Origin of the sequence: Paenibacillus helianthi (assembly GCF_001909055.1) — a bacterium.
Classification (GTDB): Bacteria; Bacillota; Bacilli; order Paenibacillales; family Paenibacillaceae; genus Paenibacillus_AQ; species Paenibacillus_AQ helianthi.
This window is the reverse complement of the sequence record NZ_LVWI01000061.1, coordinates 1-47,903: the sequence shown is the minus strand read 5'-3', so window position 1 is coordinate 47,903 and position 47,903 is coordinate 1. Positions and strand designations below refer to the sequence as shown.

General features: G+C 49.3%; 47 protein-coding genes, 1 tRNA gene, 3 rRNA genes, 1 other RNA gene and 2 riboswitches. Of the genes, 14 read left to right on the top strand and 38 right to left on the bottom strand.

Annotated elements, in window-relative coordinates; translation table 11 throughout:
- The 16 genes from A3844_RS23145 to A3844_RS33790 form a co-directional block, all read right to left on the bottom strand.
- Positions 1-169 (bottom strand): 16S ribosomal RNA (locus A3844_RS23145); the annotation flags it as partial.
- 303 nt (positions 170-472) lie between these two features.
- Positions 473-739, bottom strand: coding sequence for a pro-sigmaK processing inhibitor BofA family protein (locus A3844_RS23140; protein WP_178382054.1), 267 nt, complete (start codon positions 737-739; stop codon positions 473-475).
- A gap of 31 nt (positions 740-770) precedes the next feature.
- Positions 771-1,016: a DUF2508 family protein gene (locus A3844_RS23135; RefSeq protein ID WP_074086991.1), complete on the bottom strand. Its 246-nt coding sequence runs from the start codon at positions 1,014-1,016 to the stop codon at positions 771-773.
- 212 nt (positions 1,017-1,228) lie between these two features.
- A complete protein-coding gene (recR, locus tag A3844_RS23130) occupies positions 1,229-1,828 on the bottom strand; it encodes a recombination mediator RecR (protein WP_074086990.1) in 600 nt (199 codons plus the stop codon).
- Between the two features lie 35 nt (positions 1,829-1,863).
- The gene (locus tag A3844_RS23125; protein ID WP_074086989.1) at positions 1,864-2,175 is read right to left on the bottom strand and encodes a YbaB/EbfC family nucleoid-associated protein; all 312 of its coding nucleotides are present in this window, start codon (positions 2,173-2,175) and stop codon (positions 1,864-1,866) included.
- 45 nt (positions 2,176-2,220) lie between these two features.
- Positions 2,221-4,005, bottom strand: a complete 1,785-nt coding sequence (gene dnaX, locus A3844_RS23120; protein WP_074108581.1) for a DNA polymerase III subunit gamma/tau — start codon at positions 4,003-4,005, stop codon at positions 2,221-2,223.
- A gap of 136 nt (positions 4,006-4,141) precedes the next feature.
- Positions 4,142-4,410: signal recognition particle sRNA large type (ffs, locus tag A3844_RS23115), an RNA gene on the bottom strand.
- 126 nt (positions 4,411-4,536) lie between these two features.
- Positions 4,537-4,734: a 50S ribosomal protein L31 gene (rpmE, locus tag A3844_RS23110; RefSeq protein ID WP_074086987.1), complete on the bottom strand. Its 198-nt coding sequence runs from the start codon at positions 4,732-4,734 to the stop codon at positions 4,537-4,539.
- Between the two features lie 120 nt (positions 4,735-4,854).
- Positions 4,855-6,132 (bottom strand): radical SAM family protein, encoded by a 1,278-nt coding sequence (locus tag A3844_RS23105; RefSeq protein WP_074108580.1) that lies wholly within the window; start codon positions 6,130-6,132, stop codon positions 4,855-4,857.
- Between the two features lie 23 nt (positions 6,133-6,155).
- The gene (rho, locus tag A3844_RS23100; protein ID WP_074086985.1) at positions 6,156-7,514 is read right to left on the bottom strand and encodes a transcription termination factor Rho; all 1,359 of its coding nucleotides are present in this window, start codon (positions 7,512-7,514) and stop codon (positions 6,156-6,158) included.
- Between the two features lie 166 nt (positions 7,515-7,680).
- The gene (locus A3844_RS23095) at positions 7,681-8,934 is read right to left on the bottom strand and encodes a UDP-N-acetylglucosamine 1-carboxyvinyltransferase (RefSeq protein WP_074108579.1); all 1,254 of its coding nucleotides are present in this window, start codon (positions 8,932-8,934) and stop codon (positions 7,681-7,683) included.
- 271 nt (positions 8,935-9,205) lie between these two features.
- The gene (gene fba, locus A3844_RS23090; RefSeq protein ID WP_074086983.1) at positions 9,206-10,060 is read right to left on the bottom strand and encodes a class II fructose-1,6-bisphosphate aldolase; all 855 of its coding nucleotides are present in this window, start codon (positions 10,058-10,060) and stop codon (positions 9,206-9,208) included.
- Positions 10,061-10,266: 206 nt separating this feature from the next.
- Complete coding sequence (locus A3844_RS23085; RefSeq protein ID WP_074086999.1) at positions 10,267-10,653, bottom strand: response regulator; 387 nt, start codon at positions 10,651-10,653, stop codon at positions 10,267-10,269.
- Between the two features lie 277 nt (positions 10,654-10,930).
- A complete protein-coding gene (locus tag A3844_RS23080; RefSeq protein ID WP_074086982.1) occupies positions 10,931-12,538 on the bottom strand; it encodes a CTP synthase in 1,608 nt (535 codons plus the stop codon).
- A 331-nt stretch (positions 12,539-12,869) separates the two neighbouring features.
- Positions 12,870-13,433, bottom strand: a complete 564-nt coding sequence (gene rpoE / locus A3844_RS23075) for a DNA-directed RNA polymerase subunit delta (protein WP_074086981.1) — start codon at positions 13,431-13,433, stop codon at positions 12,870-12,872.
- A gap of 82 nt (positions 13,434-13,515) precedes the next feature.
- A complete protein-coding gene (locus tag A3844_RS33790; RefSeq protein ID WP_256701788.1) occupies positions 13,516-13,644 on the bottom strand; it encodes a hypothetical protein in 129 nt (42 codons plus the stop codon).
- Between the two features lie 190 nt (positions 13,645-13,834).
- On the opposite strand from A3844_RS33790, the gene A3844_RS23070 reads away from it, so the two are divergent.
- Positions 13,835-15,004 carry a S8 family peptidase gene (locus A3844_RS23070; RefSeq protein WP_074108578.1) on the top strand — a complete coding sequence of 390 codons (1,170 nt, stop codon included), beginning with the start codon at positions 13,835-13,837 and terminating at the stop codon, positions 15,002-15,004.
- Between the two features lie 219 nt (positions 15,005-15,223).
- Here the strand turns inward: A3844_RS23070 and argS are convergent, their stop codons facing one another.
- From argS to A3844_RS23040, 6 genes are all read right to left on the bottom strand, one after another.
- Entirely contained in the window at positions 15,224-16,909 is a 1,686-nt protein-coding gene (argS, locus tag A3844_RS23065; RefSeq protein WP_074108577.1) for an arginine--tRNA ligase, read from the bottom strand.
- Complete coding sequence (locus A3844_RS23060; protein ID WP_074086978.1) at positions 16,906-17,349, bottom strand: YwiB family protein; 444 nt, start codon at positions 17,347-17,349, stop codon at positions 16,906-16,908. The genes argS and A3844_RS23060 overlap by 4 nt, the downstream gene beginning before the upstream one ends.
- A gap of 167 nt (positions 17,350-17,516) precedes the next feature.
- The gene (locus A3844_RS23055; protein ID WP_074108576.1) at positions 17,517-18,185 is read right to left on the bottom strand and encodes a GNAT family acetyltransferase; all 669 of its coding nucleotides are present in this window, start codon (positions 18,183-18,185) and stop codon (positions 17,517-17,519) included.
- 45 nt (positions 18,186-18,230) lie between these two features.
- Positions 18,231-18,899 carry a GNAT family N-acetyltransferase gene (locus tag A3844_RS23050; RefSeq protein ID WP_074086976.1) on the bottom strand — a complete coding sequence of 223 codons (669 nt, stop codon included), beginning with the start codon at positions 18,897-18,899 and terminating at the stop codon, positions 18,231-18,233.
- Positions 18,900-18,914: 15 nt separating this feature from the next.
- Complete coding sequence (locus tag A3844_RS23045) at positions 18,915-19,772, bottom strand: carbon-nitrogen hydrolase family protein (RefSeq protein WP_074108575.1); 858 nt, start codon at positions 19,770-19,772, stop codon at positions 18,915-18,917.
- A 228-nt stretch (positions 19,773-20,000) separates the two neighbouring features.
- Entirely contained in the window at positions 20,001-21,188 is a 1,188-nt protein-coding gene (locus A3844_RS23040) for a beta propeller repeat protein (RefSeq protein ID WP_074108574.1), read from the bottom strand.
- 254 nt (positions 21,189-21,442) lie between these two features.
- On the opposite strand from A3844_RS23040, the gene A3844_RS23035 reads away from it, so the two are divergent.
- The 3 genes from A3844_RS23035 (at position 21,443) to A3844_RS23025 (ending at position 25,005) form a co-directional block, all read left to right on the top strand.
- A complete protein-coding gene (locus tag A3844_RS23035) occupies positions 21,443-23,515 on the top strand; it encodes a transglycosylase domain-containing protein (protein WP_074108573.1) in 2,073 nt (690 codons plus the stop codon).
- Positions 23,516-23,615: 100 nt separating this feature from the next.
- Positions 23,616-24,305 (top strand): DNA-3-methyladenine glycosylase, encoded by a 690-nt coding sequence (locus tag A3844_RS23030; RefSeq protein WP_083606981.1) that lies wholly within the window; start codon positions 23,616-23,618, stop codon positions 24,303-24,305.
- A gap of 226 nt (positions 24,306-24,531) precedes the next feature.
- Positions 24,532-25,005: an AbrB/MazE/SpoVT family DNA-binding domain-containing protein gene (locus A3844_RS23025; RefSeq protein WP_074108572.1), complete on the top strand. Its 474-nt coding sequence runs from the start codon at positions 24,532-24,534 to the stop codon at positions 25,003-25,005.
- A 128-nt stretch (positions 25,006-25,133) separates the two neighbouring features.
- Here the strand turns inward: A3844_RS23025 and A3844_RS23020 are convergent, their stop codons facing one another.
- Positions 25,134-25,640 carry a YwhD family protein gene (locus A3844_RS23020; RefSeq protein ID WP_074086971.1) on the bottom strand — a complete coding sequence of 169 codons (507 nt, stop codon included), beginning with the start codon at positions 25,638-25,640 and terminating at the stop codon, positions 25,134-25,136.
- A gap of 113 nt (positions 25,641-25,753) precedes the next feature.
- Here A3844_RS23020 and A3844_RS23015 point away from each other — a divergent pair, with 113 nt between their 5' ends.
- The 6 genes from A3844_RS23015 to A3844_RS22990 all read left to right on the top strand — a co-directional run bounded on the left by A3844_RS23015 (position 25,754) and on the right by A3844_RS22990 (position 31,645).
- Complete coding sequence (locus A3844_RS23015) at positions 25,754-27,760, top strand: M1 family metallopeptidase (RefSeq protein ID WP_074108571.1); 2,007 nt, start codon at positions 25,754-25,756, stop codon at positions 27,758-27,760.
- An 11-nt stretch (positions 27,761-27,771) separates the two neighbouring features.
- Positions 27,772-28,602: a hypothetical protein gene (locus A3844_RS23010; RefSeq protein ID WP_083606980.1), complete on the top strand. Its 831-nt coding sequence runs from the start codon at positions 27,772-27,774 to the stop codon at positions 28,600-28,602.
- A gap of 220 nt (positions 28,603-28,822) precedes the next feature.
- Positions 28,823-28,961, top strand: a riboswitch (cyclic di-AMP (ydaO/yuaA leader).
- Between the two features lie 57 nt (positions 28,962-29,018).
- Complete coding sequence (locus A3844_RS23005; RefSeq protein WP_074108584.1) at positions 29,019-29,447, top strand: C40 family peptidase; 429 nt, start codon at positions 29,019-29,021, stop codon at positions 29,445-29,447.
- 386 nt (positions 29,448-29,833) lie between these two features.
- Positions 29,834-29,977, top strand: a riboswitch (cyclic di-AMP (ydaO/yuaA leader).
- Positions 29,978-29,982: 5 nt separating this feature from the next.
- Positions 29,983-30,474 (top strand): C40 family peptidase, encoded by a 492-nt coding sequence (locus A3844_RS23000; protein ID WP_074086969.1) that lies wholly within the window; start codon positions 29,983-29,985, stop codon positions 30,472-30,474.
- Positions 30,475-30,704: 230 nt separating this feature from the next.
- Complete coding sequence (locus A3844_RS22995) at positions 30,705-31,190, top strand: GNAT family N-acetyltransferase (RefSeq protein WP_074086968.1); 486 nt, start codon at positions 30,705-30,707, stop codon at positions 31,188-31,190.
- 95 nt (positions 31,191-31,285) lie between these two features.
- Complete coding sequence (locus A3844_RS22990) at positions 31,286-31,645, top strand: c-type cytochrome (protein WP_074108583.1); 360 nt, start codon at positions 31,286-31,288, stop codon at positions 31,643-31,645.
- A gap of 129 nt (positions 31,646-31,774) precedes the next feature.
- Here the strand turns inward: A3844_RS22990 and A3844_RS22985 are convergent, their stop codons facing one another.
- Entirely contained in the window at positions 31,775-32,062 is a 288-nt protein-coding gene (locus tag A3844_RS22985) for a 4a-hydroxytetrahydrobiopterin dehydratase (RefSeq protein WP_074086967.1), read from the bottom strand.
- 232 nt (positions 32,063-32,294) lie between these two features.
- Positions 32,295-32,588: a hypothetical protein gene (locus A3844_RS22980; RefSeq protein WP_074086994.1), complete on the bottom strand. Its 294-nt coding sequence runs from the start codon at positions 32,586-32,588 to the stop codon at positions 32,295-32,297.
- A 204-nt stretch (positions 32,589-32,792) separates the two neighbouring features.
- Here A3844_RS22980 and motA point away from each other — a divergent pair, with 204 nt between their 5' ends.
- Together motA and motB are read left to right on the top strand one after the other, a co-directional pair.
- Positions 32,793-33,593: a flagellar motor stator protein MotA gene (motA, locus tag A3844_RS22975; protein WP_074086966.1), complete on the top strand. Its 801-nt coding sequence runs from the start codon at positions 32,793-32,795 to the stop codon at positions 33,591-33,593.
- Entirely contained in the window at positions 33,577-34,392 is an 816-nt protein-coding gene (motB, locus tag A3844_RS22970) for a flagellar motor protein MotB (protein WP_074108570.1), read from the top strand. The genes motA and motB overlap by 17 nt, the downstream gene beginning before the upstream one ends.
- A 93-nt stretch (positions 34,393-34,485) precedes the next feature.
- Here the strand turns inward: motB and rluF are convergent, their stop codons facing one another.
- Both rluF and A3844_RS22960 read right to left on the bottom strand, forming a co-directional pair.
- Positions 34,486-35,187 carry a 23S rRNA pseudouridine(2604) synthase RluF gene (gene rluF, locus A3844_RS22965; RefSeq protein WP_074108582.1) on the bottom strand — a complete coding sequence of 234 codons (702 nt, stop codon included), beginning with the start codon at positions 35,185-35,187 and terminating at the stop codon, positions 34,486-34,488.
- Between the two features lies 1 nt (position 35,188).
- Positions 35,189-37,504 (bottom strand): ATP-binding protein, encoded by a 2,316-nt coding sequence (locus A3844_RS22960; RefSeq protein ID WP_074108569.1) that lies wholly within the window; start codon positions 37,502-37,504, stop codon positions 35,189-35,191.
- Positions 37,505-37,851: 347 nt separating this feature from the next.
- Here A3844_RS22960 and tadA point away from each other — a divergent pair, with 347 nt between their 5' ends.
- Complete coding sequence (gene tadA / locus A3844_RS22955) at positions 37,852-38,310, top strand: tRNA adenosine(34) deaminase TadA (protein WP_425270621.1); 459 nt, start codon at positions 37,852-37,854, stop codon at positions 38,308-38,310.
- An 18-nt stretch (positions 38,311-38,328) separates the two neighbouring features.
- Positions 38,329-38,895, top strand: a complete 567-nt coding sequence (locus tag A3844_RS22950; RefSeq protein ID WP_074086962.1) for a GNAT family N-acetyltransferase — start codon at positions 38,329-38,331, stop codon at positions 38,893-38,895.
- 110 nt (positions 38,896-39,005) lie between these two features.
- Here A3844_RS22950 and A3844_RS22945 read toward each other — a convergent pair whose 3' ends face one another.
- The 11 genes from A3844_RS22945 to A3844_RS22895 form a co-directional block, all read right to left on the bottom strand.
- Positions 39,006-40,103, bottom strand: a complete 1,098-nt coding sequence (locus tag A3844_RS22945; protein ID WP_074108567.1) for a hypothetical protein — start codon at positions 40,101-40,103, stop codon at positions 39,006-39,008.
- Between the two features lie 104 nt (positions 40,104-40,207).
- On the bottom strand, positions 40,208-40,360 hold the full coding sequence (locus tag A3844_RS22940; RefSeq protein WP_074086960.1) for a small acid-soluble spore protein P: 153 nt from the start codon (positions 40,358-40,360) through the stop codon (positions 40,208-40,210).
- A gap of 14 nt (positions 40,361-40,374) precedes the next feature.
- A complete protein-coding gene (locus A3844_RS22935; RefSeq protein ID WP_074086959.1) occupies positions 40,375-40,716 on the bottom strand; it encodes a hypothetical protein in 342 nt (113 codons plus the stop codon).
- Between the two features lie 162 nt (positions 40,717-40,878).
- Positions 40,879-40,967: transfer RNA gene (locus tag A3844_RS22930), tRNA-Ser, on the bottom strand.
- Between the two features lie 64 nt (positions 40,968-41,031).
- A complete protein-coding gene (serS, locus tag A3844_RS22925) occupies positions 41,032-42,321 on the bottom strand; it encodes a serine--tRNA ligase (protein WP_074108566.1) in 1,290 nt (429 codons plus the stop codon).
- Positions 42,322-42,406: 85 nt separating this feature from the next.
- Positions 42,407-42,991 carry a pyridoxal 5'-phosphate synthase glutaminase subunit PdxT gene (gene pdxT, locus A3844_RS22920; protein ID WP_074086957.1) on the bottom strand — a complete coding sequence of 195 codons (585 nt, stop codon included), beginning with the start codon at positions 42,989-42,991 and terminating at the stop codon, positions 42,407-42,409.
- Positions 42,992-43,010: 19 nt separating this feature from the next.
- Positions 43,011-43,892 carry a pyridoxal 5'-phosphate synthase lyase subunit PdxS gene (gene pdxS / locus A3844_RS22915; protein ID WP_074086956.1) on the bottom strand — a complete coding sequence of 294 codons (882 nt, stop codon included), beginning with the start codon at positions 43,890-43,892 and terminating at the stop codon, positions 43,011-43,013.
- A gap of 113 nt (positions 43,893-44,005) precedes the next feature.
- Positions 44,006-45,406 (bottom strand): D-alanyl-D-alanine carboxypeptidase family protein, encoded by a 1,401-nt coding sequence (locus A3844_RS22910; protein ID WP_074086955.1) that lies wholly within the window; start codon positions 45,404-45,406, stop codon positions 44,006-44,008.
- Between the two features lie 126 nt (positions 45,407-45,532).
- A complete protein-coding gene (gene guaB / locus A3844_RS22905; RefSeq protein ID WP_074086992.1) occupies positions 45,533-46,990 on the bottom strand; it encodes an IMP dehydrogenase in 1,458 nt (485 codons plus the stop codon).
- Between the two features lie 426 nt (positions 46,991-47,416).
- Positions 47,417-47,533 (bottom strand): 5S ribosomal RNA (gene rrf / locus A3844_RS22900).
- Between the two features lie 77 nt (positions 47,534-47,610).
- Positions 47,611-47,903: ribosomal RNA gene (locus A3844_RS22895) — 23S ribosomal RNA — on the bottom strand; the annotation flags it as partial.

Here is a 47,903-nt window from a genome sequence, read left to right as displayed (position 1 = left end):
GGTATTAGCTACCGTTTCCGGTAGTTATCCCAGTCTAGAGGGTAGGTTGCCTACGTGTTACTCACCCGTCCGCCGCTAAGCTTATCCCGAAGGATAAGCTCCGCTCGACTTGCATGTATTAGGCACGCCGCCAGCGTTCGTCCTGAGCCAGGATCAAACTCTCCAAATTGGTATTTAGAAAGAGCGATTGCTCATTTTGAAACATCTGACGAGAATAAAATATTCTCTATTTTTGGATCTCACTTGCGTGAAATCCCACTCACTCGTTGTTCAGTTTTCAAAGATCAATGTCTCGTTTTTCTTCATCGTTGCTTGTCAGCAGCGACCTTTATAATATATCACAGCACCTTTATTTTAGTCAAGCGTTTTTTAATTTTAATTTTTCGCTTGGCTTCTCAGCAAGTTATCATAGGATACCTTGTCCAAAGGGCCGAGACTTAATGTATCATATATCCACAATCCACGTCAACCTCTAGAACAAAGTTATTTTTAATCCCAGAAGCATCAGCACTCCAGGAAGACCAAGGACCGTTACTGCGCCTATAGTTGTAGGGTTCAGGGGGATGTATATATCTGTCACTAAGCCTGAGAAATTCACCACATAAATACCAAGCGCAGCCAAGAGAAGATGTGTGCCGAACAGGCTGAGCCACGCCCAGCCCAATTTTTTCCGGAAAACAATAAGAAGTAATAAAAGTCCTGATAACACCAGCACAGCTATCGCGGCCATTCTCAGCATGATAATCCTCCTTTAGTGTTCTTTGGTCACCCTAGAGACGGGCTCTGTTAAGACCCAGATTTTTTGCATGCTTCAAATGAATCTGATATTTACGCTCTGCCGCTTCCAAAATATATATGGCGTAATCAATTTGATCCTGACCCCGCGCCTCGTCAAACATCAGATGTGCTCTCTCCCACTCGGATTGCGCCTGCTGAACCTCGAGAAACACGTTCCAGTGGTCGTCCTGCTGTCCTTTCTCTCTACTGCTCTGCCGCCCATTGCCCCACCATCCCATTCCCTATACCTCCTCATAAGAATAAATTTGGGCCCGCTCTAAAATCGCGCCCTCTTTTATTCTCATTCATATCGAAACCGGGACAAACTTAGAACCAGAATGGCAGTAAACGATCCGCGAAATTTCTCTTCAGAAATATTCTTTGCCGTAAAAACAGCAAAAAAAGAAGCCCCATTGGGCTCCTTTATTGAAATAACATGACGCCAGGCTGCTCAGAACAGCTCACGCCGGCCTTCGAGTGCTTTGGACAAGGTTACCTCGTCTGCATACTCCAAGTCGCCGCCTACAGGCAGCCCATGGGCTATTCTGGTGATTTTGATCTCGAACGGACGAACTAAGCGGGAGATATACATTGCTGTAGCTTCACCCTCAATGTTAGGGTTGGTCGCCATGATGAGCTCCTTTACCCTCTCATCGCTTAATCGGGTCAACAGCTCCTTCAGACGTATATCATCCGGACCCAGACCCTCCATAGGAGAGATCGCACCCTGCAGCACGTGGTAATAACCGTCGAATTCCTTGGTTCGTTCAATAGCCACAAGATCCTTGGAATCCTGGACTACACAGATGACCGAGGCATCCCTGGTTTTGTCCTGACAGATCCGGCAAGGGTCGGTATCCGTAATATTGCAGCAGACCGAGCAATAATGAAGATTGCGTTTGACGCTGACCAACGCCTTGGCAAAATCAATAACTTCGTCTTCTTTCATATTGAGCACATGAAAGGCCAGCCGTGCGGCTGACTTCGGGCCAATTCCGGGCAGACGCGTAAAAGCTTCGATCAGCTTGGCTAGCGGTTCTGGATAATACAAAATATCGGTTCTCCTTTGGACAGATGGAGTAAGGTTTAGAACAGGCCAGGAATCTTCATCCCGCCAGTGAATTTACCCATGTCGTTATTAGCCAATTCTTCCACTTGCGTAAGAGCATCATTTACAGCAGTAATTACAAGGTCCTGCAGCATCTCGATATCTTCAGGATCAACAGCTTCTGGTTTGATCTGGATCGACAACAGTTTCTTATGTCCATTCACCTGCACGGTTACTACACCGCCACCGGAAGATCCTTCAATAGTTTTGCTGCCCAGCTCTTCTTGTGCCTTGAGCATTTGCTCCTGCATTTTTTTGACCTGTTTCATCATTTGGTTCATATTATTCATTCATCGTCTCTCCTTTGGAATGCGCATTTAGCGCTAATAGGTTAATTACTCTTTTATGACAACAAGGTCTTCCCCAAAGAGCTGGATCGCCTCGTCAATCCATGGTTCGGTCCGGGTGTCCGGAGTTTCGTGTTCATGCTCCAGCCGGAGTTCCTCTGTACCGGTCTGAGCAGCAGATTTCATCGCAGCTTCATTCCAGTCCCGGAGCAGCATGGTCACGAGGCGGTAAGGTCTGCCCAAACGGGCAGCAAATACGTTCTCAATCACCTGTCTGTTAGCCGGCTTCTCAGTGGTGTCGCGGTGAATTGTATTTTTAAAGGCTACCAGTACTGCATCTTCCATAACAGCCACAGGCTCACCGTCGACAAACCATGCATGAACCGTCACCTTCTCTTCCTTAACCCCTTGCAAGACAGCGCTCCATTTCTTATATACTTCTGCAAAATCGGCACTGTCCTTCCCAGCAATAAACTTATCTAACTGGGGTGGAAGCTTCGAAGGAGAAGATATTCGTGGTGCAGGCGCTTGTGCGGCCGACGGTCTGCCCGTATTCCCCTGTTCACCACGCCCTCCAGCAGAAATGGCACCAGACTGCATAGCCAGCTCCAGCTTTTTCTCCAGGGCAGCAATCTGCCGTTTGAGTAGCTCCAATTCACCAGAGTCCACGGCTGCAGCGTTACCGCCGGCTTGATTGGAAACGGAAGTAAAGGAATGCGGAGAGACCTCTTGCGGATCAGCTTCCTGCTGTTGCAGGCTGCACAGCTTCATCAGCGCTACTTCAAACAAGGTCTGCGGATGGGTCGCATATTTCATTTCACCCAGATAACGGGTTAGTGTCTCTACGATCAGAAAGAGCCGGTCCCTAGAAAATACTGCCGCCATATCACGGAACTCTGCTGGATTCAGCACCCGGTCCGTTAGTTGATCGGCCCCTGGGACCATCTTGATCATAAGCAAATCACGGAAATAGTACAGCAGGTTCTCCAGACATTTATCAGCACTCTTACCCTCATGCATAAGCTGCTCAACAAGCTCCAAAAGAAGTCCCATATCCCCATCCAGAATGGCCGTTGCCAGGCGAGCGAACTGTTCGGAAGGAATCCCCCCGGTCATGCCTAACACCTGCTGATAGGTAACCTGGCCATCTGTAAAGGATGAAATTTGGTCCAGTATACTAAGCGCATCACGCATTCCACCATCGGAAAGTCGGGCAATATACTGCAGAGCATCTGTGTCTGCGGAAATACCTTCCTTCTGGCAGATCACTGCTAAGTGTGCTGTCTGCTCCTCCAGTGACACCCGGCGAAAATCAAAGCGCTGGCAGCGAGAAATAATCGTTGCCGGTAATTTATGAGGCTCTGTCGTCGCCAGAATAAACATTACATGGGGAGGCGGTTCTTCCAGTGTCTTCAGCAGCGCATTAAAAGCCTCTGTAGTCAGCATATGCACTTCATCAATGATATACACTTTGCGGCGAACTTCGGTAGGTGCATATTTCACCTTATCCCGGAGATCACGTATTTCCTCAACGCCCCGATTTGACGCTGCGTCAATCTCCTGCACATCCATGACGTTACCCGCAGTGATCCGCAGGCATGAGGGACACTCGTTGCAGGGTTCCGGACCCTCGATGCGTTCGCAATTGACCGCTTTGGCGAGAACCTTGGCGGCACTTGTCTTGCCGGTCCCGCGCGGTCCGCTGAACAGGTAGGCATGCGAAACCCGCTGTTCGCGAATTGCATTCTGCAGCGTCTGAATTATGTGCTGTTGCCCTACCATGTCATGAAACGACTGCGGCCGCCAGGCACGATACAGCGCGATATGTTCCACTATGCATTACCCTCTCTTAGGCTGCCGCTTTCGGCATTTGTCGCTAATTTATTATACTATATCCACTAGACTTTGACCAAAAACAAAAAAGCATCTTTGCTTGTGGCAAAGATACTGTAATGGACAATATGTTAAACCGTGCACCTGTTATTGATGGCTGCGATCCAAGCGGCAACCCTACAACACTGCTCGGGCTAGGCCACCCTCCGGCACAAGAGTAAACTTACTTATGGCTGCTTCCTTCCGGACCTGACCAGGTTCATAAGCACTCATTGCGGAGGACCCAACCGTCAACACAGCCCGTAGGAACCAAGGCCTCACATCGACAGCACCTCTAACAGGAATTCAACCTCGCTACAGCGGATTGCGAGTTACAGGGCACCGCTACCTCCCCGTCTAGCACGGCGAAGATAAGTATAGCTTACACCCGGACAAAAATCAACTCCAGATGAAACCCCAAATAAAGGAGAAGCCCCCGGACGCCATGTCCGGGGGCTGGACTAATCCATAACCGCCTATGTGGTTACTCCATTAGATGCCATACTTTTTCTTGAATTTATCAACACGGCCACCGGCATCCATGAACTTCTGCTTACCTGTATAGAACGGGTGGCAGCTGGAGCAAATTTCGACGCGCAGCTCTGATTTCACAGAACCAGCTTCGAATGTATTGCCACATGCACAGGTTACCTTGGTTACATTGTACTTAGGTTGAATAACGGATTGCATATAAACCTCACCTCTCGTGCCCTAGGCCTCATGCGGACCTAGAGTTAATAAAATATCTAAGCGGTATTTTAGCACGAAAGGCCTGGCTCTGCAATATGTCTAGTTCCTGGTTGTTTGCGGTTATATTTGCACACGCCGCTGCTTGGCCCGGGCCAAATCCGCCGGCGGTACATGTGTATATGAACCTATAACAACACCAGGAAGTTCCTCGCGGAAGATCTCCAGCATCGTCTTCATTCCCAGTACCTCACCTTGAGCCGGTGGAATTAATTCCAAATAGCTCTCAGGATCAATATTAAGGTTGCGCATTTGGATCAGCTTCAGATCTGTACGTCTAACGAATTCCACCATCGCTTCAATCTCCTCCTCACGGTCGGTAACCCCCGGGAAGATCAGATAATTGATCGATGTATACACACCTTGTGAAGCTGCGTATTTCAAAGATTTCTCCACATTTGCCAGCGTATAGCCGCGCGGCTTGTAATAGGCATTATAATGGTCATCCAGTGCACTTATTGTGCTGACACGCATTAAATCCAGTCCAGCATCAACTATACCGCGGATATGATCGCTTAAGCCGGCGTTAGTATTGATGTTGATATAACCCATATCTGTAATGGAACGCACCTCACGAATAGACTCAATAATGAGCTTCGCCTGTGTGGATGGTTCCCCTTCACAGCCCTGACCGAAGCTGATAATGGACTGGGGTGTTTTTAGATGCTCCAGCATAACCTCTGAAATCTCATTCACCGTGGGACGGAAATTCATTCGTGTCTGAGGGGATACAAAGCCACTGTCGTCGGGCTGTTCGGAGATACAGCCGAAGCATCCGGCATTGCACGAATAGGAGACAGGAACCGCCCCCTCCCAACGTCCCAGAAAGGTGTTAGAAGAGGTCAGACATTCGTAGCCCAGCGCACAATTGGAGAGATGATCGTATAGACGGTTCTCCGGGTACTTGGCGGTTAAACTGCTTACTCCCACCTCTACATCTTCCCGATCACAATTAAGCGGATTCCACTGCTCCGGGTCATCCGTAAGATCGGCGGCCACATAGAAGCCGCCATCTTTCCACACTACTGCTGAATAACCGAAGAGTGGAAGCTTATACGACTTGTCTGTCTTGACATACCCAGGAAGACACAAACGGGTAAAGCCTTGCGGAAGCAAGGCCCCGACAGCTTGTGAGCCTTCCGGAAGCGGCAGCATCTCACCCGTCTCAGGGTTCATACCTACCGCCCGCGTGTTAGGCAGACCTACCAGGGTAGCACCCTCCGGCAGCGGTATTAATTCTTCCTCTAGCATCTCAACAATCATATCCCCGCTGCGGGCCAGCCCATACAGCTCGGGATGATCATATACGTTTCCTTGCCCGTCGGCATATACCAAATACATGTTAGTCTCCTTATTATCGTTTCTTAGGTGGTAGGAACAGACGGCGTCTTCGGCCGGGTGGTACGGCGTGCGGATGAGCCGCTGTTCGAGGTACCTCCATTGCTGGCTGTTCCGCTTGGTGATGAGGACTCTTTGTTTCCGGCAACGTCAAAGGACGCCAGGAATTCAGCATTTGTCTTGCTGTCACGCAGCTTTTTTAGGAAGCCTTCAACAAAGTCATACGATTCGTTCATATTCTTACGAATTGCCCAAATGGTATCCAGCTCTTCCTTGCTCAGCAGCACCTCTTCGCGGCGTGTGCCGGAACGGCGTATATCGATGGCCGGGAAAATACGGCGCTCTGCCAGCTTACGGTCCAAGTGAAGCTCCATGTTCCCTGTACCTTTAAATTCTTCATAAATGATATCATCCATACGCGATCCTGTATCAATAAGCGCTGTGGCAAGTATAGTCAAGCTTCCGCCTTCCTCCACATTCCGCGCTGACCCGAAAAAACGCTTGGGACGATGGAACGCGGCCGGATCAATCCCGCCACTCAGTGTACGTCCGGACGGGGGGACAACCAGATTGTAGGCACGCGCTAGCCGGGTAATACTGTCCAGCAAAATAACAACATCCTTCTTATGCTCTACTAACCGCAAAGCCCGCTGCAATACAAGTTCAGCTACTTTGATATGATTCTCTGGAAGTTCATCAAACGTAGACGCCACAACTTCGCCCTTCACGGAACGCTGCATATCCGTTACTTCCTCGGGACGTTCATCAATGAGCAGTACGAACAGGGCAATTTCAGGATTGTTAGTGGAAATGCTGTTGGCAATTTCTTTTAAGAGGAGCGTTTTCCCTGCTTTGGGAGGTGCTACAATCAAACCGCGCTGCCCCAGGCCAACAGGAGCAAGCAAATCCATTATTCGTGTGGACAAGTGTGTAGGGGATGTTTCAAGTGGCAGCTTATCTTGCGGATAAAGAGGTGTTAGCGCCGGGAAATGCAAACGCTCTGCTGCACTGGCAGGATTCTCGCCGTTGACGGCATTGACTTGAAGCAATCCGAAGTAGCGTTCATTCTCTTTGGGTGTTCGGCATTTGCCCGATACAAGGTCGCCGCTTCTGAGGTCAAACTTGCGGATCTGCGAAGCTGAAATATAAATGTCTTCCGCGCTGGGCAAATAATTGATCGGCCTAAGGAAACCATAGCCTTCCGGTAAAATCTCGAGAACGCCTTCCATAAACATGAGCCCGCTCTGTTCTGCCTGCGCCCGGAGGATGGCAAAAATCAGTTCCCGCTTTTTAAGCGTCCCGTAGTATGGAATCTGGTACTTTTTCGCCAGTTTATACAAATCGGTCAGCTTCATTTCTTCCAAATCGGAAATTTGAAGATCCATGTAATAACCACCTATTCAATTTTTATGATAAGTTCTTCTAGCAGGTTAACCAGCAAAAAATAGGAGTCTATTAAATTGCTTATTAGGATAGCATTACCCATTCTGGAAGAGGATATGCAGTTCGAGAGCAAAAAACACCTCTTCCAGGACATCGGTTAAACCTGATTTATTCGTTTTCACGCCATACTTTGGCTCCCAAATTACGCAAATTGCTAACTAAATTGTCGTAACCACGGTCTATATACTCCACACCCGTGACCTCAGTAATTCCTTCCTCTACCGTCAAGCCGGCAATCACAAGTGCTGCACCTGCACGCAGATCGGCAGCCTTAACCTTCGCAGCATTCAGCTTACTTCCTTCAATGATGGCAGAACGGCCTTCCACACGGATTTTGGCGCCCATTCGCACCAGTTCAGGCACATGCTTAAATCGGTTGCTGTATACAAAATCGCTGAGTACACTAACGCCTTCTGCCTGGGTAAGCATACTCGTCATTGGAGATTGCAAATCGGTGGCAAAACCGGGGTATATCAGTGCTTTGACATCAGCATGCTCGTATTTAGCTTTGCCGATGACGCGGATACTCTCATCCAGTTCTTCGATATCTACGCCCATCTCAAGCAACTTGGCCGTGAGTGCCTCCAAATGCTTGGGAATTACATTATCTATCAATACATTGCCGCGCGTAGCCGCAGCAGCAATCATATATGTTCCAGCTTGAATACGATCGGGTATGATGGAGTGACGGCAACCATGCATTTCCGTAACACCTTCGATCCGGATCGTTTCGGTACCAGCGCCTTTTATAACAGCGCCCATGGAGTTCAGGAGAGTAGCTACATCTATAATCTCAGGCTCTTTAGCCGCATTTTCGATGGTTGTTGAGCCCTTGGCACGTGAAGCCGCAAGCATGATGTTAATAGTGGCACCTACGCTAGATACGTCTAAATAAATTTTGGCACCGCGCAGTTCTTTGGCATACAGATGAATAGAGCCATGATCGTTGGTCACAGTCGCACCTAGCGCTTCAAAGCCCTTAATGTGCTGGTCAATTGGACGAGGCTCAAAATTGCAGCCGCCAGGAAGACCAATTGTCGCTTCCTTGAACCTTCCAAGGAGTGCTCCCATCATGTAGTATGAAGCCCGGAGTTTCTTGACTGGTCCGTTAGGCATTGGGATGGATACGATACGGGAGGGATTAATTCTCATCTGGCTGCCTGTCCAGGAGACTGTGGCTCCAAGCTCTTCCAGAATTTCGGAATATACAGCTACATCACTAAGGGACGGCAAGTTATCCAGAACAACTTCAGACTCGGCCAAGATCGCCGCAGGGATAAGCGCAATTGCGCTATTCTTCGCTCCACTGATGGTCACGACGCCTTCTAAAGGACGTCCACCGCCAATCATTAATTTTTCCATAAATTTATCCGGTTCCCCCTACGTGTATTGCAGCTTGCCCTGGCAATACCTGCTGTGGCTAAGCTTAATTATAACGATTAGAAACGGATGCGCCGCCCTTACAACAAGGACGGCACCCGTTTCAACAGTAAATACAAGGACTGGTTACCACCATAGGTAAATAACTCCTTATATTAAACGGAAAGACACCGGCTAGGCGGTGCTTTCCATATCACGACTATTCAGCTTAAAGACAGCTCTACAGAGCCTGTCCATTTGCGTCATAAATATATTAGGCTTTGTTGCTGGAACCGAACTCACGGATTTTGCCGATAACGGTTTGTTTGATAGCTTCGCGGCCTGGTGCGATGAATACACGAGGATCATAAGCATCCGGTTTAGCAGCCAGTACTTCGCGAACAACCTTAGCAAATGCGATTTGGTTCTCAGTGTTCACGTTGATTTTGGAAGTACCCAGAGATATGGATTTCTTGATGTCATGCTCAGGAATACCAGTACCGCCGTGAAGAACGAGCGGAAGCTTAACTGCATCGCGGATTTCTTCCATTTCTTTGAATCCGAGGTTAGGCTCACCATGGTAAGGACCGTGTACGGAACCAAGCGCAGGAGCCAAAGTGTCAACGCCAGTTTCTTTAACAAGGCTTACACATTCGTTAAGGTCTGCATATTGAATGCCGCCGATTACGTCGTCTTCCTGTCCGCCTACAGTTCCTACTTCTGCTTCTACAGAAACACCTTTAGCATGAGCATATTCAACGACTTTCTTGGTCATTTCAATGTTCTCGCTGATTGGGTGGTGGGAACCATCGATCATTACGGATGTAAATCCGGCGTCGATTGCGTCTTTACATTTGTCAAAGCTTGAACCGTGATCCAGGTGAATAGCAACAGGAACGGTGATTTTCATGTCATGAACAAGACCTTCAACCATCTTAACTACTGTGTAAAAGCCGCCCATGTGACGAGCTGCGCCTTCAGATACGCCAAGGATTACTGGTGCCTTTTCTTCTTCTGCTGCACCAAGAATCGCTTGTGTCCACTCCAAGTTATTGATGTTGAACTGGCCGACTGCATATTTTCCTTCAAGTGCTTTGGTTAACATGTCTGTCATAGATACTAATGGCATGGTTTCAATCCTCCTAAGAATGTTTGGTTGCTTATATAAGCCGACATCACATACAGGCCTATTATAGCACATCCTGTGTTAAATACTAAATAGGATACACAAAAAAATGTCCCGGTGGGACGATATCAGGCCAACCCAAAGCCCGGGCAGACTGTTCCTTTCTAGCGTATCCATAACCCCACATTCCCAAACTGCAGATTCCCAGGTTAGCTGTACTGGTCTATCGACTTATTGTTAAGATGCATATTTACGGCTACCCGCATCTCATCGATGTCAAACGGCTTCGTAAAATGCATCAGGGCCCCCAGTTTGGTTGCTTCTTTAATCATATCCAGTTCACCGTAGGCTGTCATCATAATAACCTTGATCGCAGGATTGATCTCCTTCAGATGCTTCAGGATCTCAAGTCCGTCCATTCCTGGAATTTTCATATCCAGCAAGACTAAATCGGGGGATTCGCTGCTGACAATGTCCAATGCCAACTTTCCGTTAGCTGCTTGAAATGTGGTATACCCTTCGCTATTAAATACTTCCATGAGGAGAATCCGGATTCCGTTCTGATCATCAACAATTAACACTTTTTTCTTTTCCATACCATACCCTCCCAGAATTTGAAGCAGATTGTCCATACCCCGCACTCATACAGCTAATGGCCCCTTAACCTAAAAAGTCTATACGAAACCTATTATTCGTTCCCAACAGCCAAAATCCTGCTAATTGGTTAAAATGCGTAAATCTATGTCATTTTATGGCCTATAACCAGACTGCGCTGTGAAGACAATTTATGCTTTTCAAATTAGGCGGTATCAATCAAAGAAAGCCTCCATACGGAGGCTCATCTGGGCCCTATAAAGGCCTTCTTATAAGAAATTAAAGTTGTTCAGAGTGAGTCAGTGATGCTTTGACAAATTCGCGGAAAAGCGGCTGCGGACGGTTCGGACGGGAGGTGAACTCCGGATGGAACTGCACCGACAGGAACCATGGATGGCCCGGGAGCTCGACGATCTCTACCAGACGTCCGTCCGGAGAGGTACCGGAGATCACGAGGCCGGCTTTTTCGATTTCATCACGGTAAGCATTGTTGAATTCATACCGGTGACGGTGACGCTCATATACCAATTCATCATCGTAGCAGGACATTGCCAGTGATTCAGGAAGAAGCTTACATGGGTAAAGGCCAAGACGCATGGTCCCGCCCATATCTTCGATATCCTTCTGCTCCGGCAGCAGGTCAATGAGCGGATGCTGTGTAGACGGATCGATCTCCGAGCTATTTGCGCCAGCCAGTCCCAGAATGGAACGGCCATATTCGATCACGGAAACCTGCATTCCCAGGCAGATGCCGAAGAAAGGAATGGATTGTTCACGGGCATAACGAATGGCGGAAATCTTACCTTCGATTCCCCGGTCGCCAAAACCACCTGGAACGAGTATTCCGCCAATGCCTCCCAGCAGTTCATCTACATTCTCGTCAGTAACCTGTTCAGCATCGACCCAGCGGATCTTCACTTCGGCATTCGCAGCAAAGCCGGCATGGGACAGCGACTCCACTACACTTAAATAAGCATCATGCAGTGCTACATACTTGCCGACAATGGCAATTTCAACCGTGCGCTCAAGCTGCTGAATCCGGCTAAGCATGCTCTCCCACTCACGCATATCCGGCGCAGGAGTGGTCAGCTTCAGGTGATTAACAACAATCTCGTCCAAGCCTTCATCGCGCAGGTTCAGCGGAACCTCATACAGTGTCGAGGCATCGCGGCATTCTACTACGGCATTGGCGTCGATATCACAGAACAGGGCGATCTTGGCCTTCATGTCATCGGAAAGCGCATATTCCGTACGGCATACAATGACATTTGGCTGAATTCCGATGCTGCGCAGTTCTTTTACGCTATGCTGGGTCGGTTTCGTTTTCACTTCACCCGCAGCCTTGATATAAGGAATCAGGGTTACGTGGATGTACATCACATTTTCACGGCCGATATCACTTTTGATCTGACGGATTGCTTCCAGAAACGGCAGGCTCTCTATATCGCCCACGGTACCGCCGATTTCAGTAATGACCACATCTGATCCTGTCTCACGGCCTGCGCGGAATACGCGCTCTTTAATTTCGTTCGTGATATGCGGGATGACTTGAACGGTTCCGCCCAAGTATTCCCCGCGCCGCTCTTTGCTGATGACCGAAGAATAAATCTTACCGGTTGTAACATTGCTGTTCTTCGAGAGATTGATGTCAATAAACCGTTCATAGTGTCCAAGGTCCAGGTCCGTTTCCGCTCCATCATCAGTTACAAACACTTCGCCATGCTGATAAGGGCTCATGGTTCCAGGGTCTACGTTAATGTAGGGATCGAACTTCTGAATAGTCACCTTCAATCCTCTGTTCTTGAGCAGCCTGCCCAAAGAAGCGGCGGTAATGCCTTTGCCCAGGGAAGACACAACGCCCCCCGTTACAAAAATATACTTTGTCACTGTATAACCCTCCTAAATAAAGTCCAGGAATTCAGGCACGCTTGGTGTTTATCGTAACCCTTTTTTCCATTATCAAAACGGGGAACCCAAAAAGTTACTTCTCCAATGAATCCCGGAAAAAACCATCCGTTTCTATAGAAAGAATAGGATAATTAATAACGTGAAACATATGAGTTCTATCTTTTAAAAAAACAAAAAAGTGACACCCGTAGACCCGGGGCACTTTTTATTTTAGAAAACATTATTAACTTCCATTATAAGCCCATGCAATAGTTTACTCTGACGGTCCCACCCATGTCAAGGGAGGAATTACGCGCACACGTATACTACTTTAATAATTCTCGTCCTCATCCTCATCATCGGCATCTTCTGCTTCGCCGTCTTCGGAATCTTCATCGTCAACCTCATCTTCGTCAATGTCGTCTTCATCGATAACAACATCTTCGTCGACTTCTTCTTCGCTGTCGTCGTCGGAATAGAGGTCGTCGCGATCTTCGTCGATAGCATCGAAATCCTCTTCCTCCGCAGCGTAGTTCTCTTCTTCTTCGGCGAAATCATCGTCTTCCAGATCGTCATCCTCATCGTTGATGATACGCACGCGTTTGGTATTGCCGACTGGATCGTCAGAGCGTTCCAGAGGGTACCAGCGTTTCAGCCCCCACAGGTTGGTTCCAACACAGGCAAAACGCCCGTCAATATTAATCTCGGTATATAACTGGGCAATAGTATCTTGGCTTTCTTGATCGGTCATACCGCGCAAACTGGCAACCTCAACCATCAGATCACGGTAGTAGTAAGGCGTATTGGCTGCTTTGAGTACCAGGAAAGCCAGGTCTACCATCGGCATTTCTTTTATTTTCTCAGGGTCCAGCTTTAAATTGAGTGGCGTACTCACTAAAGGACACTTCCTCTCACGCATTGTTCACATTACCGTTAATTTCTATTTCATAATATCCATTAACAAAACTAAGTAAAACCTATTTGGCAGCAAATTGCAAGTCAAAACCATCCGGCTGAATGATGTATTCCCGGACCTGCTCTGAAACCTGTTCATCCACTAACGCAAAAAAGGCGGAGGAAGTTCCTCCGCGCATGACTGTATCCACGCCAAGGATCGGCTCCTTACGGGATGTTGCAAAGAGAACTCGCGCTCTCTTCTGTTTATTTTATGTAAAGCTCCGCTTTTTGACACGATGGGCAGCCTATTTCGCTAAAAAAGGGCAAGTTCCCATTCGGACGTCTGCCTCCCCTCATACAATATGGCAGCACGGCACCGAGGAGGGGACGGCGTAACTTATGGATTACTACGGATTTTGGCAGATGCTGCTTGGTGAGATATCGGCTGCCCCCAAAAATGCCGAGCGGCGCATTGTCACCTTCAATGATGCCCGCCAGTATGCCGGAGCGCTGTCAGAGTGGAAAGCACTGAAAGCAAAGAAACCGGAATTGCGGCAAGTACAAATATCCCCATTAATCCGGGCATTTGTTGTGCCCGCCGCAGGAGCGGGGAAGCTGCTCTATAAATATGAAGATTCTCTAAGCATCGAAGAGGATTCCCGGATACAGGTTCACGCGGTGGCCCCTGAAAAATCAGGGACCGCCATGATGCCTTGGGGCGTCAAAGCCATTCATGCTCCGCAGGCGTGGTCCCGTTCGACCGGAGTTCATGTAAAGATCGGAGTGATTGATACAGGTGCCGATTACCGGCACCCGGATCTTAGGCATTCGCTGGCTTCCGGCGTGAATCTGCTGCACCGCGGCATGCTGCCGCTCGACGATAACGGTCATGGCACCCATATCGCCGGTACGCTGGCGGCGGCCGGCGGCACCCGCGGCATGATGGGCGTAGCGCCGAGGGCACAGCTGTACCCGGTCAAGGCTTTTGACCACAGCGGCTCGGCCTATGTGTCGGACATTGTACTCGGCATCGACTGGTGCGTGCAGAACAAGATCGATATCATTAATATGAGCTTCGGCATGAAAACGAGAAGTAAAGCCCTTCACGATGTGGTGATCAAGGCCTACCGGGCCGGGATCGCCATCATTGCTTCCTCCGGCAACGACGGCAAACGCGGCGGGGACTATCCCGCCCGCTACCCCGAGACGATCGCCGTCGGCGCCCTTGACCGGAGGCACCGCGTCGCGTCCTTCAGCAACCGGGGTCCGTATATCGATGTATACGGACCCGGCGAGGGCGTGCCCTCCTGCTGGCTGAAGGAGGGCTATAAAGAGATGAGCGGCACCTCCATGGCGACCTCGCATGTCACGGGAGCCGCCGCTTTGCTGCTCGCACTGCGCCCGGGCCTCTCGCCACGGGAGCTGAAGCTGCTCCTGCGCCGCACGGCTTCTCCGGTGCGGCTGCGCAAAGGCCAGCGCCGCGCGGCCTTAGGCGGCGGGGCGGCCGATGCCCTGCGCCTGCTGCGGGCAGGCGCACGGGCGAAGCGGGCTACCGCCGCGAAGGCGTAGGGGCGGCGGCCCCGTGGCCCGCTAGGGCCGCGGTAGGCCTTGGGCGGGCCACGGGCGCACCGCTTGCCGGGAGTTGCCCTGGCACTCCCAGCTGACTTAGGCCCGCTTGAGCAGTAGGAATGAGTTGCGTAGATCAATCACATTCCCTTAGTCAGTAAGCATAGCAAAAGCTCCGCCTCCAAATTGTACGGGGGCGGAGCTTTTGCTTGAGCTGGACCGTTACATCCGGTCCGGTGCGGTTACACCAACGAGACGAAGCACGTTGGCGATTGTGGTCCGTGCCGCGCCCAGCAGAGCAAGGCGGGCTACGGTCTGGGCGGCATCCTCGGTGATGACGCGCTCCGCTTTGTAGTAGCTGTGGAACAGCGAAGCCAGATCGTATACGTAACGGATCAGGCGATGCGGCGCATAGCTGCTGGCAGCTATCTCGATCTCCGCCGGTAATTCGCCGATTTTGCGAAGAAGATCATATTCATGTGCAGCGGTCAGCTTGGCGTAGTCGATTTCGGAAAAATCAGGCAATACAATTCCTTGCTCCTCAGCCTGGCGGAAAATACTGCAGATCCGCGCATGTGCATACTGCACATAGAATACAGGGTTCTCATTGGAAGTGGAAATCGCCAGATCCATATCGAAGTCCAGATGTGAATCCATGCTGCGCATGGTGAAGAAATAACGGATGGCATCGATTCCGACTTCGTCCATCAGGTCTTCCATCGTCACCGCTTTGCCGGTACGCTTGGACATTTTGACCTTTTCACCGTTCTGGAAGAGACTGACCATTTGGGCAATCAACACGACTAGCTTATCCGGATCATTGCCAAGCGCGGACATGGCTGCCTTCATCCGGGGAATATAGCCGTGGTGATCGGCGCCCCAAATGTTGATCATTTTGTCATAGCCCCGGCCATATTTGTCGCTGTGATAAGCGATATCCGGGGTCAGATAGGTATAGGTTCCGTCGTTCTTGATCAATACGCGGTCCTTGTCATCACCATATTTCGTCGTTTGCAGCCAGGTCGCCCCGTCCTGTTCGTAGACTTCACCGCGCTCGCGCAGCTCGTCCAGGGAACGTAGCACTTCACCGTTCTCGTACAGAGAGGTCTCACTGAACCAGATATCGAAGCCCACGCGGAACCGGTTAAGGTCGCGTTTGATTTTATCCAGCTCCTTGGCAAGACCATAGGTACGAAAGAAGGCTGCGCGGTCGCCTGGTGTCATGGACAGCAGCTCGTCGCCTTTTTCAGCCACCAGCTCTTTGGCAAAACCCTTGATGTCCTCGCCATGGTAGCCGTCTTCCGGCATTTCCGCCGGCTGGCCCAGCTCCTGAAGATAACGGGTTTCGATGGATTTGCACAGGTTCTGAACCTGGTTCCCGGCATCATTAATGTAATACTCGCGGGTTACCTGGTAGCCGGCAAAATCCAGCACGTTGCACAGCGCATCACCAACAGCAGCCCCGCGGGCATGTCCCAGATGCAGACTGCCGGTAGGATTCGCGCTGACAAATTCCATCTCGACCTTCTGACCCTGGCCTGCATTAATGCGGCCATAGTCCTCACCCTGTTCCGCCACGAGGGCGATTACCGGGTAGAGGTAGCTTTTTGACAACGTAAAATTGATGAAGCCCGGTCCGGCAATTTCTGCTTTTTCAATAGAAGCATTGCCCTTATCCAGGTGCTCAATGATCGCTTCAGCAATCTGCCGTGGATTGCGCTTGGCAATCTTGGTTAGCTGCATCGCAGCATTGGTGGCCAGGTCCCCGTGGGCTTTGTCCTTGGGTACTTCCAGTACGATGGCTGGAATTTCCTCTCTGGTGACCAGGCCAGCGGCGACAATGGCGCCAGCGATCGCTTCCTTCACCCGTTCATTGGCTAACTGAAGCGGATTTTGACTATGTGTCATGATTGTAGTTCCTCCTGTATATGCAAACTTATAGCGAACTGTCCCGATAATTCCCCGTATACGTAAAGATCATATTCCCACGAAACCGCAAGCGATCTTCCCTCACGCTTCATATCCAGTTTCCGGGTGGCTGTGGAGAGATTAAACTGTGTATATGGCGAGCGGTAGAATCCTGGCCGGCGTTGTCCCGGAACAAAGGACTGCTCCGACTGGACACCGCCGTGTCGAATCAGCTTCAGTTCACTGTCTGAAATCTTCAAAGTGGTTCGGACAGAAACTGGCTCGCCCTTGGGGCCTGTCTGCGTTTCTTCATAACGGATATACAGCTGATTTCCTCTGGCAATAGCTTCACCGGAGGCGTGCACCACATTCCGTTCCCCGCCCTGCGCACTCGTAAGCGTTACGGAAACGCCGTATTTGCCTTGCTGCACTTCAGTCATCACACGTTCCTCGCTTATTCACACTTATATAATCTAAGGCATATTCGCTTTCCCATTGTACACTATATCCAGATCGGGAGGGCAATTCAATCGCTAATTTGGACTTCCGGGAGCTGTTGTCTCCGGATTTCTTGATCCATGCCGCTTTTAGCAGATGAAGTCCAGGGTCACAAAGGCAGCAGCGACAACGTATCCCTGCTCTTCAGCCCCTCTACCATAGACGTCCAGGCTTCCGGCTTATCGGCAAGTACTGCATAATAACGGGTCAGAAAGTCCGCAACCAAAGAAGCCTTGACCTGCCCCAAATCCTCATTCCCGGGCATAAAGCACAGGTCAAGACCCGACACCGCCTCCCCGTCACCCTGCCAGGAGGGATGAACGTATGGGAAATCCATCCGCTTGTATCCCAGATGCGACAGCACCTCCCTGCGGACAAACGGGTCCATAGGCTTGATGCCCCCAAAGGCATACTCCACCCGGTAAGGATCGTAAATCTCGGCAAACATGCCAAATAGCTCTTTACCATTGCCTGCTGCCAGCTTCTTCAAGTCTTTCAGGCGGCTCTGAGCCAGAAAGCGCCCTATCCCCAGGCCCTCCCGGCCAATGATAGTGAAATCGGTCATCGCCACATTCCAGTCGGTGTAGTAGCGGTATTCCGTAGTGCCCACAACAGCGCCATCATGCACAGCAGCAAATACACGGATGCCGGGATCTTCCAGAGGTTCCTTCCACAAGCTGAATTCAAGAACTTCCTCAGGGGGAAACACTTCTGACAGCAGATGATGTACTTGTCTGAACAAAGGATCCGCGACACTCGTAATTCTTGTATATTCCATACTCAAGGATTTCCTCCGATTCTGATAAAGATGTTTCCTTACTTATTATAGAAATGGATTACGCCACTCCATGAGCGCAGCGTAGTTGCCCGACTCTTCATCTTTCAGGTAATCAGCCACCACTCCCACCGGGGACCGCCCGCAGCGCAGCAGAAAGGTGAGCACCGGATCAGACCATTTGCCGGCTGTCACTCCTTCCAAATACTCCTCCGCAGACATCCTGGAGGCTTGAAGATGATAGCCTGGCATACGGCCCGCTCCCAGCAGCCGCTCCAGCCTCTGCTCCACCACAACATGATACAGCGACTGTACCAGCTCTTTGCCCAGCCCCAGCTTGCGGTGTTTGGGGCGGACGCACAGATCGGCAATATAGAGCGTGTTCCCGCCCGGCTGGTGGGTAGTAATATATCCATCTGCCGTAACCTCTGACCACGTATGATGGAGCGCGGGGACCTCAGCGTCAAAATGAATTTTCAGTCCGGTTACCGACCCTGCCAGTTCCCCGTTCACCTCCACACATAGCGCCCCCTCCGGAAAAAGCGTCACATGATTCAACAGCTGCTCCCGGTTCCACCATAGTTCAGCAGGGTAGGGAGGCGGAAAGGCTTCGGACTGAATGGTAATCAGCTCCGCAAAATCGGCTTCCGTGTAGCTGCGGAGTACCGCAGGCACTGGGATTTTACCGTCGAAAGCGTAAAAGCTCTTGTTATACATGCCTCTTCGTCCTCCTTACGTCCAGTCCGTATACAGATCCGTTCGGCGGTCCCGCCAAGTGGTCACCGACCCGCGTTCACGAACCCTGTAGAGCAGCTCTAGATCCAGATCGGCGGTGATAATCATATCATCGTTAATTTCACCCTCGGCCAACAGACCCCTGGGAGGAAACGGAATATCATTGGGCGTGATCACCGCAGCCTGGCCAAAGTTCGCCCGCATCAGGTCTACGGTAGGCAACGAGCCTACGGTGCCTGTCAGCACGACATAGATTTGATTTTCAATGGCACGGGCATGACTGGTGTATCTTACCCGGTGAAAACCATGGCGGTCATCCGTGCAGGAAGGGCAAAAGATGACATCCGCACCCTTGGCCCGGGCCATGCGCACAATCTCCGGAAATTCGATATCGTAGCAGGTCAGCATGGCGATGGTTCCTTTATCCGTCTGGAACACCTCCAGCCCTTCCCCCGCGCCCATATTCCAGCCCTCGACTTCAGCCGGTGTGATGTGCAGCTTCGCCTGCTCGGCAATTCTTCCATCCGGATAAAAGAGATGAGCCACATTATAGAGCTTGTCGTTTCTACGTAGCACATGGGTCCCGCCAATGATATGCACAGCATATTTCTGGGCATACCCGCAGAACATCTCCCGGTAACGGTCCGTAAATTGCGGTAGATCTTCTATGCTAAGGGCATTCCCCCGTTCATCGCCAATGGACATCAACTGTGTCGTCAAAAATTCGGGGAACAGGATGAACTCGGTGCCGAACTCCCCGGCCGTTTTTATATAATGCTCGCACTGGGCGGCAAACTCCTCAAAGGAGGAAATGGTATGTAAATGATATTGTATGGCAGATACGCGAATGGACACAGCCGCAGTCCTCCTAAGCACGAAATAGGGTTCATTCCTAAAGTATCTAAAATTTTACCATATTGGTTCGCAAAATCACACCTGAAGCGCATGCTGCACCTCTATGCCTTGTTGTTTTATCCGGTTGGCTGCACGCAAAAAAGCAGCTCCGATGATGGAGCCGCTCCTGCCTGTTCAGTACGGGCCGATCTCTTACGTCACTTTATTCCAATGGATATGCATCTAAGCTTATTGCTCGGTCCCCTTAAAAACGAATTTCAGCTTCCATGTCGATCCGCCGTCACCGGTGCTGTATAAGGAGGAAGTATTCTGCCCGCGGACAGCCATCCATCCTTCCTTAAGACCTGTGAAGGAGATCATCCCCTCATAGCCAGGAATAGCCGGAAGATTAGTCCACGCCTTGCCGCCTTTATAGGAACGGCCTACGGCTACTTTTTCGCCGGCAGGCGAGAAGCCGACCAGAAAGGCAGCGCTGCTGCCTATAAGCTGCATATTACCCGGCTTGCCGGAGGCAGGTCCGGACCGAAGCTGTGCCGCCCCGCTGCCTGGTGCAGGTCCGCCCCCGGCAGAATCCTGGGCAATCACACGTTTCCAGCTTCCGCCCTTATTGCTGCTGGCATAGAGTGAGTATGAGGTCTGCGACATCCCTGTTCCGCCATACAGCAAAGCGTACACCTGATCACCGCTCGCATAGATTCTCCCGGACTCAGGATAAGCAAAAGCCGATTGCAGTGAGAGAGACCAAGTGGAACCGCCATTCGAAGTCTTCATGACACGGTAGCCGGCCCCCGGTGCTATCACAAGTGCATAACCCTTGTCACGGCTGGTAAATTCCGCGCTGCGTGTGTTGGCCGGAGTGCGGATCAGACTCCAGGTACGTCCTCCGTCTATGGTGTAGGAGGTAGCATTCTGGCTGTAGCCGAAGCCCCGCTTACTATCCTTAAAGTCAATTCTTTCAAAATCCGTTGCCGTATTCCCTATCCGGGTCCAGGTAGAACCGCCATTCGTGGTGGCAATGAGGTAGGTTGCCGCTGTATCCTTCACGGAAGCCAATGCCCAGCCCTGGACATTATTTGGAAAGTCAATCTGCCTGAAGTTCCACTGCCCTTGGTAAATCTCCTGAAAATGACAGCCCCCGTCCGAGGTTCCAATCATAAAGCCGCTACCCGCTGCCCTTCCTGTATCGGCACTCAGAAATTGCAGATCCGAGAAACTCAGCGGGGTTTCTTCTGATGCAGCATGCCGTGCTTGCAGTTCTTTCAGCAATCCATGATCACCGGTGCCACAAGCCGGTACAGCTGTTGCCGCAGAGGCTGCCTGTGATGGAGAAGCGTGCATTCCCCAAGCAGAAACCGCCACCAGAACTGCGGATAGGAGAGTCAGCTTCCCCTGATGCAGCATTTTATTCCAATTCATAATGACACCTCCTGAACGATTTGTCTTCTCTAATAGATACTACTTGACACTACTCTGTTATACTGTCCAATCTCTCTTCTTTCTACCTGGATAAAGTCACAAAATGAAAACAATTTGGTTACCACCTTATTCTGTATTGCAGAAAACGTTGTTCTTTTCGGAAAAGCCCTTAAAGCCTTATGAATATCCAAGCTCTTCCTTTCCCATAATGAGAATTGACAAGTTGTACGCAAAAAAGGAAGGAGCCCGATGCCATGCCGCGCGAACCTGCAACACCTCCAAAACCTAAACACCGCCTCCGCCGGCTGTTCCGGCTGTTGGCTGTGATGAGCGTGCTATTTGTGCTGGCAGCCTGCGCGCTGCTGGGTTACCTGTATCAAAAGGATCTTCCGCCGATCGCTGACGATATCCGCTCCAAACTGCTCGACTCCCGGGGGAATGTGCTGACTACCTTTACCACAGACGGCCGAAGCCGGGATCCCGTAAGACTCAGTCAAATTTCGCCGCTCCTTATTCAGGCTACTCTCGCTGTGGAGGACCGTAAATTCTACGATCACTCCGGCTTTGATATAAGAGGCATGGGACGCGCTGTTCTTGCCAACCTGGAGTCCGGGGACCGCACGCAGGGGGCGAGTACCTTAACCCAGCAGCTTGCTCGTAATCTCTACCTGACCCATGAGAAGACCTGGACGCGCAAGGCGAAAGAAGCCCTCTACACGATGCAGCTTGAAATGAAATACAGCAAAAATGAAATTCTGAATATGTATCTGAACCAGATTTATTATGGCCATGGTGCCTATGGGATCGAAGCCGCCTCAAGGATGTATTTCGGTAAAGCAGCCGCAGATCTCGATCTGGCGGAAAGTGCTCTGCTTGCCGGAATTCCAAAAGGCCCGACCTATTATTCTCCCTACACCCATATGGACAATGCCAAGAAACGACAGCGGATTATTCTGGCCGCGATGACGGAAATGGGCGATATTACGGAGGCACAGGCGACGTCCGCCAGACTGGAGACTTTAAGCTTCAAACCACAGGGTGAAAAGGATACCCTCGTCGCTGCACCTTACTTCCGCGATTATGTCCGCAGCCTGGCCATTGACTCCCTGCACATTAGCAGCGAAGAACTGGATCAGGGCGGTCTGAACGTATATACGACCCTCGACCCTGATATGCAGCAGGCGGCTGAGGAGGCTGTGGACAAAGGGATGGATTCCGCCAGTGACCTGGAGACTGCACTTGTGTCCATCGATCCCCGGACGGGTTATATCAAAGCCATGGTCGGAGGCAAAAATTACCGCACCAATCAGTTTAACCATGCATTGGCTACTACCCGGCAGCCCGGGTCTTCTTTTAAGCCCATTATGTATTTAACCGCACTGTCTTCCAAAACAATGACGGGATTATCCGTATTTAACAGCCAGCCCACGCTGTTCCATTATGATCATGACCGCAAGACCTATCAGCCCAAAAATTTCGGTGACAAGTACCTGGGAGAAATCAACATGCGCCAAGCCATTGCTGCCTCCGACAATATTTATGCGGTGAACACAATTATGAAAGTAGGAGCGGATAAAGTGGCTGAAATGGCAGCTAAAATGGGGGTCGACAGTCCGCTGCAGCAAGTGCCTTCTCTGGCCCTGGGCACTTCGCCAGTGAGCCCGCTGGAGATGGCGTCAGCCTTTGCTGTGATAGGCGGAGGCGGAGTAAAGCTTCCGGCCACGGCAATTCTGAAGATTACCGATGCCAATGGAAATCTTCTATATGAGGCTCCCCGGAAGCAAGGAGAGAAGGTCGTAGAACCGGCAGCAGCGTATGTGCTGACCCGGCTAATGGAAGGCGTATTTGAGAGCGGAGGAACAGGCAACCGTGTGGCGTCCATTATTAAGCGTCCGGTTGCCGGAAAAACCGGCACTACCGACACCGATGGCTGGATGGTCGGCTTCACGCCAGAGCTGTCAACAGCCGTCTGGGTCGGCTATGACAAAGGGCGTAATATTGCTACATCAGACGGGCGGCGTGCCGCCCCCATTTTCGCCCAGTTTACAGAAAAGGCACTGGCCAACGTACCGCCTAAAATCTTTCCGATTCCTGACGGGGTCGTCAGTGTGTATATCAATCCTGAATCTGGTAAGCTCGCTACCTCTGAATGTCCCGAAAAGGAATTAGAAACCTTCATCAGCGGCACGGAGCCTACAGAATACTGTGATCAGCACGGTGCAGGCGGTTCCGCAGATCCTCAGGACGGAAAAGTTGTTCCACCTGCTGCGGACACCAAGGATGATCACTCCCTATGGAACGACATCAAACGCTGGTGGATGAATTGATCCCGGTTGCTCAGCTGCCGTTCCTGCGGTACGATGGGACCAATCATCGAAGAGGGCGCTAATGAATAGCCTGATTCGGCTAGAGAGGTGTCATTGATCTATGGAACGTAAGGATAACGCTGGTGACAGGGAGGCACTGTCTTCCAGAAAACTCTTGTCCCCGCATATCTATACACTTACGGCGCTCCAGGCTGCACCGCTTCTTTTGGGACAGCATGTGGTCCGGCGGACGGAGGACGGGGAGATCCGCTGCCGGATCGTCGAGACTGAAAGTTATGGCGGTTCAGAAGATAAGGGAAGCCACGCTTACGGCGGACGCCGCACGGCGCGTACTGAGGTCATGTTCAGAACCGGCGGAGTTGCTTACGTGTATCTCATTTACGGTATGTACAACTGCGTAAATGTAGTAACGGCCGCCAAGGATGATCCGCATGCCGTGCTGATTCGTGCGGTCGAGCCGCTGACTGGCTATGATGAGGGGCAGATGGCGGCCTATCGTGGCATTACGGTCAAGAAGCCATCGGACCTCTCCGGCGGTCCGGGGAAGTTGTGCCGGGCACTTCGTATAGATAAGAGTCTGAACGGATGTCCGTTGAATGATCCTGCGGGGCCACTGTGGCTGGAGCAGGGTGACTTGCCTGATGCCCTGGATATTGTACAAGCACCACGAATCAATATTTCTTATGCCGAAGAATACGCCCAGCTTCCCTGGCGGTTCTACCTCAGAGGCAACCCTTACGTCAGTGTCTTAGATAGACAGGCTCAGCCGTTTCGTCTCCCAAAAGTTTGATAAGGCTGTTTCGGTCACCCGGAATTGGGTAAAAAACAAAAGAACCCTAATTCATCTCTCCTTTCGGACTTCCCGAATGGAGAGATTTTTAAATCCACGGAAAAATCTTCCTGATTTTTACAAAAAAATCTAATATGAATGCGCTTTCCCCGTTCTCATAACTTACAATTACTGCTATAATCGTAGATATCCACAAAAAATTAAAGATGTAAATGAGGGACATGGGATGAAAGATACAGGCATGATCCGGAGTTTAGACAGTCTTGGCAGAATTGTGGTTCCCGTAGAAATCCGCATGACTCGCAATATTGACATTGGGGATCCTATCGAATTTTTTATTTTGGATGATGAAATCATCGTACTCAGAAAGTACACCTCAACGGAATGCACGTTCTGCAGAAGCCTTGACCATGTGACCTACTATAAAGACCAGTTCATTTGCAACAGCTGTCTGAAAGAGCTCGGCAATCCAGAACGGATAGCCGATGACAACCTTCAGCCGCAGAGCGCCGCAGACTTTAATCCTGAACCCATCCGCGGGGGGCGGCGGACTAAGACAGAGGAAATGAGCCAGCGCCTGGAGAAGGCTATACAGGATCATCCCTATGCCAATCAAAAGGAGCTCGCAGAGGTGCTTGGCATCAGCCAAGCCCGCGTTAGCCAGCTCAAGCGCAAGCTCAACCTGCTCAGTAGATCATAGGATCAACGCTATACCCGGCATCCTGCGCTTTCATACACAATACAAACAGCCAGGCTCTCCTGAATTGGAGGGCTTGGCTGTTTTTGGGAAACGCAATTTATTGGTCCTCATAAAGACTGGTGTTCATCTTATTCCGACAATGCTGCCTTTAACTCCTCGGTCGATGCGTCCCACCATTCTGCATTATGGGCAATCAGCAGTGACTTTAGGGCTGCTTTGTCAGCTGCTCCAATCCCCTCCAGAATCACTCTGCGCTTCAACGCGGAATCCAGCTTGTTCACATGATCAGCAAGAATTTTCCACCCCCGGCGGGCTTCAGTATCAATCCACATCTCACAGGCAGTAATCCCCCCGTAAGACTGGCCTTCCGGGGTACGGTCCACAGCTACCCAGACCACCCATACCTGTCTTCCGTCAGGTACATCCTCACGGTTCGGGCTGAATTTAATCCCCTTCTCGACTTTGCTCTTGGCATGCATGGCACCGATATCGATAACGGCCTCACCGCCGTCAATAATAACCGGCGATACATTGTTCAAATCGATGGAACCTGCTCCGAAGCCTTTATGCTTGCTCTTGGCATTTACGATATTCAGAGCCATCGGTTTTTTACCCTCTGGTTGGTTGTTATCCACAAGTGCACATCCTTCCCTCTAATAGAACGTGAATATAATTTAATTTTAGCTAATAATACGCCGAATGCAAACATATACATCCCGTAGATGCTTGTCACGGGAGGAATCACAGTATGAAGCCACGGTCATTAAGGTACAACCTCATCTTTGCGGCCTTTGCCGCCTTCGCCCTAGGAGGTGGAATTTGGGCGTTATCAGGGCACAACCCCGATGTTCTGACAGCTGCCGCACCAAAAGAGGCCAAGTCCCCTGTAGCTGCACAGATCAAAGCTCCGCAACCCGTTCTCCCGGAGAGTAAGCCGCTCCCCGTCTCAGAGGCGCTAAGCGAGCGGGTGGTCGAATATCATATTGACGCGCAGCTAATCCCCTCTACCGGGTCATTAAGGGCTTCCGAAACGGTGACCTGGACCCATCCCGGCCAAAAACCGGTACAAGACCTCTACTTCCATCTTTATCCGAATGCTTTTGCTTCTGAAGATACCACCTTTATGAAAGAATCCGGAGGAACACTACGCGGGGATAGAATGCCAGCGAATGGTTACGGCAGCATGACTCTGACCGATCTACGGACCTCTGACGGTGTCTCACTTATGCAGCGTCTGCAGTATGCCCAGCCTGACGATGGCAATGTGAATGACAGGACCCTGGTGAAGGTTCATCTTCCCCAACCCGTGAACGGAGGGGAAAGTGTTACGCTCAGGCTGAAGTATGAGGTCAAGCTGCCTAAAATATTCGCCCGCATGGGAATTTCAGGTGACTTTGTAATGGCTGGACAATGGTTTCCCAAGCTTAGTGTGTATGAGCCTGCTGGCACCCGGGGGGCAAAACAGGAAGGCTGGAATCTGCATCAGTACCACGGTACCTCCGAGTTCTACAGTGATTTTGGGATCTACAGTGTAACCCTTTCCGTGCCCTCCAATTATACAGTCGCAGCGACCGGCTTCCCGGTGAAGACCGCAAGGCTGAAGCAGGGCCAGAAGATTTACCAGTTCTACGCCGATGATGTTCATGATTTCGCCTGGGCGGCCTCTCCCGACTTTGCAGTTGCCGAGGAAGCCTTCTCTGCACCTGGCGTGCCCGGGGTAAGGATTAAGCTCTATCTAGACCCGCTGCATAAGGGTTTACAGGAGCGTTATTTTCAGGCGGCCAAAGCTGCTCTAAGCGCCTTCAGCAAATGGTACGGTTCTTATCCCTACTCCACACTATCTATCGTCGTTCCGCCAAAGGCGGGGAATGGCGCAGGCGGGATGGAGTACCCTACTCTCATCACTGCCTTCGGCGCAGCCGGAGATGCTCCAGGCACCCAGCTTGAACGTACGGTCATCCATGAAATCGGGCATCAGTTTTTTTATGGCATGATAGCCAGCAATGAATTTGAGGAAGCCTGGCTGGATGAGAGCTTCACCTCTTATGCAGAAGACCGGCTGATGGAACAGGAATATGGTGTAACCTCCAACTCTGCACTTCAGGCCAGTCTGGTAACTTCATCACAGCCGCTCAAACTGGAGACCTGGAAATACACCGGAGATGATGCCTATACTCGTAACGTATACATCCGGGGGAAACTGGTCCTCAAAGACATTGAGCAGCAAGTGGGAACCAAAACGATGGATGCCATCATGGCCGCCTATGCCCGCAAATACCGTTTCCAGCATCCTACCACAGCTGATTTTCAAAAGACCGTAGAAAAAGTAACCAAAAAATCGTGGCAGGCGTATTTCGATCAATATGTTTACAGTGGCGGCGCTCCTGATTTTGCCATAGATAACATTATCAACACCTTTCACAAAGGGAGCGATATAGATAGCCTTCGTTATGATTCATCAGTCGCCGTGAGCAACAAAGGCAGTCAGTATGGGGATGTGCCAGTAAAGTTCACCTTTTCGGATGGATATACCGTTCAACGGTATTGGAATGGAAAAGACAAGCAAACTACCTTTCAGCTGTCCTACAAAGCGCCGCTGATATCGGCAGAGATTGATCCCGAGCACTCCATCCTGCTGGAGAATAAGCATCTGAATAATTTCAGACTCGCGGAACTGGAACCTGACACGCTCTCACGATGGACGCTTAGCATAACCAACCTGATTGAAAATCTGCTCGGAACTCTTGTCTGGTGAGGTGAAGGATTGTGAAAAGATCGATATCCCGCGGCTGGCACAGCATGAAAGAGCAATTTTATATACTGATTCTGTTGTTTATCTACCGGCTGTTCTGGGGCTATTTCATGTACAAGTTCGTTAAATGCGCCGTAGTCCCGGTACTGCTGCGTTATCCCGATCAGGATGCGGGCGGCAGCGGGATAGGCAGGCTGCTGTATTATGTGGAGGGCCAGCTCGCACTGGGTTCCGATTCCGGTGTTCAGCACTGGCTTTGGATGCTGCTGGCGCTAAGCGCATTCAGACTGCTGCTCTCCCCATTCATCCGCGCAGGACTGCTCCATGAGCTCCATCAGGAGCGTAAGGGGGAGCGCGGGATGTTCTTTTTTCCGGGTATGCGTCTGTATGGGCTTCCGGTGATGCTGTTCAGTCTTGCAGAATGGGTGCTTACAGCCCTGCCGCTGTATTGGCTTCTTCCCAAAATGTACAGACTGCTGTTAAGCGGAATTCTGGATTATAAGCTATTGCTGAAACTGGTGCCTTACATTCTGGCCTGGCTGCTATATCTGTTCTTCATCCGAAAAGTACTGCTGTACATGCAGTTCGGGTATACGGGTGGTACAGGCACTTTCTCTTCTCTCTTGGTGTGTCTGAAGGTGATCCTTCCTTCTGCGGGATTATCTTTTGTGATGGGAGCAGGGAGTTTGATCATGATGCTTGCTTGCGGAGCGGCATCGATCTTTTGTCCGGGGATGCCGGCACTTCTGCTTCGGCAGTTCTCCCCCCTTCCCAATACACTGTTCAAAATGTGGGGAATCGCCGCTCAATACCACCTTTGGTCCAGTAAATCATTTCCACAATAATTAAGCCGCTCAGCCGGCATAATAAAAGAGTCGCTGCTCCTTGAGGGAGCGGGACTCTTTTTTGGATTACAAAGTGAATAAGAGTATTTGCAAAACTGTAAATCCTCTGGTACAATGGTGCCTGTACTACTAGTAACAAATTTGTAATCTCTAAGATGCAACACATTCAATCACATTAACATTCCAAGCATTTACTAATTGTCGACACGTCGCTCTTCTGGTGCATAAAACGCCAAATTCCCTGCACCGGGAAGCGGGGGAACCATATTTTGGGTGAATTGACCTCGCTTTAGAGGGGTCATAGGGGAACCTTCTACCGAATCCTTAAGCTAACCTCGCAGGCCTTGGAAGGAGTACATCTTTTGAGAAGTCAGAATTTTAAGAAGAAATGTACCGCAGCCGCACTTGCACTAGTGATGGTATTCACAATCGGAGCTGGTAGCGCTTTCGCCGATTCCAAGATGGATACCGTTATCGCAAAAACCATCGGAACCACCTATAAATTCGGAGGCACTAGCACAAGCGGCTTCGATTGCTCCGGCTTTACCTCGTATGTTTTTAAAAATGTCGGCCTTGCCCTGCCGCGCACGTCCAAGGCTCAATTCAGCGTTGGAACTTCCGTATCACGGAACAACCTGCGTTCAGGTGACCTGGTATTCTTCAATACCTTTGGGTCGGGAGTTTCCCATGTCGGCATTTATGTCGGTGGAGGCAGATTCGCACAATCTTCCAGCTCACGCGGTGTAACCATAACTTCGCTGAGTCAAGCTTACTGGGCCAACCGCTACGTTGGCGCTAAACGAGTGATGAGCACTACAGCCTACAAAACAGTTGCCTACGATTAATTGAAGCTTGATCCCCTCACATTACACCTTTACAACTAAATGTAATTTATACGAGCCCGGAGCTGATTATTGCCGTAATCATTTTCCGGGTTTTCCCTTTTCCTTATTCTCCCTTTTACACACTTTTTAGAGTTTCGAAACACCTTTTTGATAAAAACCCCATTAAGATCTTCCATGCAGCTGACTTACGGCGTAAAGAACTCGCGTAAATCAAGCCCTTTTCTCTTAAAAGGCTCAAAAAATATGTATTAATATGCTTTAAGTGATTGCCAAGTGCTTCTGTCTTTGTTACAATTATCGCAGTGAGTTGATAGTAACATTTTTGTAATTATTCAAACCTGATTTACAAAGGTTTTGTCATTGTTTTGATCCGTAAGCTAATCTAATCAACAGTGGTGCCGAGTTCCTTATTCAATTAGGGAAACGGGGGAACCGATTTTGGGTGAATTGACCTCCTATTTACAGAGGGGTCATAGGGGACCTTCAACCGAACCCTTAAGCTAACCTCGTAGGCATTTGGAAGGGGTATTTACTTTTGAAGAAGAAGCTAGCAGCAGCACTACTCAGCTTTTCGATCATTCTTACCATCGGAGCAGGAAGCGCTTTCGCAGACTCTAAAATGGATCAGGTTATCGACAAAGCCGTCGGCACTAAATACGTATCGGGCGGAATTTCGACTAACGGGTTTGATTGCTCCGGATTTACCATGTATGTGTTTGATAAGATAGGAATTAACCTTCCTCACCAGTCCGGTTCCCAGTACCAGATGGGCACTGCCGTATCCCGCGATAACATTAGACCGGGAGATCTCGTATTCTTCAATACAACCGGTAAAGGGGTATCTCATGTCGGCATTTATGTCGGTGAAGGCAAGTTCGCACACGCTTCTTCCAAGCGTGGTGTAACCATCAGCTCGCTGGGTGACAGCTACTACGTCAACCGCTACGTTGGCGCCAAACGAATCATGAGCACAGATGCTTTTCAAGCGGTAGCTTCCGATTCCCAAGATAATGACGATGTGCAATAAGCAGTAATTTTTATAACCGAACAGGCTCTTATCCAGGATTTTTGCCGAAATCTTGGAGGGGGCTTGTTTTTTTGTCTTTATAAAAATTATTTACCCTTCTCGTTATTTGCAAAACATAAAAAACCGCGATTTTTGTAATTTTCTAAAATATATTGTTTATGCGTCGAAATGGAACCGTTTTGTATATAATTATGATATAACGTTTTGTTCTGAAGGGAGGCGGATGGCGGATGATTAGTTCTCCGGTAACTTTTTACGTTGTCCCCATGGAAGTTAATCACGCTGCAGAAATTTGTGAATGGGTATACAAACCCCCGTACAACATTTATGGCTGGATGTCCTGGGAGCAAATGCAGGCTCTGGACATTGAGTTCGGTGATCCCCGGCTGCGGGGTGAGCAATACGTCTCGGTGGTGAACAGCCAAGGGTTCCTCTGTGGCTTTGCACAGCTATTCCCGATGGAAGGTGTAGTTCGGCTCGGAATTGGTATGCGGCCTGATCTATGCGGGCAAGGCATGGGCCATCTGTTCATGAGCGCCATCGTCAAGGCAGCACTGGCACGATATCCGGAGCGCGAGATAGATCTGGAGGTGCTTACCTGGAACCAGAGAGCCATTCGTGCTTATCAAAAAAGTGGTTTTACGATTACGGATACATATGAGCGCCGGACTCCAACGGGCGATAAGCTATTTTATTGTATGGTCTATGATAAATAGCACAAATCATTCGTTTTTTTGTCACAAACGCTATGATAACGCTTTACCTTCTTGTATAATGTAGGAAGCAGCTTACATGGAGGGGACGGATGCAGATGCAGAAATGGATCATGAGCGGTTTGTTTTTTGCCGCCTGTGCCTTTGCGGTAATCTTAATGTTCACCTTGCCCGGCAAAGCCGAAGTCGCCGAGGAGAACAAACCAACGATGCCGGAAGTGCAGATGGATGCGGCGAGCGCTGAGGCCACAGTAAAGAAGGCGAATTGCATCACCTGCCATGGTGACCAGCTTCAGGGCGGCGTAGGCCCTAGCCTCCAGCAGGAAGGCGGCAAGCATGACGCCGGAGAGATTTTCACCATTGTCACCAAAGGCCGCGGACAGATGCCTTCTTTCAAGGATAAGCTGGCGCCTGAGGAGATCGCGAATGTAGCGATGTGGCTTTCGGAGAAGAAATAAACTTACTTCTTATCTCATCATATGGAACACAAAATGCCCGTGCACGGATCATATTGATCCTGTACCGGGCATTCTTTTATATAAGGGTTATGAATTTCCAATCTGATCGGCCTCATATGAGATAGATTCTTAACGGTTCTTCTCAAAAGCCTCATTAAATTCATGGGCCTGCCGGATATCGAGTGCTGTAAGGCCATCCTCCCCAAGGGTAGACAGACGCAGGACAACGGTTTTATAATCAACCGTAATATGCGGATGATGCTCGAATGCTTCCGATATGGCTGCAACCTCATCCACAAAGGCAATACCTTTCATATATTCGTTGAACATGTATTTGCGCACCAGGGTACTCGGTTCCAGCTTCCATCCTTCCAGCTTACTCACCTGCTCCCGCAGCTCTTCCTCCGTAAATTGCAATGTTCTTCCTCCCTTACTAAATTAACAGCTTATTGCTCTTCTCCATTCGATGATACCTGATGCCTTAAACAAAACATCCCTCAGCTTATAAAAGTCCAAGGGATGCGCCAGGATGATGGCTATTTTTCGGTTTATTGTATTCGCAAACCCTGGCAAATAGTACTCCGCTCCATCAATTTTACCACGTGGCACAGGCTGCGGGCAAACCGGCCGCCTTAAGGTTGTCTGTTTTTTAGACCAGGAGGACTGAAGCCAGATCCTCTTCGCCCAGTAAAATATTTATCCGGTGTGTTTCTTTATCGTAGATTACAACGCCGCTGCCAACCTCAATCACCGGTTCATTGCCCAAGGCGTAGAACAAATCCTCAGCGAGTGCTTCCCATACCTCCGTCTTCGATTCCTGCGGGAGCTCCTGCCATTCATCGGGTTCCATCTCAAAAAATACATACCCGTCAGAAATTCTTCCTACCGCTTCTGTCAGTTCACTCAGAATATCACTGTAATCTCTTCCATGCTTCACACCCACGTCAATCACTCCGTTTTCTCCATAGATGAATAATAACCTGCCTTACTCATTATAGCCGAAAAAATGACTTCACAAAAAAGGGAATGCTGTCGATAAATAAGAATATACGTTATTGGTCAGACGCAGAGTGTCACACCGCTGGTCATGGATGATACACGCGGTATAGTCAGATCATATCTTAATTCTCATGGACGAGGTGCATAAATGGAAATTTCAACAATAATCGGTTTGATTTTTGGTCTGGTTACAATAGTATGGGGGATGTTTCTTAAAGGTGCACCGTTAACTGCCTTGGCAGCACCCGCTGCTTACGTAATTATCTTATTAGGTACAGCCGCATCTTTATTTATAGCTTTCCCGCTCTCGGAAATGAAGAAAATCCCGTCATTATTCAAGCTAATATTTGTTAAAAAGAAGATGGTCAGCAAATCGGAATTGATTACCATGTTCATGGAATGGGCCTCCATTACCCGTCGTGAAGGCTTACTCGCCCTGGAATCCAAGGTGGACGAAATTGAAGACAACTTCCTTCGAAACGGCATGCGGATGATTATCGACGGCAATGATCAGGAATTCGTCCGTGATGTATTAATGGAAGATATCCACGCTACAGAGGATCGGCATAAAGCCGGAGCACTGATTTTCTCACAAGCAGGTATGTACGCACCAACGCTGGGCGTGCTCGGGGCCGTTATCGGGCTGATTGCCGCACTTTCGGATATGAGCGCAGTCGAAAAACTGGCTCACGCCATCGGGGGTGCCTTCATTGCCACCATAGTCGGTATCTTTACAGGTTATGTACTGTGGCATCCGATTGCGACCAAGCTGAAGCGGCTCTCCAAAGGTGAAATTGAGATCAGGCTAATGATGGTAGAAGGGCTTCTATCTATCCAGTCCGGGGTATCTACCATCGCCATCAATCAGAAGCTTTCCGTCTTCCTTACGCCTTCTGAACGCGAAAAACTAGCTAATAAGGAGGGGGCTTCGAGTGAGCAAAAAGACTAGACATGAGGAGCACGAAGAGCATGCCGATGAATCCTGGCTATTGCCCTATTCCGATCTGATGACCCTCCTGGTTGCCCTTTTCCTCGCTATGTACGCAATGAGTGCTACGGATGCCCAGAAATTTGAACAAATGGCCCAAGCCTTCAAATCCGTATTTAACGGCGGGTCCGGAGTTCTGGAATATAAGTCCGACGCTCCTACAAATACTCAAATGGATCAGGGTAAAGAAGAAAAAATGAACAATGTCATTGCCCCTAATACCGGCAAGGATGAAATTGCCAAATTGAAACAAAAAGAGCAAGAGGAGCTTGAGAAGCTGAAGAAGCAATTCGATCAGTATATCAAGAATAATGGTTTGACTGATTTGCTCAGCACCAAGCTGAATCAATCACAGTTAACCATCACCATTAGCGACAATGCTTTGTTCTCTTCCGGACAAGCCGTGGTAAAGGATGATTCCCGTCAGCTGGCGAAATCCATTTCTACGATGCTACAGCAATTTCCTGATTACGACGTACTGGTAGAGGGCCATACGGATAATATCCCAATCTCCAACAGTGAGTATCCTTCCAACTGGGATCTCAGTGTAGCCCGTGCGCTACAATTCATGAAGATCCTGCTGTTAAATCCCTATCTGGACCCGGTTAAGTTCAGTCCCATCGGATATGGAGAATATCATCCGATCGCTGACAACTCAACGGCTGCAGGCCGGGCAAAGAACCGCCGCGTAGAGGTCTCCATCCTCCGGAAGTATCTGGATGGGGCGCAGACTATAGATCCTGCTGCTACCGGAAAATAGAATCTTATATATTCAACAAGAGCTGTTCCGAAAGGTCTGGATAAGACCTTCAGAACAGCTCTTTATTGTTGATTCTATGTCCAATAACCGCCGTTACTGCAGCTTATAGTTCAGCATGGTACCCAGTTCCTGCTTCTCTTGGGCAGAGAGCTCACGCCATTCTCCGGTTTGCAGGGTACCGAGGCGGATATTCATCACACGGATGCGCTGTAGGTGCCGTACCTCGTACCCAAAAGCAGAACACATTCTGCGGATTTGCCGGTTCTTGCCTTCCGTAAGAATAATCCGAAAGACCCGCTCACTGATTCGCGTTACTTCACAGGGAAGCGTCCGGCTGCCCAGTATTTTGACTCCGCTCGACATTCCGGTAATGAAGGATGGGGTAAGGGGCCGATCCACAGTCACGATATATTCCTTCTCATGTTTACCCTCGGCCCGTAATATTTTATTCACGATATCTCCATCATTGGTCAGCAGAATTAATCCTTCAGAATCTTTATCAAGCCGTCCGATGGGGAATATACGCTCATGATGTCCGACAAAGTCGACAATATTCCCTTGAATATGCGCTTCAGTCGTAGAAGTAATGCCCACCGGCTTATTCAGTGCAATGTAGACGACCTTACTGCTCGTTTCAAGCAGTTTACCATCTATCCGCACCTCATCTCCCTGCTCAGCCTGACTGCCAAGCACAGCACGCTCTCCGTTGATGCTAACTCTACCGCCTTCCACCAGCTTGTCTGCTTCACGCCGTGAGCAGAATCCTGTCTCACTGATGAACTTATTAATTCTCACTTCAATCTTCACTCCGTTCTTCATTCATAGACTGTCCGGGAGCCTGCTCTCCTGCTGCAGGCAGCTTGATAGTAACTTCCGCCCCGCACCCGTATTCACTATGTATCTCCATGCTGCCTTTATGGGATTGGATAATTCTCTGGCTGACCATGAGCCCAAGGCCTGTTCCTGTTTCCTTGTTGGTAAAGAAGGGCTCCCCAAGCTTGGGCAGCATATCCTCTGGAACGCCTTCTCCCTCATCAGAGATAACGATCACTACAATATCGTCTGTCATATGTTGCTCCAGTGTAATCGTACCGCCATCAGGCATAGCCTCAATCGCATTTTTGACAATGTTGATAAACACCTGCTTCAGCTGGTTTTCTTCACAATGCACCGTTGCCGGCTGTTCGGAAAACCGGGCTTCGAATTCAATGCCGAATAAGTGCGCCTGGCTGTCCAGCAACGAAATTACATCACCCAGAATAAGCCGGACGTCTCTTAGCTGGAAATGCACGGCCTGCGGTTTGGCCAAAATTAAAAATTCACTTACGATTAGATTAATCCGCTCCAGCTCCGAGAGCATAAGATCAATATGGAGCGGGACCAGAAGCTTCTTCTCTTGCTGCAGCTGCAGAAATCCCCGCAGGGTAGTTAGCGGATTCCTTATTTCATGGGCAACCCCGGCTGCGAGCTGGCCGACGGTCGTCAGCTTCTCAGAGCGTCTCAACAGTTCTTCGATCCGGTTGCGCTCTGTCATATCACGGGAGACATGGACGAAAGACTGCGGATTACCCTCCTCGTCACGGATAACCGAGCTGCTGACGCTGACTTCGACGAGCGAGCCGTCACGTTTTAACCTTATAGTCTCCAGCGGAGGCAGAATGGCGCCGTTCTTCAGCTCTCTCAGCCTGGCTTCTTCCTGCTTCTGCGCAGTGGCCGGCACCAGATAAGGCATCTTACGCCATACATCATTCGCACTCCAGCCGTACAACTCCTCAAAGGCCCGGTTCGTGCTGATAATCCGGCCCTCCATATCCATCGTATGAATCGCATCGGAGGTACCGTTAATCACAGACTCCAGACGCTCTTTGACGGCCCGGTTCTCTTCCAGTGTCTGTCCCAGCCGGTTCGTGTGCTGCAGCAGATGTGAGGTCATAGCATTAATACGGTGCGCCAATTGCCCAAGCTCATCACGGCTGGCCACATTCAGCGGAGGCTCGAACTTGCCTCGGGCCACATCGTTGACCTTTGCCAGGATATCTTGGATTGGCCGGGTAACAATACCTGCAAGGATATAGCTTCCCATGAAAAATACAATAAGCAGCACAACCGACGTAGTCACATTATTCAACAGCTGTTCCCGGATTACCGATGAAATGACTGAATAATCCATAACTACACTGATGACATAATCCTCAGCTCCAGGCTGCTTAATTGGAATGAAGGTTTTCAGCAATCTTTTGCCAAGAGCTTGTGTGTCCAGGGTAATGGGTTCACCGCTGCTGAGCGCTTCCATAATCGCCGACCTGTCTTCTTCAACGTTGCCGTATTTGTAAGTACCATACTTAATAGCCTGGTTTTTCAGCTTAAGGTATACAGAATCACTTCCATCGGACTGCATGGTTGATACGCCAAACGTTTTGGGATTGATCCCTGTGATCTCTAAAATCCCCGGATTGACCCCTTTGGATTGGCGGACAATCTCATCAGGGTTCATAATCTTCACATAATCGCTTACAGCGGTGCTGCGAATGTAAGGATCTATAATGTAGTTTCTCGATGGATCATAATAGTATCCCCACTTCTCAATGTATTTGGGATTGGAGGTTGAATATTCAAAAGGCCCCGACCAGAAATGCTCAAAGCTCTGCCCTTGCCCAACTGATACCTCCTGCCCCGCAAACAGCTCGAGAAAAGCCACATACCAATAGCCCATGCCTTTGGTAGACAAATTAAGTTCGTCAGGATCCGAGGATTTGGCAACGACCACATCATCCTCAGTCTTGACCAGAAGTGAAATATTAGACACACCCAGCTTATGGGCTAGAGCAACCAGCTGTGCGTCCTTAACATTTTTAATATCGGGATCTAGCTCCTTGGAAGCCAAAGTAGCAGCCAGTCTCAGGTTTTGGGCGATCTGGTGCTGCACGTAATTGGAGCTGTAGCTGCTCTGCTCGACGGAAACGGCAATTTGACTGGCGGTCATCTTCATATTTTGTACGCTCTCATTACGGAGATTGTTACGGGCTGCTTGAAGATTAAGTGTGAGATTTAGCGCCAGAATTAAAAGTACTGAACCAAAAATGATTACCGATAACTTAATTTTTATAGACAAGCTGTCTGTTCACCTCTTATCCGCTGGTAAATCCTAGCGGAGCGTTCAACCATTATCATACCTTTTGCCCCCTCATTTGAAAAGACATTTCACTTCTAAAGCCTTCTTCGGTAAATATTGAATTTTATAGACACTTTCTCTACAATGAATAAGAAACCATCCACAGGTTATGCACATATAAACATTTTATCAAATGGCGATGTGTACAAAATTGTGTATAAGTCGGGCTTTATCCACAGAGTTATGCACAATTTGTTAAGAACGAATATTTGTTCGTTGCACAAAGAGTAGTTTTGGAAGGGAAGATGAGCTTGAATCGTATACATAGTGAACTGTCCTCGGAGGAAATGGCCGTTCATGAATATTGGATGAGGGAAGCGGTAGCGGAGGCGCGCAAGGCGGAGGCCCTGGGTGAGGTACCTATCGGAGCCGTAATAGTCAGAAATGGGGGAATTATAGGCCGGGGTTACAATCTGCGTGAAACGACCATGGACTCTACCGCCCATGCAGAGATGGTTGCAATTCGTGAGGCCAGTACTCTACTCAATTCCTGGCGTCTCCTGGACTGTCAGCTGTACGTGACCCTAGAGCCCTGTCCCATGTGTGCCGGGGCGATGGTCCAGTCCAGAGTACCGCTTACTGTATATGGCACACCCGACCCCAAAGCCGGCTGCGCAGGCACACTAATGAATCTGCTGGAAGAACCCCGTTTTAATCACCGCACCGAGGTCATTCAGGGCATATTGCAGCAGGAATGCGCAGAGCTGCTAACCACCTTTTTTCGCCGGCTTCGGAAGAAATCTTAGGATGAAGGAGGATGTTTCATGTCTCATAAGTTATACGACACACCTCAAGGCATCTATATTGCTCTGCTGGAGGTCAAAGATGCAAGTGAGCTACTTCAACTGCGTCTGCGTAATAAAGAACAACATCAGCCCTTTGAGCCTCTGAGGGAGGAGGATTACTTTACCCTTGAGAGTCAGCTGCAGCTTATCGGTCAACGCTTGGAGGATTCTAGGCAAGACCGGGCATATATGTTCGGTATATTTTTATTGGACGGTCAGCTGATTGGCCAGATCACCATCTCCAATGTAGTGCGCGGTGTTGGCCAGTTTGCGGATATTGGATATTTCATGGATTATGCCTTACAGGGAAAAGGGTACACAAGTGCAGCCGTTCGGCTTGTCCTTAAGTTCGCATTCCGCTCCCTTGACCTGCATAGAGTGCAGGCTGCCATTTTACTTCATAATCACGGGTCCCGCCGGGTTCTGGAGAAGAACGGGTTTCAGGCTGAAGGAATAGCTCGGCGTTTCATCCAAATTAATGGACAGTGGCAAGATCATCGCACGTACGCTATACTTGCTGATGATGTCCAGCCGGATGAGGAGTAACCGCGTTTCCCGGTACAGAGCTCTTCCCACTTACATACGATACAGCCAAAAATCCCGCATGTGTGCCAAGACGGCGCTCATATGCGGGATTTTCGAATTGCAGAGTCTGTTTAGTAAGTTGTACCCGTAGAACCAAATTCCTTTTCAAGCTGATCCATGGTAATAACGTTTTCTCCCTTCGGAATACCGATGGTGAAGGTCTGCTTTTCATTAATTTTACTATATTGATTGCTGGCATTTAGGGATACGCTGAGATTCTCACCTTTGTCAGGATCATTTACTTTAATATCCATCAGCAGATCCTGATACACCGGAAAATCATCTTTGTTGATAGCCGTGTTCATATGAAATTGATTGATTGTCAGATAAGTTCCCAAATCCGCCAGGTCTTTGTCGAACTCTGCACGGCTTTTACTGGACTGCAGCTCTTCTTTGACTTTAGCCAGGTCTGTATCTTTAATATTCAACATTTCCTTATACTCTGGCTTACCCACGATATCGATGATCTTCGGCAGGGCATTATTCACAAAAATAGTAAGTGCCTCTTTGACGTTATCATTGGTGATTTTGAATTGAACTACCTGCTTTGCTTCAACACCCTCCGGCAAAGCGGCGTCCTTGGGCTTAATGTCACTGAAGTACTTTTGATCATCGTATTCACCAAGCAGTGTGTTTAGTACCTCATTCGAGAGCTTCTGCACCTTCTGTGTATCCATGGAGGCAGGGTTAAATTCGGTTCCTTGCTTCTCCGCCAGTTCTTTCAGATCAAGTTCTACGAACTTGCCAACCACCGTCTTCGGAAGCGGCAGGAACGGAATAGAAGGTACTTTGATATACATCTTCTCCGCGGTCATGACCATTGGAATATTAAAAGACATCGTCATATCGCCCTTCAGATTGAGCACCAGCGTCATTTCAGTTTGCATAGGATCTGCCTGATAGACACCATCAACGGTAACCTCGGCATTCTTCAGCATACTGAGCACCTGCGCCGTGGTGGCATCCGACTCCCCGTTTGCTGGCGCATCAATAGTCAGATTATTAATGACCACTTTGCTCTTCATCTCATACGATTTGAGCGTTGTCGCTTTGACAGCGGCTGACTTCAACGCTTCTTTAGGTGCTTGCTCTTTGTTCGCGCAGCCAGGCAGAATCATTGCAGCACTTAGCAGCAATGCGGCAGCGGACAACCCCCATTTTTTGTTCATTATAAATCTCCTCTCCCATGTAAAAAGTTTCTTCACCCTCCCTAATGATAAACCATTTGGGAAAAATGAGAAACATTTCTCAACATATATTCTCCAGAAGCAAATTAGCCCTGAGGATTATGATGGTCTACATGGTTAGCCTGTTTAACCTTTTTGGAACCGGATAAAGGCTCTGGACCTGAGGGCTTATGATCCTTGCGGCGCTCCTGATTGTTGTTCTCAACGCCCGGTACAGGCATGCTCTTCGGTTTGCTCATATTTAAGTTTCCTCCTATGGATTGGTAAGGTCTTGAAGAGCCTGCGCGCATTCATGAATTTGTCTGGTATACTGCTGCGCCAATGACTGAACGGCATCCGCCCGCTCATCGGTAGGGCGGCCAGCCTCTTCGGCATCAATCAAACTTACGGCTACCTCACGGCTATCGACATAAGTACAACGAAAATCAAGGGAATAGGCTTGCCGTCCGGCAGCATTAAAATGAATGAGCAGACTGTTCGGGTCTGCCGCATCACCCTGTAGGCTAAAGCTGTCTCCCTCCTCCATCAGAGCAGGCAGGCGCTCCTGCCAAGCAGAAACTAGACTTTGCTGATCCAGCTGTAATTGTCGGTTCATTGTTATTATCAGCCTCCTTCCCTATTACATTGCGGAGAAAGGGCGTTTTTTATACTTGTTGCTGTACATAACAAACGAATGCCAGCCATCCGGCTGGATCAAAAAAAGCCACCTTCCAAAGAAGGCAGCTTCTATCTTCATGTATTCATCTCTTAAAGGAAATGGCGGAGAGGATGGGATTCGAACCCATGTGGGCTTGCACCCTAACGGTTTTCAAGACCGCCCCGTTATGACCGCTTCGGTACCTCTCCAATGCATCTAAATTTCACATGCATTAGGATTGTACCACACAATGCAAGCATTATGCAACTATGATTATTGTGCAGCTTTCGGGCTGATCACTTTCACATTACGCATATACGGCTGTAGTACTGTAGGAATTACTACCGAGCCATCTTCCTGCTGATTATTCTCCAGAATGGCGGCTAACGTACGGCCAACAGCAAGAGCAGAACCATTCAGCGTATGAACAAATTCCGGCTTCGCCTTAGGCTCCTTGCGGAAACGAATGTTAGCCCGTCTCGCCTGGAAGTCTTCTGTATTCGAGCAAGAGGAGATTTCACGGTACATGCCGCTCTCAGGCAGCCATACCTCAAGGTCATACGTCTTGGCTGAGGTGAAGCCCATATCACCTGTGCAGAGTCCCAGTACCCGGTATGGCAGCTCCAGAAGCTGTAGCACGCGTTCCGCATCTGCCGTCATCTTCTCCAGTTCCTCATAGGAGGTCTCAGGTGTAGTAAGCTTCACAAGCTCCACCTTGTTGAACTGATGCTGACGAATGAGCCCGCGAGTATCACGGCCAGCCGAGCCAGCCTCAGAACGGAAACAGGAGCTGTAAGCCACATGATATTTCGGCAGATCCGCAGCCGTAAGAATCTCTTCACGATAGTAATTGGTTACCGGAACCTCAGCAGTAGGAATTAGATAATATTCTGTATCCCGAAGCTTGAAAAGATCCTCTTCAAACTTAGGAAGCTGACCGGTGCCGTATAGGCTGTCCTTATTTACGATATACGGGGGCAGCATCTCATCATAATGGTGTTCCCCGCTGTGAAGATCCATCATGAAGTTGATAAGTGCACGTTCAAGACGTGCTCCCAGACCCTTATAAAAGACAAAACGCGAGCCAGTAACCTTGGCAGCGGCTTCAAAGTCAATGATGTCCAGCTGCTGTCCCAGCTCCCAGTGTGACTTCGGTGTAAATCCAAACTCACGCGGCTGTGACCAGCGGCGCATTTCCACATTCTCTTCCTCGGATCTGCCTACCGGCACCGATTCATGCGGAATATTAGGGATGCTCATCGTCAGTTCTTCAATACGGGTCTCAAGCACTCTTACTTCATCATCAAGCTCTTTAATCCGGTCGGATACCGTACGCATCTCAACGATTAAATCCTCTGCAGGTTCGCCGTTCTTCTTCTTCTTCGCCACTTCACCTGATACGATGTTGCGTCGGTTTTTCAATCCTTCGGTCTCTTGCAGCAGCTCACGGCGGTGCAGATCCAGCTGTGGAAATTCAGCAATCAGTTCAAGCGATTTGCCCCGTTTGTTCAGTGCCTCTTCTACTCGGGCATAATCACTTCGCAATATTTTTACATCTAGCACAAAGTTTCCCTCCTGAAAACAGCCCAAACTCTTTCAAAATGCTGTTTGCAGCTTTGAAAGAGTCGGAATGTTCTTATATGCGGTTCTATTGATTGGCCACTACACTACGCTCTACCATATCGGCAAAGTATTGATGCAGCCTATAATCATCTGTCAACTCCGGATGAAAAGAGGATACAAGCAGATTCCCCTGGCGGGCAGTCACAATCTCATCGTTATAGAGTGTGAGCACCTCAACTTCCGGCCCAACCTCGTTAATAAGAGGAGCACGGATGAATACAGCGCGCACCGGTTCAAGGATTCCTTTAACCTGCAGATCACATTCAAAACTCTCCCGCTGGCGGCCAAAGGCATTCCGGGCAACGGTGATGTCCATCAGCTCTAAATGTCCAGGTTCGCCCCCCGCAATATGCTTCGCCAGTACGATCATGCCCGCGCATGTCCCAAAAATAGGCTTCCCCTGACCAGCAAAATCACGGATGGCTTCAATGAAGCCATACTTGCGCATGAGCTTGCCTATCGTAGTGCTTTCGCCGCCGGGTATAATCAATCCTTCGATCTCCTCCAGCTGTTCTACACGTTTGATTGGCAGGCCCTGAGCCCCGGTTTTCTCTATACTGACAATATGCTCTGTTACAGCGCCTTGAAGCGCCAGCACTCCTATTTTCATCGGGACAACCTTCTCTCTGTTAACGGCCGCGTTCCGACATGCGTTCTGCCGGTGACAATGAGGCAATATCGATTCCCTTCATTGGGGTGCCGAGGTTCTTGGATACTTCTGCAATCAGCTTGTAATCGGTGAAGTGAGTAGTTGCTTCAACGATTGCACGGGCAAACTTCTCAGGATTATCCGATTTGAAAATACCAGAACCAACGAACACGCCATCGGCACCCAGATGCATCATCAAAGCGGCGTCCGCCGGTGTTGCTACACCGCCTGCAGCGAAGTTAACAACCGGCAATTTACCTAACTGATGTACTTCAAGCAGCAGTTCGTAAGGAACACCCAGTGTCTTCGCTTCATTATACAACTCATCCAGTGAAAGATTAGTCACCTTTCGGATTTGGCTGTTGATGTACCGCATATGACGTACGGCCTCAACAATGTTACCTGTTCCCGGTTCGCCTTTGGTACGGATCATGGAAGCACCTTCGTTTATACGGCGAAGCGCTTCACCCAGATCTTTGGCGCCACATACAAAAGGAACTGTGAATTCACGTTTGTTAATATGGAACACTTCATCAGCCGGAGTGAGTACTTCACTCTCATCCAAATAGTCCACACCGAGGGATTCCAGAACCTTCGCTTCTACATAATGTCCGATGCGGGCTTTGGCCATAACGGGAATGCTTACTACCTTGATAACCTCTTCCACAATCGTAGGATCGGCCATCCGGGCTACACCGCCCGCTGCACGAATATCAGAAGGGACGCGTTCCAGTGCCATAACGGCTACTGCTCCGGCAGCCTCAGCAATTTTTGCCTGTTCTGCATTCATGACGTCCATAATGACGCCGCCTTTTTGCATTTCTGCCATGCCTCTTTTTACACGCGATGTTCCTGTTTCCATGACCAAGCCTCCCGTATGAACTTACTTAATCTAACATATAATTTTACCGCAAGGCGGCTATATATACAACCTATTTACTCGGATTTTCTCCTGTTTTCGACATTTTTCAGTCGTTAGAACAAGTTCTTAATTCCTTTAAACAGATCGCCAAAAAACTCTCCTATGGCTCTCATCAGCAGTTTGAACCAACCGGCCTTCTCTGCCTCTTCAGCCGTAATCAGGTTAACGGTCTTCTCCTGAACCTGATTGATACCTTCCACCTGGTAGGAATAAGTGACTTTCCCTACTTTGCTGGCTCCGGCTATCGGTGCAACCAAGGTTGATGGATCATTGGTGACAACAGTCGTTTTAATTTGTGGAGATACAGTTCCCTTCGGTACGATAAATGTTACGCCAGCATCCGTTACAACGGAGACGTCTTTGTTCTTCCCTTTTAATACAGGAACGGTTTCATTGCCCGCAATAACTGCCTTAGGAGCAACAACCTGCTTAATCTCAAAATTATTAAAACCAAAATCGAGAACTTTCTTGGTTTCTGTGAAACGGTGAGGCTCCGAATCGGCTCCCATTACCACACTGATCAGCCGCATCCCGCCGCGGACAGCTGTACCTGTGAAACAGTTACCCGCATTGGAAGTATGTCCAGTCTTCAAACCATCAAGCCCCGGATAAGCGTAAGCTTTAAAATTCGTGACATCTTTGTTTCCTTCCAGCATCCAGTTATAGTTAACCATTGGCGCTTTATCACGCTCACGGAATTTGTAGGATTGAATGGTAGTGAAATCCGTGAAATCCGGATGATCGGTTACAATGAATTTAGCCAAGAGTGCCGCATCCATAGCAGACATTACGGTTTCACGATCTGTGTCAGGCCGAAATTTCGCAGGCATATCATCCCGGTCAAGCCCGGTCGCGTTAATGAAATAGGCGGTCTTCATCCCCATCTTCTGTGCTGTTTCGTTCATTAGAGCAACGAATTGCTGTTCAGATCCAGCAACCTCTTCAGCCAAAGCTACCGTGGCATCATTTGCAGAGCCTACCGCCATGGCTACGTATAGCTCTTTGACTGTATGTTCGTCCCCTTGTGCCAAAAAAATACGTGATCCAATTTGTTTGGAGGCATTCTCCTGCACCACGACTTTTTTATCCCATGATAGCTGGCCTTTGTTAACGGCTTCTGTAACTAGATACTCTGTCATCATCTTGGTCATGCTCGCCGGAGGCAGAGGCACATCCGCATTTAGTGATAACAGCACTTCACCTGTAGTAGGTTCCAGCAGAACGGCTGATTTCAGATTCAAACCCAGCGATTCTACAGAAGGAATCTTGACTGCAGTTGTTGCCTTGGTTCCAGTTTTACTTGTAGCTGCTGTGCCTGACTCTGTAGTAGCGGGGGCCTTTACTGCATCAGCCAGTGCCGAATTCACAGGTGAGGCCAGCATATTTAAAAGCAAACCTACTGTCGCTGTCTTAATCACTAATTGTTTACTGCTGAATTTATGCTTGTACTTCAATGATTACTACTCTCCTTTTGCCCTCATATCCATTGCTTGTTCTATTCTAACACAGGGGTACCTTCAAAAAAAGACAGACAGGACGAATTTCGTCCTATCTGCCCTTAAAATGCCGATTATCCAATCTTAGAGGGAATAGTTAGGTGCTTCCTTGGTAATTTGCACATCGTGCGGGTGACTCTCACGCAGACCGGCTCCAGTAATCCGGATAAAAGAGGTATCATTACGAAGCTCCTCCAATGTCTTGGTTCCACAATAGCCCATCCCTGAACGAAGTCCGCCAATCAGCTGATGAACCGTATCTGAGAGACTGCCTTTAAAAGCAACGCGTCCTTCAATACCTTCAGGAACCAGCTTCTTGTCATCATCCTGGAAGTAACGATCTTTACTTCCCTGCTTCATGGCACTCATACTGCCCATGCCCCGATAAACTTTGAATTTACGTCCCTGATAAATTTCCGAATCCCCAGGGCTTTCGTCCGTACCTGCGAACAAGCTACCCATCATAACTGCAGATGCTCCTGCAGCAATAGCTTTGGTGATCTCCCCGGAGTATTTAATTCCGCCGTCCGCAATAATGGGAACACCGTACTCGCGGGCCACTGTTGCACAATCATAGATGGCTGTAATTTGAGGTACACCGATACCGGCGATAACACGTGTGGTACAGATCGATCCAGGTCCAATTCCCACCTTAACCACTGATGCTCCGGCTTCAATCAACTCACGGGTGGCTTCACCGGTGGCAACATTACCAGCCACAATGGTAAGATCCGGATATTGTTCGCGTAGTTTGCGGACAGCATCAATAATATTGATATGGTGCCCATGTGCAGAATCTACAGTGATGAGATCGACACCGGCTTTTACCAATGCTTCTGTCCGTTCAAACGTATCCTTGGAAATGCCGATGGCAGCGCCAACCAGCAGGCGGCCTTGGGCATCCTTGGCACCATTCGGGAATTGAATGGCCTTCTCGATATCTTTTATTGTAATCAGACCCTTAAGAATGTTGTTCTCATCCACCAAAGGCAGCTTCTCAATCTTATGGCGCTGCAGGATAACTTCAGCCTCCTGAAGGGTAGTGCCTACGGCAGCAGTCACCAAGTTCTCATGCGTCATTACTTCTTTGATCTGAATATTGAAATCATGAATAAACCGCAAGTCTCTGTTGGTCAAAATTCCAACCAGCTTGTTGTTGTCATCTACAATAGGCACACCGGAGATACGATATTTACCCATCAGGACTTCGGCGTCAGATACCCAGTGTTCTGGTGTAAGGGAAAAGGGATTGGTGATAACGCCACTCTCAGAACGCTTAACACGGTCCACTTCTTCCGCTTGCTGCTCCACGGACATATTCTTATGAATAATGCCGATGCCGCCCTCACGCGCAATAGCTATCGCCATTGCTGCTTCCGTAACCGTGTCCATACCCGCACTCATCAAAGGAATATTCAGCTTCACATTCTTGCTTAATACCGTAGTTAATTCCACTTCTTTCGGGAGCACCTCGGATTTACGCGGTACCAGCAGCACATCATCAAAAGTTAATCCCTCTTTGCCAAACTTATCTTCCCACACCTGGGTCATTCCTCCTCAAATGTCTTTATTCTAAACGCCTGCAAACTTTATGAATGAAGAAACTAAGGTTCAAGTCCATACCCGATAGACACTGATAAAGACCTAGAAGCTATACGTTTTCGTATCTTCAGTTAAGGTTTGAGATGCTTGTCCAAAAATATATTATTGCCATCTTAGCAAAGGGTTTTTGGCCTGTCAAGAATATTACATCACGGGAGAAGTTATTCAGAAAACTGCCTACGAGTAAGCGAATTCTTGGACGAAAGTCCGTTTGGAGTGGACACTTCATCAATAAATATCTATAGCCATTCGCTGCCAACACGGCTACCCTCATAAGGTAAACAGAACATCCCCTTACTAGTATCCCTCAAATTCCGCTAAATCAACAAAAAAGCCATTGTCGATTGCTCAACAATGGCTACATGTGCTTGGCGGCGTCCTACTCTCCCAGGACCCTTCGGTCCAAGTACCATCGGCGCTGGAGGGCTTAACGGTCGTGTTCGGGATGGGTACGCGTGGAACCCCTCCGCTATCGCCACCAAACGGGCATTTACAGCGTAAATGCTTCAGGAACCTTCATTCCTGAAAACTGAATCCGAAACGAATCTGCGTTATATGATTTGGATAAGCCCTCGACCGATTAGTATTGGTCAGCTCCACACGTTGCCGTGCTTCCACCTCCAACCTATCTACCTCGTCGTCTTCAAGGGGTCTTACATACTGGGAAATCTCATCTTGAGGGGGGCTTCACGCTTAGATGCTTTCAGCGCTTATCCCGTCCGTACGTAGCTACTCAGCCATGCTCCTGGCGGAACAACTGATGCACCAGCGGTACGTCCATCCCGGTCCTCTCGTACTAAGGACAGCTCCTCTCAAATTTCCTGCGCCCACGACAGATAGGGACCGAACTGTC

What these genes read in the sequence shown, in the direction of transcription:
- A3844_RS23140 (WP_178382054.1), bottom strand. Translation starts at nt 739, where the DNA reads ATGCTGAGAATGGCCGCGATAGCTGTGCTGGTGTTATCAGGACTTTTA.
- A3844_RS23135 (WP_074086991.1), bottom strand. Translation starts at nt 1,016, where the DNA reads ATGGGATGGTGGGGCAATGGGCGGCAGAGCAGTAGAGAGAAAGGACAG.
- A3844_RS23125 (WP_074086989.1), bottom strand. Translation starts at nt 2,175, where the DNA reads ATGAATAATATGAACCAAATGATGAAACAGGTCAAAAAAATGCAGGAG.
- rpmE (WP_074086987.1), bottom strand. Translation starts at nt 4,734, where the DNA reads ATGCAATCCGTTATTCAACCTAAGTACAATGTAACCAAGGTAACCTGT.
- A3844_RS23105 (WP_074108580.1), bottom strand. Translation starts at nt 6,132, where the DNA reads ATGTATTTGGTATATGCCGACGGGCAAGGAAACGTATATGATCATCCC.
- rho (WP_074086985.1), bottom strand. Translation starts at nt 7,514, where the DNA reads ATGGATCTTCAAATTTCCGATTTGGAAGAAATGAAGCTGACCGATTTG.
- A3844_RS23095 (WP_074108579.1), bottom strand. Translation starts at nt 8,934, where the DNA reads ATGGAAAAATTAATGATTGGCGGTGGACGTCCTTTAGAAGGCGTCGTG.
- fba (WP_074086983.1), bottom strand. Translation starts at nt 10,060, where the DNA reads ATGCCATTAGTATCTATGACAGACATGTTAACCAAAGCACTTGAAGGA.
- A3844_RS23085 (WP_074086999.1), bottom strand. Translation starts at nt 10,653, where the DNA reads ATGGAAAAGAAAAAAGTGTTAATTGTTGATGATCAGAACGGAATCCGG.
- A3844_RS23070 (WP_074108578.1), top strand. Translation starts at nt 13,835, where the DNA reads ATGGATTACTACGGATTTTGGCAGATGCTGCTTGGTGAGATATCGGCT.
- argS (WP_074108577.1), bottom strand. Translation starts at nt 16,909, where the DNA reads ATGACACATAGTCAAAATCCGCTTCAGTTAGCCAATGAACGGGTGAAG.
- A3844_RS23060 (WP_074086978.1), bottom strand. Translation starts at nt 17,349, where the DNA reads ATGACTGAAGTGCAGCAAGGCAAATACGGCGTTTCCGTAACGCTTACG.
- A3844_RS23055 (WP_074108576.1), bottom strand. Translation starts at nt 18,185, where the DNA reads ATGGAATATACAAGAATTACGAGTGTCGCGGATCCTTTGTTCAGACAA.
- A3844_RS23050 (WP_074086976.1), bottom strand. Translation starts at nt 18,899, where the DNA reads ATGTATAACAAGAGCTTTTACGCTTTCGACGGTAAAATCCCAGTGCCT.
- A3844_RS23040 (WP_074108574.1), bottom strand. Translation starts at nt 21,188, where the DNA reads ATGAATTGGAATAAAATGCTGCATCAGGGGAAGCTGACTCTCCTATCC.
- A3844_RS23035 (WP_074108573.1), top strand. Translation starts at nt 21,443, where the DNA reads ATGCCGCGCGAACCTGCAACACCTCCAAAACCTAAACACCGCCTCCGC.
- A3844_RS23030 (WP_083606981.1), top strand. Translation starts at nt 23,616, where the DNA reads ATGGAACGTAAGGATAACGCTGGTGACAGGGAGGCACTGTCTTCCAGA.
- A3844_RS23025 (WP_074108572.1), top strand. Translation starts at nt 24,532, where the DNA reads ATGAAAGATACAGGCATGATCCGGAGTTTAGACAGTCTTGGCAGAATT.
- A3844_RS23015 (WP_074108571.1), top strand. Translation starts at nt 25,754, where the DNA reads ATGAAGCCACGGTCATTAAGGTACAACCTCATCTTTGCGGCCTTTGCC.
- A3844_RS23005 (WP_074108584.1), top strand. Translation starts at nt 29,019, where the DNA reads ATGGTATTCACAATCGGAGCTGGTAGCGCTTTCGCCGATTCCAAGATG.
- A3844_RS22995 (WP_074086968.1), top strand. Translation starts at nt 30,705, where the DNA reads ATGATTAGTTCTCCGGTAACTTTTTACGTTGTCCCCATGGAAGTTAAT.
- A3844_RS22990 (WP_074108583.1), top strand. Translation starts at nt 31,286, where the DNA reads ATGCAGAAATGGATCATGAGCGGTTTGTTTTTTGCCGCCTGTGCCTTT.
- motA (WP_074086966.1), top strand. Translation starts at nt 32,793, where the DNA reads ATGGAAATTTCAACAATAATCGGTTTGATTTTTGGTCTGGTTACAATA.
- tadA (WP_425270621.1), top strand. Translation starts at nt 37,852, where the DNA reads ATGGCCGTTCATGAATATTGGATGAGGGAAGCGGTAGCGGAGGCGCGC.
- A3844_RS22950 (WP_074086962.1), top strand. Translation starts at nt 38,329, where the DNA reads ATGTCTCATAAGTTATACGACACACCTCAAGGCATCTATATTGCTCTG.
- A3844_RS22945 (WP_074108567.1), bottom strand. Translation starts at nt 40,103, where the DNA reads ATGAACAAAAAATGGGGGTTGTCCGCTGCCGCATTGCTGCTAAGTGCT.
- A3844_RS22940 (WP_074086960.1), bottom strand. Translation starts at nt 40,360, where the DNA reads ATGAGCAAACCGAAGAGCATGCCTGTACCGGGCGTTGAGAACAACAAT.
- A3844_RS22935 (WP_074086959.1), bottom strand. Translation starts at nt 40,716, where the DNA reads ATGAACCGACAATTACAGCTGGATCAGCAAAGTCTAGTTTCTGCTTGG.
- pdxT (WP_074086957.1), bottom strand. Translation starts at nt 42,991, where the DNA reads ATGAAAATAGGAGTGCTGGCGCTTCAAGGCGCTGTAACAGAGCATATT.
- pdxS (WP_074086956.1), bottom strand. Translation starts at nt 43,892, where the DNA reads ATGGAAACAGGAACATCGCGTGTAAAAAGAGGCATGGCAGAAATGCAA.